We start from the raw sequence: 57671 nt of genomic DNA, 5'->3' as shown, positions 1-57671 counted from the left end.
AGGCGGTCATTATTTTCAAAAGTTGGCTGCATTGAAGGTCCTGATACGCTATCATTTGAAAGAGCGTAGGTAAAGACGAGCCAAAAGATGCCTAAGATGACGACCATCATCACTACAACGTCAAGGATAAATTTTCCTAAACTTTCTTCTTCGTTTTGTTTATTTGCTTTTTTTGCCATAAAACTTCTCCTTTATTTGTTATCTTTTATTATAACTGAAATCTGTCTGTTTGAATGGTAAAATCAATATAGGAATTGAATATGACGAATTTTTTAGATAAAGTTAACCAATTAAATGGTCAAATTAAACATCCAGTAGTAAATAAGCAGGTTGCAGAAGTTAACCAAATTATTAACCAGCTGGATCAAAAACAAATTTTAACAACGGCACCGGTAAGATTAGGCTTGTTACCAGATGAGGTAGAAGAAATTTTGGAGCAAGTTGGACAGGGGCAAGCTGCAGATATTAAGGTATTAAATCAACTGCTTAATAGTCTGCGGCAATACTTATCAATTAGGTATGGCATTTGGTCACTACCCAATTTAACAACGGCACAACTGATTAAGGAGCAATTGCACGTAAACACTGCATTAGAAATCATGGCTGGTAATGCATATTGGTCAAGGGCTCTGGACAAGGCACAAATTAGGACAATCGCGACTGATTCATTAGAATGGTCCAAGACTTCCGCAACTGGTAGTCAACCAGCTTTTAATGTCATAGATTTAGATGCAGTTCAAGCAATTAAGCAATTTTCACAGGTCGATTTGATTATTTGTTCATGGGCACCCAACTTTACCGAGAGTGATTTATTGGCAGTTGCTGCATGGAAAAAGTATAATCCTAAGAGTCGCCTGCTATTTATTGGTGAGAAAAATGGAGCAACAAATTCGCCTGCCTTTTGGCAAACAGTGAAATTGCACCATTCGGCACAACTGCGGCAGATTAACCAGTCATTTCGCAGTTACGATTTTATTAATGAACAAATATTTGAGATAGAACATGAAATTTAAAAAATTAGGTTTAATTATTGTTTTTTTCTTAGCGCTTTTAGGCATTGGCAGCATGTTGTCTAACGTGCAGTCGCACGAAGCCGACCAGTTGCTGGAAGCCTATGGCTTAAGTAACAATACCCGCTATATTGAGATTAATACCGAGCAAAAGGTTAATACCTTTTTGCGCTACTTAACCCAAAATTACCCCAAAAACAAAATTCAAGTTCATCTTGAACGGCGGGGGACATCCCACCAAACACTTATTTGGGCTAATCACACGATTATTAGCTTGCCTACGGAATCTGGCCGTTACTTTTCGGCTGACGATTTTAAAGGGCAAGTTTCCTTTGCAGTTCTGGGACTGAATGCGAAAGTTAAAACGTTAAAAACGCAGGGCAATCAATATGTCGTCTTGCACCATAAATATTATTCCGTAATTGGGACTCTGAAGCACTACCGGCAAATGAAGCAAGATGGCTATTATTTGTCAACTGGACCTAAACAGCCAACGGGTGAATTTAAACTAGAAAATTACCAAATTATTATAGATGCCTCGGACAAGGTTATTCGTAAAATCGCGGCACATTATGGCGGCAAGGTAAGGACACCGTTATTTGTTAAGAAACACCAGATTCACCGCTTTTCAGTTATTCGGGAGATTTTATTAATCATTATGTTTGGCATAATTGCAATCATTTGTAACCTGCTGCTCGCTTTAATTGATTGGCAAACAGTTAAACGGACTAACCTGGCCGGCAACTTGTTACGCAATTGGTTTATCAATCGTGGTATTAGGCTAATTTTAACTGAATTATTGGTTACAGTAGGTGCCTACCTCTTTTTATGCTGGCGTGCATTTTACTCTAAACCTGACCATCTGATGTGGCTGCTGGCATTTAGCTGGTTCCTCATTATTTGGGGCTATATTTTCGGCATTTTTTACTTATCACGAAAGGAGCGGTATCGTGCTTAACTTGCCCGCAGAATTTACAAATAAATATCAAAAACTACTTGGTCAGGAGCAGGCAGGCATTATGTTTAAAGCAATGGCTGAGCCGAGTAAAAAAGCATTTCGCCTTAATCCGCTGAAATTTACGCAGCAAGTTTCCTATGATTGTGAGCAGCCTGTACCAGAGATCGAGGCAGCTTATTATGGTCAAGTTGCAGGTAATGATCCAGAATGGGTTAGCGGCACGGTTTATTCGCAAGATCCGTCAGCAATGTTTCCGGCTACTTTAATGAAAGCTAATCCCGGCGACAAAGTTCTTGATCTCTGCGCGGCTCCAGGTGGTAAAAGTACAGCCCTAGGTGAGCAACTCGCTGGTTCGGGATTATTGGTAGCTAATGAAATTTCGGCGACACGAGCCAAAATTTTACGAGAAAATATTGAACGCTGGGGGATTACCAATTGCTTAATTACCAGTGAGGATCCAGTAAATTTAACACCGCAATTCTCGCAATTTTTTGATAAAATTTTGGTGGATGCACCATGCAGCGGTGAAGGCATGTTTCGTAAGAATCCAGATGCAGTTAATTATTGGTCGCAAGATTATGTCTTAGTTTGTCAAAAGCGTCAACAAGAAATCTTAACGCAAGCTGTTAAAATGCTTAAACCCGGTGGTGAATTGGTTTATTCAACTTGTACCTATGCCCCAGAAGAAGATGAGCAGATTATTAGCTGGCTAATTAACGAATTTGGCTTTTCTGTGGTGGCACCAGGTTTAGATTCTGCTAAAATTAGTCACGGCCGGCCTGAATGGGCTGATAATAATCCCGCTTTAAAGGAGACCTTGCGCTTTTGGCCGCAAGACGACTTAGGTGAAGGGCAATTTGCGGCGAAGTTAAAATTGCCTGGCAACGTTGAACAACGACAAACTAAAGAAAAGAAACGTAAGAAAACTCGCTCGAAGATGCTGTTAACTAAGGAGCAGACCGAATTAGTAGCTGCGGTTTTAGAAAAATTCAATTTACCACAGCCCTTAGCCAATTGGCGTCAAGAAATTCGCGTGAGTCATGACCACGTTTTTCTTCCCGCGATTAAAGCAGCTAACTTACACCTAAAGGTAATTAACAATGGTCTAGAATTAGGTGTCTTAAAGAAAAATCGCTTTGAACCGGGACATCAACTAGCAATGGCATTAAGCCAAGTTCAGCAGGATCGAGTAGTTGAATTAAATCACCATGATTATGCAGCATACTTACATGGCGAAACGGTCCACATGAAGACTGACTTGCGCGGTTTTGTCTTAGTGAGTGCACGCCAGCTAATTTTTAGTTTTGGTAAAGTTACCGGCAACGAGGTACTCAAAAACTTCTATCCGAAAGGTTTACGAACTCTCAAGAAAGGTTAATTAGGTAAAATGATTAAGTTAATTGCAACAGATATGGATGGTACTTGGCTGACCGATGCTAAGACCTATGATGTTGACCTGTTTTTGCGTGAATTTAAAATTATGCAGGAGCGTAACATTAAATTTGTCGTTTCTAGTGGTAATCAGTACGAAAATTTGGTAACGAGATTTCCAGAAGTCGCTGATCAGATTTATTTTGTTGCTGAAAATGGGGCCTTGGTTGCCAAGGGTAAGCAGGTAATTCATACTGATAGCCTATCTGATAATGATTTAGCAACAATCGTGCAAATTACACGGCAATACGATGAAAAGGCAGTCGCTTCCGGATTACTAAGTGCTTATGTGCTAGATAGTGATAGTCCGGAATACATTGAGGAATTGCGCAAGTACTACTATAAAATTACGCCGGTGGTTGATTTTGCAAACTTAAACGATCAGATATTTAAGGTAACTTTTGACGTAGCTGAAGCTAAAATGCCGCAAATGCTAGCTGAACTAAAACAGAATTATCCTAATCTAGGTTTTGTTTCTGGTTCTGCGGGGTCAATTGATATGTCAACTAAAGGGATGAATAAAGCTGTCGGCTTGCAATACCTGAGCAAGAAGCTCGGAATTAATCCCCGTGAAATGATTGCCTTTGGCGACAGTGGCAACGATGTTGGAATGCTTAAGTATGTTGGCCGCGGCTATGCAACTGGCACGGCGCTGCCAAGTGCGAAGAATGCGGCGGACCGAATTATTGGTTCCAGTAATGATAGTGCTGTCCAAAAAGAAATATGGCGCTTATTAAATTAAATAGCTAGGGAAAGGAATTAAAAATAGTGAATGATTTTATCCAAAAAATGACACAACACGTTTCCGTACGAGATTTTGTCGATGAGCCGTTACCAATTGCAACTAAAGAAAAGTTATTAAAAGCTGCTAATAGTGCTTCATCGTCAAATTTTGTCCAAGCATTCTCAATCATTGAAATCACGGATACTCAGAAGCGCCAACAATTAGGTGAAATTGCCAACTGTCCAGAATATGTCATTCACAGTGGTGCCTTTTATGTCTTTGTCGCTGATTTATACCGGCAAAAATGTCTTTTAGAACATGCAAATCAATCATTAGCGGGCATTAAAAATATGGAAGCACTGCTAGTCAGCGTCATTGATGCAACTATTGCAGCTCAAAGTATGGCAATTGCTGCTGAGGAACTTGACTTGGGCATTTGCTATATTGGCGGCATTCGTAACGACTTGAAGCAAGTTAGTGAAATTTTGACATTGCCAGAATTTACCGTACCAGTTTTTGGCATGACAATTGGCGTTCCAACCAAGAAGAATGGACCTAAGCCGCGAATGGCTTTAGACCAAAAGGTCGCGCAAAATAGTTATGATAAAGCGAAGTTCACTGATTTAACAGCTTATCAGCAACTAACTGCGGCATATTATGCTAGTCGTAACAGTAACCAACAACAAACTGATTGGCTACAAAAGAATATTGACTTTTTTAGTGAAGCAAGACGACCTGATGTGGGTGCTTTTCTACAAAAGCAGGGTTTTGTATTGAAGTAGAAGGTTAGAGTAGGCGTATGATGCTTGCCTAATGTCATAATTTAAATTATGTAAAATTAATTCAGAAGAGGACTAGTTTCCGATATTTTATCGGGAGCTGGTCCTTTTAAATTTGCATCAGTTATGAAGAAGTCTGGCTTTAACTAATTTTTGCTCATAATTAAACATAGTTATGGAAAAATATCATCTGCCAAAATCGCTTTTCCATAACTATACAGCGTTTATCAGACATCTTTAAGATATTACATTAAGCAAAAAATAAATTATATCTTTCACAAAATAGTATTATTTTGGCGCGTTTAGGCATAAAATGTCGGTAAAAGATACTTTTTACTTAAATGAAAGGGTATACAATACTGATGAGAGCGGAGAAAGCATAATGACCGAGCAAACTTCTAGCGAATTACAAAATTTTTTGAAAAATCTTGGGTACCCGTTTGATTCTATCTCAGGCTTACTTGACTCAAGTGTCATTGATCGTTATTTAAATTCTAAATGGGAAAAGAGCTCACATGCCTTTGCCATTTTAGATAAAGAAGCCAGCGATCAGCAATTACTTGCATGTAGTGATGTTAGCAAGTTTTATCCGTTTATTCCTCCGTTCTTTGCTGCTTTGTCTAGTTCAAATGGTCTGCAGGCAATCAAGCGTTTGGCCGCTTATGAAAAGCTAGTTGGCCCAATTGTGATGGGGATTTTTGAGGAAGGTAAAAATCTACGAATTCATATCAGTTATTTGGACGACTACCGTAAATATTCTAGATTTAGTTTACTAGTTGACCAAATTTCTGTAATTAGCCTACTGCGAACAGGGACGAATTCACAAATTATCCCAGTTTCAATTGGTAGCAGATTTAAATATGGTCCAGTAATTACCGAATATCTAGGAATATCACCGCAAAAAAGCCGCGACAATTATTTAGTCTTTAAATTAAGTGATCTTAAGCGTTCATTTTCGACAGAAAATGATGTTGTCTGGAGTTTTATGGAGCCAGGACTGAAAAAATATCTTAAAAAGCTAAATGCTGATCCTCCTTTTGTGGCAGTAGTTCAGAATACCTTGTTCAAGTTAATTGCCGGCGGCAATTTTCAACTAAAAGACGTAGCTGAAGCTATCAAAATTTCACCGCGGACCTTGCAGAGATGGCTTAAACGAGAAGGGACCAGTTTTAAAGAACAAGTAACTATTGTTCAAAAAATATTGGCACTTAATCTACTGCAAGACTTAACTTTAACTACTACTGAAGTAAGTTTTTTAGTTGGCTTTAGCAATGTGACTTCGTTTTATAAGGCATTTAAACGCTGGACAGGCAAGACAGTCTTAACATATCGTCATCAAATTATTTTAGAAAAAAGCATGAATAATGATCCGAATTAACGTAAAGGAGGAACAACGATGTTCTTAAAAGATAATAATTCTTGGAATGCTGTTTATGATGTTATTGTCGTTGGCTTTGGTGGTGCGGGGGCAACTGCAGCCAGGTTCGCTGCAGATAACGGCGCTAAGGTGCTGCTAATTGATAGTGCACCAGAAGGTCACGAAGGTGGTAATACACGCTATTGCGGTCAGATTGTCCAAGCAGGTTATGACTTTGCCAAGTTGAAGAAATATTATGAACAAATGACGGCTCCACTTGATTTAGATGAAAAAGTGCTGGATACATTTGTTCAGGGAATGGTTGATTTGCCAACTTACTTTGAAAAATATTTAGGTGGCAAGGCCTTTAGTGTCAGAAAAAATCCCGGCAACAAGAATGTCGCCTTACTGGCATACATGATTGCTGAATATCCAGAGTTTGAAGGGGCAGAAACAAATGATGATCTGCTTATTCATGACCAAATTTTTGATAGTGCATTGTGGAAACGATTGCGGCAAAATGTCCTTGATCGTAGCAGCAAAATTGATGTTCTTTATGAAGCACCAGCCAAGCATTTAATTCAAGACGAGGATAAGACCATTATTGGTGTACAGTTTGAACAGAATGGCAAATTATATAATGCCAAAGCAAATAATGGTGTTGTACTGACCTTAGGAGGCTTTGAGAACAATGAACAAATGATTCAGGATTACCTCGGTGAAACTAAATTGTTGCCATATGGGACTTTGTATAACAATGGTGACGGTATTAAGATGGCCATTGAAGTTGGTGCTGATCTATGGCACATGAACAATTATGAGCCAGGCGGACCGGTCAATATTGCTGCCCCTAAAGGTCAAAGAGCGCACAGCACAATGGCGTGGAAATCACTTTTTGGTGGCTCATTAATTACAGTTGGTGACGATGGTACGCGTTATATTGCTGAAGACGATCCTACCAGGCATGGTCATCGCTATAATCATGGTATCTGGCGCATTCCACTTGCTCAAGTACATCCCCACATGATTTTTGACCAAAAGAAATATGACGAATTCATGAATCAGGATAATGATAATTTCCAAAAAGAGAGTTTAGCCAAAGTTGTTAAATCAGATACTCTCGCTGACTTAGCTAAGGAAATAGATGTAGAGCCAGCTGTATTGAAGAACACAATCGCAACCTATAATTTCTTCGTTGATCAGGGCGTTGACTACCAATGCGGGAGAAAGCCAGAATCAATGGTTAAAATTTCTATGACGGGACCATTTTATTCACTAGCTCAGCAACATACGATGTTAAACACTCAGGGTGGCCCACGCAGAAATGAAAAAGCAGAGGTCTTAGATACTGACCAACAAGTTCTGCCGCACTTATACGCTGCAGGAGAATTAGGCCACATTGGCGCTAACCAATACAACGGTGGTGGCGATATTGCCGACTGCCTGATTTTTGGTAAAATTGCCGGTGAGAATGCTGCTAAAGTAAAGGAACCAGTTGCGGTTAGTGGTGCCAGTATGGGTGAGCCTATCGCTAGTGGTGACTTCCCAGCATCTGCTTTGAATGAAACTAATTATGAAACCAAGCCAAACCAATACATTGGTAAATCAACGAGTGGCATGGGCAATGAAATCGTTGTTCGCGTGACGGTTAATGATGAAAAGCAGCCAACACAGATTGAAATTCTTAAAGAAAGCGAATCACCAGATTATGGTGGTAAGGCATTGAAGCAACTACAAGCAAAGATGATTGAAGAAAAAACTGCTGATGTTGATGCTGTTTCTGGTGCTTCTGCCACAAGCAAGGCATTCAAAGAAGCTGTATCTGTAGCGTTAAAGCAAGTTAAATAATAAAGGAGGCAATTATGGCTAATTTAAAAGATGGTACTTATCAAGGTACAGGTTCGGGAAATCGCGGCGAAGTTAAAGTTTCTGTCACTGTTAAAAACGGCGCAATTGCAGCCGTCAATGTGGATCAACAAGAAGAAACAGCTGGTATTAGTAGTGCAGCTTTGAAGAAAGCCCCAGAACTAATTATTGAACATCAATCATACAATATTGATGCAGTCACCGGTGCGACAATTACGTTTACTGCTGTTGAAAAGGCAGTTAAGGATGCCTTATCTAAGGCAGGCGACAGCAGCGCATTTGCCAAGAAAGTCGACTTAAGAACGATAACTAAAACTGATGATACTAGGGATTATCGTTACCTTGATCCTGCCACATTGAACTTCGAAGATGAGGCCGATGTTTTAATTATTGGTGCCGGTGCAGCTGGATTATCAGCCGCAATTTCTGCCAGACAAAAGGGTGCTTCTGTTCTTTGTCTAGAATATACATCAAGTTATATGTTGTCTGATATGACCTTGTCAGGTGGTTATTATAATGCCGGTGGTGGTACAAGTTTGCAGAAAAAGCAAGGCATTGAGGATACTAAAGAAAACTGGGATAATTATCTAAAAGCAGTTGGTCAAGGCTATGAAAATGATGGCATGCGTGAAGCTATTGTCGAACATGGTGCAGAAGATTATGAATGGCTAGCTAATGACGTTGGGGTTAACTTTGAAGAAGTCCAAGAAATCGGTAATGAACAAGCTATGAAAGCTTATGCTAAGCCAGCTGCTAGATCTCATTTAACCGTTGAAAAGAGTGGCTATGGTTTATCTAAACCTTTATTTGAAAAGGCTGAAGCAGTTGGCAGTAAGTTCATTTTTAACATTACTGCAGAAAATCTAATTACAGATAAAAATAATTGTGTAATTGGTGTTCACACAAATAAAGGTAACTTTAAGGGTAAAAGTATTATTGTGGCAACAGCCGGTTTCTCACGTAATAAGGAATTACTTAAGAGCTTTGCACCTGACTTTGCCGTTGGTGAGTCTTACGGTTCAATCAGACAAATGGGTGATGGCATTACTATGGGTGCTGAAATTGGTGCCAAATTGCGTGATATGTGGATGCCAATTGCTAATTCAATCGGTACACAATCAGGTGATAATGTTTGTATTGGGCCTTTGTGCACTGCTTGGACCAAGCCTTACATTTGGGTAGGTACTGATGCTAAACGTCATTTTAGAGAAGATATGTATTTTGAATTTGCTTCAAAGAAAATTGCAAGTTTAGATCAAGGATATGTATGGCTACTATTTGATGAAGGTATGGCTAATGAAATGCCTGCTGCCTTTTCAGCACCTGCACCATCGCCACATTTAAAGCGCGAAGTTGAAGACGGCTACTTTAAGAAAGCTGATACGATTGAAGATTTAGCTGGACAAATTGGGTTAGACCCGCAGACCTTAAAGCAAACAATTACTAAGTGGAATCAGGACGTTACAAAAGGTGCTGATTCGGAATTTGGCCGAACCAAAAATCTAACTGCCTTTAAGGCACCTTATTATGCTGCTAAACTTGCACCATCAACTCCTGATATGGCAGGTGGGTTAGCGATTAATCCTAAAGCAGAAGTTTTGGATAATTTGAATAAGCCAATTCAAAATCTCTATGCTGCTGGTAGTACAACTGGCGGCTGGCGTGGGATGACTTATCCTGGCTGTGGGATGGGTATTACCAATGCTGTTGTCTTTGGTAGAATAGCTGGTGCACAAGCTGCTGAAAATGCTAGTGAAGACACTACTTCGGGAGCTTCAAAGAATAAATAATTAAAAAAGAGTCGATTGTTTTTTGGATACATCGGCTTTTGTTAGCGTAAAGTATTTGTGGGGAAAATAAAAAATAGAAGAAAACCTTCTGTTAAAATGTAGTTTGAACAAAATTTACATTCAGAAAGGTTTTCTTCTATATGACTAGTTTACTACAAGACTTACAACTTTTGTTAGATAATTTGACTGCCAATACTAATAAACTGCTGGACAGCCAGCTTACTTTTGATGATGTCTTAGAAATATTCATGCAGGAATTACGCCGTTAGTCTTCTCAAACTAGAGCGGTTATTATTTCTATGATTAGTCAAGAATAAATAAAAAATATGATAGTCGCGAGCGACTATCATATTTTTTTGCCATAATTTTAATTATGTAAAGTTTTAACTTAACTGCCTGATTAAATCATGCAAGGGAAGGTCAAAATACTGCTTAATACTTGCTAAGTTAGTCAAATCCTTTTGACCAAAGACAGCTAATAAACCGGCTAATTCATGCTGCCAATTTTGAATTGTCCGCAATAAATATTCGGGTGTATTTTGCTCCATTGTTTGCAAAAAGACGTTAGAAATACCAACATATTGTCCACCCAAACATAAGCCCTTGAAGACATCCAGAGGATTGCGAACACCACCAGAAACGATCAGGTTGACTTGCTCTTTTTGGGCCATCATTGCCGCAATAACTGTTGGTAAGCCCAAAGTTTCTAGGTAAGAAAGGTCACTTTGATTACGCGCGTTTTCAATTTGCGCGAAATTCGTGCCACCACTACCAGCAACATCGAACCACTTAAAGCCTTCATTTTTAAGCAATTGAATGGTTGCACGGTCAAGACCAAAGCCAACTTCCTTAATAATTATTGGAACGGTGATTTCTTGCCGTAAACTTTTAAGATTATCCAGCCAGCGAAAATCACGTTCACCTTCAGGCATCGCAATTTCTTGAACTGTATTTAGGTGTACCTGCAAGGCATCAGCCTGTAATTCGCTGACAATTTTTTGGGCATCTTTAGGTACCGTTTTTGCATTAATATTGGCAATAATAATCCCATCGGGATTAGCATCGCGAGCCACTAAAAAGCTGTCTAGTTGTGCGTGTTCTTTAACTAAAATACTGGCTGAACCCAGAGCAAGAGCAATCTTAGTTTGGTTAGCAATTTTGCCCAGCTCTTTGTTAATTAATAATGACTTAGGCGAGCCACCAGTCATCGCGTTAATAAAGAAGGGGGCATTAACTGCTTTACCAAACATTGTTGTTTTAATTGCATCTAAATCAATTCGCGTTTCTGGCAGTGCTGGCCGTAATAAATGCATTTGGTCAAAGCTGTTGGCTTTTTCAGGTTCGAAAAAAGTTTGGGCTAAAGTTAAATGTTCTTCTTTACGTTTAGATCTGATTGACATTTTTTCTCCTATTGGGCAAATCTAACCTGATGAACGTGGAAGTTAAGAGGCTGGATGCCATTTTCCTGCCACTGACTTTCCAGTGCAGCCACATCAGTTGTCTTATCAGCAATTACAATGCCGCAGTCGCCGTTACCAGCACCAGAAGTCTTAGCTGCACCGCCGAAGTCCTCGGCAATGTTAATTAACTTAGAAAGCCGCGGAATTTCAATTGCAATTTGATTAATTCGAGCAAAATGCTGCAGCAGGCCACGATTAACGCGGATTTGCTTTTTAATTAAGGCAATATTATTTTGCTCAAAACCGGTAATCATCTTTAATACACATTCGCGTGATGCCTGCAAAAATTCGCGATATTCGCCATTCAGGGCAGCACGATTTGCATTAGTTTCATCAACCAGTCGTGAAGTTGACGCTGGCTTGTGGCTCCAGCCAATCATTAGGCGCATCCCTTCTGGCGGCGTCAGCAACTGGATTTTCAACCCTGGCCATGCCTCGTCTACAATACTTGACAAAGTTTTGTTAGCTAGTTCGTCAGTCAGCCATGCCTTATCAAAGGTTTGGTAGGCCAGCCAACCGCCGTAAACACTAGCGGCAATATCACCAGCAGAGCCATTACCCTGAACGGAGTAGTGTGAAATTGCGGATAATTTGTAAACTAATTCGTTGCTAAAAGGCACATTATAAAAGCGTAAAATTGCTTTAACTGTTGCCACGGTAACCGCCGCGCTAGAACCCAAGCCGTATTTTTTACCATCAGCTGAATCTAAGTCAGAATTAACGTGCAGGTCGTAAACCTTCATTTTAATATTCTGTTCAATGCAGTAACGTTCTGTGTAAGAAATTGCGGCTAAAATATATTCAAACGGATTATCACGATTATCAATTACCATTTTGGCGCCTTTACGCACCCAATGAATTGAGTCCTGTGAATACTGCTTGGAGTGGATTAGGCCCGTTGTTGACTTGCTTTTAGTAATTGAAACCCGAATAAACTGGTTAACTGCGACTAAGATTGCAGGGCAATCTTGTTCTAAAACAGCATATTCACCAGCAATATATAATTTCCCGGGTGCTTGTTCTGTGATCAATTAATTTAATCTCCTAATCAATTAAATTACGCTAATTAGTCCAGGCATGAGATACCTGGACCAAAACTTGCATTTACTATCTTAGCATTCTTAAACACAGACACAAATGAATTGGTCACATCTTTTACATTTCTTAACTGGCAGAGAACTTTAACGTTAGGGCCGGCATCGATTGTGTAGTAACATTCAATCCCACGCGCGCGCAATTGCGCAACTAACTTGATAGCTTTAATAGTGTCCGGCTCAAAATAAGTAAAGCCAGGCTGCGCCGTTAAATTAATTGCGTGCATCTCGCTGGCATTAAGTTCGGCTAGTTGTCCCAAATGAGTAAAATCATTTTCTTTAATGGCAGACGTCATTGCCGCCATTTCTTGCTCATTACGCGCCAGCCACGGCTTAAAAAAGGGCGAAGATTGTGCTTGCTTCATCCCACCAGTTGATGACAGTTTCTTGGGCTGCTGATTTAATTCAATTGCCAAAAGATGTAAGTCCATCTGCTGCGGATTTTCGTCCAAAGCGTAGGCATAAGAGGTCGCATCATCCACGCCTTTTTGCCAAACAGCAAAACCGCCATAGATTGACCGGCTGGCCGAACCTGAGCCAAGTCTAGCTAAGCGCGACAATTGCCGCTGATTAACGTCTAATTCGTAATATGCGCAAAAAGCTCCAGCCAAGGCCGCAAAAGCAGAACTAGATGAGGCTAGTCCTGCGGCTATTGGTACGTGATTAATTGAATGAACGGATAATGAACCGGTCACGTTAAAGTGCTGTTGTAGTTTTTTTAGATAAGCAAAAACGCGCTGGGCACTTTTGTCAGTTTGTTCAATATTATTTAAGAAAAAATGATTTCCCGTTGTGCTCGCTGTAATTTTAGTATCCGTATAAAACTGATCCAAAGTCATTGACAGACTGGACATTAACGGCAGCCGCAACTGGTCATCTGCCTTACCCCAATATTTAATTAACGCAATGTTTGTATGTGCTCGAACTGTCTTCGCCATTAAATTTCCTCAATCCATGAACCCGTGATTAATGTTTGACTGACGGCCGCTATTTTGTCTGCCGTTTTCCGGTTAGGGCATAGGGCAATTACAATACCGCCAAGGCCACTACCAGATAATTTAAAGCCTAAAGCCCCGTTAGCCAAGGCAAGTTTTTGTAACTGGTCGATTTTAGTGGTGGCTAACCCAAACGCCTGCAGAATTGCTTGCGCCTGACTAAAAATATGACCAACTTGAATTTGATCTTGGTTAAGCCATGCCGCTTTAGTTGCAGTAGCTAATTGTCCTAGCTGAGCAATCATTTGCTTTTTAGCAGGATCGGCCATCATTTGCGCGTGAACCAGTTTAACCGCTTCTTTCGTGCTGCCAAGTTCTCCCGTATCCATGATTAACAAAGTGGCCCCGAGCTTTGCGTTAAGTGTTTTAGGTCCCATTTTCTGGTTAAAAAAGACTAAATTAGTAGAATTAACGGTTGCCGCATCAAGACCGGAGGCCTTGCCGTGATTAATCATTTCGGCATGGTTAGTAATCACCATGATTTCTTTTTCTGTCAGATTTAATGCCAAATACTCATTCATCGCCTTAGTTGTGGCCAGAGCAACAGTTGCACTGGAGCCGAAACCGCGTTCTGTTGGAATTTCACCAGTATAAGTGATTTTAAGCGGCACAGTACCATCTGCCTTAGTCAGTATCGTCTTGACCACGTATTTTAAGCCGTCATATTCATCCGGCGCAGTAAAAAAGGGCCCGTGATAGCGAGCAGTATCCATCCACATTGTTGAGTTCGGTTCAACACTAGCTTTAATCTGCAAGGACATAATCGGCATGGCGAGGGCATCGTAACCATAAACAACTGCGTGCTCACCAATCAGGATAACTTTGCCATGTGCTAAATAACTACATTTCATTTTATTTAAGATCCTTAATGTTAGTAAAAAATTGCGGCTCCTATGCTAAAATATTAGCTAAGGAGAAGTGAACAAATGATCAAGATTCTAGTCGGTCGCCAAACAGATCCCTTGCAAGAAAAAATTCTGCAACTAGCAATTGAAAATTATCAAAACCAGCCAGAACATGAAACTTTTATCATTGTACCTAATCATATTAAGTTTACCACAGAAATTAGGGCAATAAATAAGCTTGCGCTGAGTCAAAAGCAAGTTGAGCAGTCAGTGAAAAATCTGCAGGTTTTATCATTTTCACGACTAGCCTGGTACTTTTTAAAAGACGCTGAAGAAGGACTACCAACGCAATTAGATGATGCAGCTGCGGCCATGCTGCTGGCAAAAATCATTGAAAACCAGCGTGACCAGCTGCATTTATTTAAAAACGTCAGCGTTAATTCTGGCTTAGTCAAGCAGCTCTATGACACTATTTTGCAAGTCAGAGCAGGTAACTTAGACCTCGATGAACTTGATGACAGTAATTTAGACTTAGAAACGAAAAATAAAATTGCGGATTTGCGAGTTATTTATGATGCCTTTATCACTGAAATTACGGATAAGTTTTCAACCAAAAATGAAGTGCAACTGCAGTTAAACGAATTATTAGCCAGTAAAAAAGACTTGGGTAAGACGGATTTTTATTTCAGCGATTTTTCACACTTTTCGCTGCAAGAAAGTCTGACCATTAAGCTGCTTATGATGCATGCTGGCAGTGTTACCTTGGCTTTCAAGACGAAACTGGGACAAATTGATTTTGATGCCGAGGCCGGCGATTACGATTATGTTATTCAAAAAACAATTGGTCAGTTAACGCACTATCTTGATGACCATAACTTAAATTATCAGGTTATTGGAACACCAATTGCACCCAAGCAATCAAATCGTGAGTTACTAAATGAGTTTTGGACGGGAACAATTGCCACACCCGAGAAACTAAATCAGGTTCAGTTAGTGCGTGCCGATTCACGTTACTCTGAAGCGTACTTTGTCGCCCGCACAATTTACCAGCAAGTAGCTCTGAGCAACTATCGCTACCGTGATTTTCTGGTATTAGCGCCTAATTTGCACGAATATGAAACCTACCTGACGCCAATTTTGCGGCAAAATCAGATTCCATTTTTTAATGATCTGCAACAGGAGATGAAGTATCATCCCCTGGTAGTGTTGATTGAAAATATTGCCCAGCTGCTTACTAGACCCCTGCAAACCAGCAATTTGCTGGCGATTTTAAAAACGCGGCTGTTAATTCCAGATTGGTATCAGGAAGAAGCCGCCTATATTCACGATGTTGACGAACTTGAAAACTTTGTCCTAGCGCACGGAATTAACCATAATTTATGGCGCCGCGATTTTACCAATTACGTGGCCGCGGAAGTCATCAGATTAGATAAAATTCCTAATGAAGTTGCTAACATCAGCAAGCTTAAGGATTATTTTGTCAAGCGAATTTCCGATTTACTTACTGAAATGAAAGAAGAGACCGACAGTCAACGTGCCGTTACCATTTTCTTTAACTTTTTAACCCAAAATGGGGTTCCAAAACGTTTGGAAAAATGGCGTGAAGATGCTCAAGAGCAGGGCGAATTGCAACAGGCGCAGCAGCCCGAACAAGTCTGGGACTTATTAATCAATTTACTTCACGATTATCTATTGATTAATCCCGATAAATTCGATATTGATAGCTTCTTTTACGTGTTAACCAATGGCTTCAAAGAAGCAACATTTTCGCAGATTCCGTCTACTCTTGATGCGGTCAACCTGTCTGAAATGGGAATGATCCAAACCAGTGGCTACAAGCAGGTCTTCATTATTGGGGCAACCAGCAACAATCTGCCAGCAATCCAAAATACCCCAGGCTTTTTAAGCACGGAAAACTTAGACAAGTTGAGTCAGGCGTTTGGTGAAGACTCTTACTTAGAAGACCGCCAGCAACTGAGCAATTTAGATCAGAATTACCAGTTCGGCGTGTCACTTGCTTTGGCCCAAGATAAGGTTTACCTTTCTTATCCCGTTTTAAACGCTGCTAATGAGGAGCTTGAGCCCTCAATTTATTATGAGCGATTAAAAAATGCAGGTGCGCCGGAATTTAGTCAGCATAACTTGCCGGATAAATTGCAGGATTTGTTGTCATTTTTAACAAATCCTGAAGCCAGCCTCGGTTATTTGACTTATTTGAATCAAAATAAGCCGCAGTCTCGCGTTCAGCAATTATTAGACCTGACGCAAAAGTATCTACCGCAAAAAACGGCAATGGTTCTTGAAGCCAGTCAGTTTGATAATCGACCTGAAGATATTGGTCCAGAGTTGGCCCAAAAGTTATACGGTGAAAACCTTAATTCTTCAGTTTCGCAGTTAGAAACTTTTTACGAAAATTCTTACGAATATTTCTTAAATTATGGCTTGCGGCTAAGAAAACGGTTTGAAAATGAGCTTGATGTGATCCAAGCCGGCAATTATTTTCACGAGACCTTTGACCGCTTAGTTAAGGAATTAAACCAGCAAAAGCTGGACTTAGCAGAAATCGATCAGGCCACCTTGCAGAGACTGCTCGAATTGGCGCGGGCAAAAATGCAGGATGAGACTAAATACCAGCAGTTAATGAATGATCCGTTTAATAAGTATCTATTCAGGTGTTTAGACCAAACAACAACTAAAGTCGCCAATAACTGGCACCGTTCTTTGCAAAAAACGCCGCTGCGGGCCAAATATTCAGAACTCAGTTTTGGCTTAGGCGAAAAAGTTAAGGGTCTGAACTTTGAAATTCCTAATTTAGCAGGTGAGCATTATGTTAACTTACGCGGCAAGATGGACCGGGTGGATCTTGCGCAAATTTCTGACCAGCGGGAGTTTTTGGCGCAAGTAATTGACTATAAGTCATCGGCGAAGAAGTTCAATCTCGGCTTATTTTATAACGGCATTTCTTTGCAGATGGTGTCTTACCTTGACGTCTTAGCACAAAATCAGGACTTCTTTGTTGGTAATCATCCGTTGTCTTTATTAGGGGCTTTTTATCAAACAGTTACCAGACAAATTGAGCGCCTGAATGGTAAAGACTTGATTGGCACTGATTTAATGCTAAAGCAGACATCCCTTGATGGTAAAACGCGGCTTAAATATACCGGATTAATCAATAATGATCCAGATTTACTATTAAAGGCTGAACCACTGCTTGAAGAAAAAGGCCAAGCCTCAGAACTTTATACTGGTGTTAAGACTAAGGCCAAAGGCGGCTTTAGCTTTAGTAATAAAAATGATTTTACTGAAGATGAAATCGACCTGTTATTAAAGTATGACGAGGATTTAATTAAGGCGGCTTCCAGCCAGATTCTGTCGGGGCAAGTTAAGCTCAATCCATATCAATATAGCAAGGGCAAAAACGCCTTGACCTATTCTGACTATCGCGATGTCTTCTTTTTTGACGCCATGCTCAAGGAAAATAAATACCACCAGATTAGTAATTTAAGTAAAAAAGAACTGCTTAATAAAATCAAAGAAAAATTAGGAGAGAGTGACTAGATAATGCCCCAATTTACTAAAGAGCAACAGCAAGCAGTTGATGATCGCGGGCAAGATATTTTGGTCTCTGCATCAGCAGGTAGTGGGAAAACTACGGTCTTAGTTGAACGGGTTATGCAAGAAATCCTGGCAGGCACCGGCGTTGACCAATTGCTCGTTGTAACTTTCACCAAGGCGGCAGCCCAAGAAATGAAAGCGCGGATTAAACAGGTCCTAGAACAGCAGCTAGGGTCTGCAAATGACAAGCGTTATTTACGCCAGCAGCTTAACCAAGTTGATACGGCTAATATCTCGACAATCGATGCTTTTTGTCTGGATGTTATTCACCGCTTCTATTACGTAATTGATATTGATCCTAGCTTCAGCGTCTTAACCGATGAGACGCAGGCGGCACTATTGCGTGAGCGGGCACTGCGAGAAATCGAGGGTGAATTTCTAGAAACAAAGGACGAAGACTTTATTGCCTTTTATGATAATTTCGCTGGTGATCGGGATGCTGATTCAGCTCAAGGCTTGCTGCTTGATCTATATGACTTTGCGATGGCCAAGCCGGATTATCGTGATTGGTTGAAGCTGTTAAGTCAAAAATACCAGGTGGCAGACAATATTATTACGTCTGATTTATGGCAAGAGCAGATTAAACCGTATTTAAGCAATACTTTTACCAGCCTTAATGAAAAAATTGAGCGCTTGCTTGCCAGCAGCCAAATTGAAACTAAAGAATTAAGAAAAGTGCATGAGAGCTTTACACAATTTCATCAGGCGTTATCAAATTATCGCCAAAGTCTGGCAACTGATGACGATTATGAGACTCAACGGGCATATTTACGCAGCTGCGTTTTTACTGGAAAGTACCGTAAATCTAATAAGTGGGACGAGGACCTGCTTGACGTTTATCAGGAAAGTCAAGCTTTAAAAGAAGAAGCTAAGAATCAAGTCTTTTCAACTTATACCTCTTTTTACGTGACGGACGAGTCCGAACAACTAGATCTGTTAAAGCAGGGACAAAAAATCACCTCGGCAATTACTAAGGCGGAGTTAGCTCTGATTGATCGCTTTAACCAGTTAAAACGGGCGGAAAACTTGCTTGATTATAGTGATATGGAGCAACTAGCCTATCAGATTCTTAGTCAGGACACGTCTAATTCACAATTGGCTCGTGACTTTTACCGTAATAAGTTTAAAGAAATTCTGATTGACGAGTATCAGGACATCAACGCCCTTCAAGAAAAGATTTTGCAGCTGCTGAAAAAAGACGGCCAAAACAATCTCTTTATGGTGGGGGATGTTAAGCAGTCGATTTATGGTTTTCGGCAAGCTGAACCGAGTTTGTTCCTGCATAAATACCATGCAGCTGCACAAGCGGAAAATAAAAATCAAGAACGAATTTTATTATCGGCAAACTTTCGCTCTACTAAGCCGGTTGTCAAGTTGGTTAACCAAGTCTTTGATAGTGTGTTAAGTACCGACTTTGGCGGGATTGATTATCCTAGCGAAGGTCAACTAGTTTTTGGCGCGCAATATTATCCGTCAAACTTGCCAACAGCTAGCGAGGTTCTTTATCACGAAAAAGAAACCCAGCAAAATCATTCTGATGAAACCGAACCGGAAATTGATGCCAGCGAAATTACGATGGTCATCAATCGTATTCAGCAATTCAAGCAAGAGAATTTGCAGGTTTATGATGCTCATTTAGGACATCAACGTCCCTTTAAGTACAGTGATATTGCCGTTTTGACCAGAAGTCGCAGCGATAACCTAACAATCATGCAAGAGTTTGCTAAAAATCACCTGCCATTGTTTATCACGGACGCCAAAAATTATTTCCAAACGCTTGAATTAACGGTAATTATGAATTATTTAAAAATCATTGATAATCCGGACCAGGACATTCCACTCGTAGCAGTTTTACGTTCACCCTTGTTTAACTTCAAAGAGCCGGACCTGGCTAAAATTCGCATTCATAGCAAAAATACGAGTTTTTATGATGCTTTGACTTCCTATGTGACAGTTGGTGACCAATTAAGTATTCAAATTAAAGCCTTTTTAAATCAGCTAGATAACTTACGGCAATTTGCGACTAATCACCGGATTTCCGAATTGATCTGGAGTATTTATGAACGGACCAGCCTTTTGGAAATCATGACTGGATTACCTAACGGCGAACAGCGCCGAGTTAATCTTGAGGCTCTGTACGAACGAGCAAGTTCCTATGAAAGTGCGGGATTTAAGGGTCTGTACCAGTTCATTAACTTTATCGAACGCATGCGGCGCAGTCAAAAAGATTTGGCCCAACCGCTATTAACTAAAGAAGCTGGCGATGCCGTGCGGCTGATGACTGTTCATGGGTCTAAAGGACTTGAATTTCCACTTGTTTTTTACGTTGGGCTCCAACATCGGTTCCAGATGCGTGACCTAAGCGGTAATTACATTATTAATGCCGATAACGTTGGACTGACCTTGCGGCGCAAACATTATCGTGCGGACTCACTGGTTAAGGCAATTGACAATATCAAGCAAAAGCAGCAATTACTGGAGGAAGAAGCACGAATTTTATATGTTGGGCTAACGCGAGCCAAACAAAAACTTATCTTAGTCGCCGACATTCCGAGTTTTCCTAAAAAAGTCCTGACTTGGGAGCACCAATTAAATGATAATGGTCAACTTGCACTAGCCGATAAGCTAGCGGCTACCAGTCCAATGAACTTTATTGGCCCCGCAATTCACTTTGACAAACAGCCAATACAAAAGATTAGTGATGTCACAAGTGAGTTAGATCAAAACCAAGACTTGCTAATTATCAACTATGATAATGAACAGATTGCTGGAGCAGTTTTAGAAGAAGAACGCCAAGAGGAAACGCAAGATTTAACTTTACTGAATCAAACAGCGCAAAAATTGTATGACTTTGTTTATCCATTTAAGGATGCCAGTCAAACAACGGCGTACCAGGCCGTTTCAGAAATCAAGAAGGCCTTCAATGACCCGATTGATACGGATTTAGAAAATGCGCACCTCTTATCATCCACCAACCGTTATTTGCAGCCGATTGATACCAAACCCAATTTCCTATTTGAATCAAAATTTACTGGTGCGGAAATCGGAACAGCAACGCACCTAATTCTGCAGTATTATGATTATTGCGGTAGTGGTGATGATGCACAATTAGATGCCGAAATTCAGGAATTGGTTAAGCAGAAAAAATTGAACCCGCAAATTGTTACAAGTCTGAAAAAAGATGAAATCAACTGGTTTGTTCATAGCGATTTTGCTCGCGATTTTTGGCAGCAGCCAGGTAATTTAAAGCGTGAAGTTGATTTTTCCAGTTTAATTGCGGCAACGACCTTGTTTAACCAGTTTAGTGATCCTGATGCCAAGATTTTGGTTCACGGGACCATTGATGGTTATTTTGAAGCTGACGACGGGATTATTTTGTTTGATTACAAGACTGACCATGTTGATCTGAATAATTTAGATACGGCAATTGCTAAGATTAAGCAAAAATACACGGGGCAGCTTAGGTTGTACGAGCAGGCGCTTAATTCTTTTGCCAAACAAAAAGTAACCCATAAATACCTAATTCTACTTGACGCAAAAAGGGCGGTAGAAGTTAAATAGAAGAGAAAAGGAGGGCGGAACATGACATCATTTGCTAAAGACACTTTTGCGGTTGTTGATTTGGAAACAACAGGCACGCAGCGTGAGGACGATAATCATATCATCCAGTTTGGCTGCGCCATTATTAAAAACCTGCAAGTTGTCAAGACCTATTCGTTCATGATTAATCCTCACCGTGAAATTCCCTTGGCAGTTCAAAATCTGACCCACATTCATAATGAGGATGTTGCTGGGCAAAAAGACTTTGCTTACTATGCTCCCAAAATTATTAAACTTCTTAAAGGAACGGTTTTTGTTGCGCACAACGTTAACTTTGACCTGCCGTTTTTAAACTATGAATTAGTTAATCACGGCTTTGATGAGTTAGCTAACAAGGCAATTGATACGGTTGAATTAGCCAAAATCGCCTTTCCAACCCTGCCATCATATAAGCTTAGTGACTTAACGGCACAATTAAAAATTAAGCATTTAAATCCACATAAGGCCGATTCTGATGCTTACGGCACTGCCATTTTATTAATTGATATTATCCATCAACTTGAGACTTTGCCACAAGCTACGCTCAATACCCTTAGCTCACTGGCTCACGGATTAATTCGTGATACCTCATGGATCTTTACAACGATTGCGGAAAATGCTCGGCAGCAAAAACGCCCGTTGAGTAAAGACCGGATGCAGGTACGTAATATTGTTTTGCAAAAGCAGCAAGTAACTACGCCAAGTAATCCCAAAACCTGCAAAGCGAAATTTCCGGTTAAGGACGACCTTAAGCGAAAACTGTTTAAAGGGAAAATTAATTATCGCCAGCCGCAGGTCAATTTAATTAACCAAATTGACAACTTTTTAGGTAACGGTAATGAGCGGGCAATGCTTGTTGAGGCTCCTAATGGTACAGGAAAAACTTTTTCTTACCTATTTGCTTATGCTTACCGACTTTATTCTAGCCGAAAATTAGTGATTGCGACGCCAACCAAGGTTTTACAAAATCAGGTGATTAGTCAAGAAATTCCGCAAATGCTGGCGGTTACTAAACTTGACCTGACCGCAGAAGTTGTTAAATCAAGCAGTCACTACCTTGACCTCGATGGTTTTTATCAGAGTCTCTATCAGGGAACACAGAACAAACCTACCTTGATTTTGCAAATGCGGATTTTGGTGTGGCTGACGCAAACAAAAACAGGTGACCTAGATGAATTACAGCTAACCAATTATCGGGCGCCATTATTCACGCAGGTCACTCATCCGGGGGATGCACGCGTCGGCAGCAATTTTGCGGCTGTTGATTTTTGGAATCTAGCAAGACAGAGGCAGGAACAAGCCGATATTTTAGTAACCAATCATGCGTACCTAGCTAATCATTATAACGATTCTATCTGGGGCCAAAACCCATACCTTGTAATTGATGAAGCCCATAGGTTCGTGGACAATGTAATTACTTCGCGCAATGATTCGTTTCAGTTTGAGTCGCTTTGGGGTGTGCTTAGTCATATCCGCAATCTGCTGTATTACGCAGAGGATGGTATTTCTAACCAATATGGTAATGACACGCAGCTTAACTTTTTACTAGAAAAATTAAACCCAGGACTCATCGACCTGATTCACGTAATGAATAGATTACAGAAAATGTTGGCAGCTAAAAAATTGCGAGCAATCAATCAAAATCTACTGGCAAATGGCAAATTGCTACTTAGCTTTCAAGGAACAGACCTCTTTCCTAAAAAGGGCCAGTTTCGACTGCGGCTCAGTGAATTTCAACGCAAATTAGAGAGTGTCCGGCAGCATCTTAACCAGATTTTATTTAAGCTTGATAAAGAAGCTGGAGATACAACCAGTGATGAAGATGCATTATTAAGTGAAATCACGACGCAGCTTGATCGCCTCGACTTTTACATTGAAAAGAGTTATCAATTATCTGATTTGCTTAATGACCAGACAAATTTGCAGCAGGAAGGCTTTATTGTTACCTTAACTAATCCGCAAGATCCCCTTAGTGCTAATCTTAGTTGGCTAATGCTAGATGCCAGTAGTGAATTAAAGCAAATTTATGCGCGCTTTGACCATTTACTGTTTGTCAGTGCGACCTTAACTAGTGAGAATAATTTTACTTTTGCGATTAAGCAGTTAGCCTTGGCCGATTTAATGCCCAAGGAGTACATTGGTAAGAGTACCTTCAAGCTAGCAAAGCACCTTGAGGTGTTATCGGTTAAGGACATGCCAGACTTTAGTGATAGTCAATATATTACGCAATTGGCAGATATTTTGACTAACGATTTAGGTAAGAAAAAGCATGTATTAGTACTAATGACCAATTTGGACCAAATTAAAGAAGTATTTACGCTGATTTTAAATTCACCTAACTTACGAGACTTCGAGATTTTGGCTCAAGGATTGTCAGGGTCAAATAACCGGATTGCCAAGAGATTTGCAATTGCTAATCAGGCGATTATCCTCGGCGCTGACAGCTTTTGGGAAGGAATTGACTTCCACCAATGCGGGATTGACCTAGTAATTGCGGCAAAATTACCGTTTGAATCGCCAGATCAGCCAGAAGTCAGATTACGCCAAAAGAAGTTGCAGGATGAGGGCTTAAATGTTTTTCGGACTGACACAATACCGCGAGCAGTAATTCGCTTTCGTCAGGGGATGGGGCGCTTGATTCGCGGTGAAGAAGATCGCGGTCAATTTGTGATCTTAGATTCACGCATTTGGCAGAGAGATTATGGTAAAGTATTTCTGGATGCAGTTCCGGTTAAAACGCAAAAAGTCAGTTTAAAGGAGTTACGAGATAAGTTGGCTAATTATGATTAAAGATGATACGAGACAAACAATTAAGTTCGTTACTTGGGTGGTAATCATTATCGCGCTGCTCTACCTCATGTTTGTGGCGCTTTTTTACCAAGCAGGTCAACCTGGGCGCAATGAAACGCAGAATGTTAAGCAGATAGCAACCAGTAAAACACCGATTACGTTAGTCCAAGCAAGCTATCACTTAGACCGCGAGGTCAACAGTTATTCGGTTAAAGGTATTAGCAAACATAACGACACATATTATTTTATTTACTTGCCAGGATCGAAGAAGGGTTATCTTTATCCTGCTAAAAAGGGCGTTAGCGAAACTAAGATTAGAACTGAGTTTAATCAGAAGCAAACTGGTGGTAAAATTAATCAGGTCAACTTGGGTTGGTACAAGAACAAACCAGTTTGGGAAGTTACAGCCAAAAATGCGGCTGGTGATTATAGTTACAAATTATATGAATTTAAAACCGGAAAATTTATCGGTTAAGTCGCGAAAAAGATAAAACTTTGGTATGATTAACTTGATACAATAAGGAAAGTGGAATAAGAATTTATGACAGAATTAATTTCAATTAGAGACTGTTCCGAGCATGTTGATGAAGAAGTTGAGATGCATGTTTGGCTAACAGATAAACGTTCAAGTGGGAAGATTATTTTCTTACAATTGCGTGATGGTACCGCGTTTTTCCAAGGAATTATGCGGAAAAATGACGTTTCTAGCGAAGTATTTGAAGCCGCCAAGTCATTGCACCAAGAAGCTAGTTTTTACATCAAAGGAACTGTTCATCAAGATGAGCGCTCACACTTTGGCTACGAAATTCAAATTTCGGACCTGAAGATTGTTACTAACAATGAAGGCTACCCAATCACAAATAAGGAACACGGGATTGATTTCTTGCTTGATCACCGTCACTTATGGTTAAGAAGCCGGCGGCCATTCGCTATTATGCGCATTAGAAATATTATTTTCAAAGCGACGGTTGATTTCTTTGAAAATGAAGGTTTCGTAAAATTTGATGCGCCAATTTTCATGCATTCTGCACCAGAAGGAACAACTGAGTTGTTCCATACGGAATACTTTGGTGGGGATGCTTACTTATCACAATCAGGTCAACTTTATGGTGAAGTTGGTGCTGAAGCCTTTGGCAAAATTTTCACCTTTGGTCCAACATTTAGAGCCGAAGAATCTAAGACTAGACGTCATCTAACCGAATTTTGGATGATGGAACCAGAAATGGCATGGATGCATCAAGATGAATCTCTTGATATTCAAGAAAGATTTTTGTCTTATGTTGTTAAGCAAGTATTAGCTAACTGCCGATATGAATTGGAAATCTTAGGTCGTGATCCTAAGAAGCTTGAACCAGCTGCAGAAGGTAACTACACTCGTCTATCATACGATGATGCCGTTAAAATGCTGCAAGAAGGTGGTCGTGACTTCAAGTGGGGCGATGATTTTGGTTCTCCTGACGAAGCTTATATTTCAGAAAAATTTGACCGACCATTCTTTATCGTAAATTACCCAACAGTAATTAAGCCATTTTACATGAAGAAGAACCCAGAAAATCCTAAGGAATACCTATGTGCTGATGTTTTGGCACCTGAAGGCTACGGTGAAATCATGGGTGGTTCAGAACGTGAAAGCGACTATGACATTCTGAAAAAGCAAATTAATGAAGCTGGCTTGAATGAAGATGATTACAGCTGGTACCTTGACTTGCGTAAGTATGGTAGTGTGCCACACTCAGGCTTTGGCATGGGCTTTGAACGTGTAATTGCTTGGATTTGTAAATTAGACCATGTTCGCGAAGCTATTCCATTCCCAAGAATGATTAACCGCATCGAGCCATAAAGTTATTATTAGTAGAATATTATTAAAAGTTGAACTAAAGTTTTTAGTTCAACTTTTTTAGAGGGGAGAATTTAATTGCACTACAATGATTTTCGCAAATTAGGTTTTACTACTTTACCTAATGGTCTAATTGCCTATTATCCGCAGCTTAAAATTAGTGATGCTGAATTAATTTTAATCATTCAATTAGAGGCCTTTGCACAAAGAGGAGAAAACTTCCCAACAAATGAGCAAATTGCTGCTAATACCAATCTTTCAACCGGTGAGGTAGCCAGTATTATCCAGCAATTAATTGACCAAAACTATTTAAGCATTGACCAATTAACTGACAAACAAGGCCGCATTGGCAATTTTTATAATTTAGATGCACTTTATCAAAAGTTGGACCACTTTTTAAGTACCAATGTAATGATTAAGAGCCACCAAGACCAAACGGAAAGGGTCAGTGATAGCTTAGATAATAATCCACTTAACACACTTGCACGACAATTTGAAATTGAGTTTGGTCGTTATTTAAGTCCAATTGAGCGCGAAGAGATTTCGGCTTGGCTGAATGTCGATCACTATGACCCGGAAATCATAAAACTGGCTTTGCGAGAAGCAGTTTTATCACAAGCATATAGTCTAAAATATGTTGACCGTATTTTGTTAAACTGGCAAAGACATAATCTCAAAACCGTCTCTCAAGTTCAGAAATTTTTACAAAGGAATCGCTAATGGCACACGAAAAATTATTAAGCACTGAAGAAGCACGCAAAGTATTACGTACAATTAATAAAATGTATCCTGACGCTAAAAGCGAACTCATCTGGGACAGCAACTTCCACTTACTCTGCGCAGTTTTAATGAGTGCGCAAACAACAGATAAGATGGTGAACCGCGTAATGCCCCAGTTCATCGCTGATTATCCCACACCAGTTGAGCTGGCACAGGCAACAATTGCGGATATTGAAGATCATATCTCTAAAATTGGCTTGTATCATTCTAAGGCCAAGCACCTCAAAGAAACCGCCCAAATTTTAGTTGAAAAATATGACTGCCAAATTCCAGGGGATAAAAAAACGCTTGTTACTTTACCAGGAGTTGGTGTAAAGACTGCTAACGTTGTCTTAGCCGATGGCTTTGGCATTCCAGCAATCGCCGTTGACACTCATGTCTCACGCATTTCCAAGCGATTCCACATCGTAGCTCAAGATGCAAAACCACTGGAAATTGAAAAAAGATTGGAAGAAATTTTACCGCCTGAAGAATGGATTCACACGCACCACGCAATGATTTTGTTTGGCCGTTATTCCATGACAGCCCGCGATAAAGACGATCCGTATACTTACTTGAAATAAATTGTCGTTATGTGCACTAAAAGATAGTATTATGATAATTCAATCAACATTAAGAGATCTAGTTTTGACTAGGTCTTTTTTCTTTCATCTAATCATGATAAAATTATTAAAAATATTGTTATGCTGAAGAGCAAATTTATTTACAAGGAAGTGATGACAATGAGAATCCAATTAACTAGTAAACAAGCGATGGAGATTGCCTAACAAGAGCAATTTTTATTTAAAAAACTTTTGTTAGAGCAAATTCCATGGCTAAATCAATTAATACTGAATTGTAGGTGTGATAGTTATGGAATTTATTAAAATTATTAATCTAACAATTAATCATCAGGGGACAAAGCTATTCGTAATCCCACATTTAAAAATTAGTACAAATGAAAAAGTTGGTTTAATCGGTGAAAATGGTGCTGGTAAAACGACTTTAATGCGAGCAATTGTGCAAATGCCAGAAACAGCTCATGGTAAAATTATTAAAAATTGCTCACTGGTATATGTCCCGCAATTATTGCCGCAAACTGATTGCAGTGGCGGTGAAAAAGAAAAGGCAGCACTAGAAGCGGCTTTTCACCAATTAAAAGGGCAACCAAATAGTATGCTGCTGCTTGACGAACCAACTTCAAATTTAGATGAAGCTGAACAAAAATGGCTAATTACTAAGTTGCAAAGCCTAACTTGTCCCTTGCTTGTCATTAGTCACGATCGGCAATTACTGAATGTCGTTACCAATCATACTTGGGAGTTAAAGAACCAGCAAATTACTGCCTTTAGCGGCAATTTTGCAGCCTACGAACAGCATTCAGCTCGCGAAAAAGAAAGCCATGAAGTTCAAGTGCACCAACATGAATTAAAACGCAAGCGACTGCAAAAAGAGTACCAGAATAAACAAAATCAAGGTCATACTGCTCGCAAACGTAAAGCAGGAATTTCCACATCAGATTGGAAATCACGTGGTGATGCCACTGGGACAGAACGAAAATTATTGCGGCAAAGTCGAATTTTAACCAAAAAAATTGCGGCAGAAGCCGCAGCAGGTAAGCATCCTTATAAGCAACAGCCAATTACACTTAAAAATATTACTGCTGATTTGAGTAAATTAAATTTACCAGCCAAAGCTAATCTAATAAGCATTAAACCGCAAAATGTTTCTTGGCAAAATCAAGAACTGTTTAAGATTACTCACGAATTACGGCTGCAAGCTAATAGTAAAATTGTCCTAACTGGACCTAATGGTAGTGGTAAGTCTGTCTTTTTGAAACAATTAGCAGGTCAGCACCTAACTGGATTTTATAACAAGCAATTAAGCACTGGTTATTTTAATCAGGACTTAACAGCTTCGCTATCACAGGAAACTGTCTTGCACCAAATTTTACAAGGATCAATTTTTGCTCGTAGCACAACAATGCAGCTTTTAGGTGATTTGCATTTACAAGTGGCATTTAATCAGCCAATTACAAAATTGAGCGGGGGTCAATTGGTCTGCTTTAATTTAGCTCAGGTATTGTTAGGGCGGCATAATTTACTGCTACTTGATGAACCAACTAATTTTTTAGACATTAGCTCAATTACAGCTCTAACAGATTTTATAAAAAATTATCCGTTTGCTTTGATTGTCGTGTCACATGACCAAAAATTTATTACCGATCTGAATTTGCCTAACTGGCAAATCAAAGATGGTCTACTGCTTAATGGGGCTTATCTGCAATCAAATAGTAATCAGAAGCAAGAAAAAATTGCGCTGCTTAAATTCAAACGTGATCAAATGATTGCCGATCCTACGGCAACTTTGGCACAAATCAAGGAAATTACACAGCAATTACAAAAGTTAATTAGATAAGCAAAAGGTCTTCACAACGTGAAGGCCTTTTTTGGTGTTATTAAACTTTATGGATTAATACCTGAATCATTTTCAGCTGGTGCTTCTTCATTCGTTGAACTTGACGACGAGGAACCATTAGAACTTGGCTCATGATTTTCAGGTTGATGATTGCTTTGATTATTTTGATGGGTATTTGTATGATGCTGACTGTCGTGCGACTGTGCAGTTGAGCCGTTTTGCTTCTTATGCTGCTTGGTCGCATGGTTTTGCTGCGTGTTAGTTGTTGGACTAAAGCTGTTGGTATCAGCTTGCTCATCATCCTCATCGTAATTGCTACTGTCGTCAACAATTCCGCTAGGAGCATGACCACGAACGAATAATTGCCATTGACCACTTGAAGAAACTTCAGGAGGATTAGAATTTTTAGCAATTCTAGCTCGAATAACTGAGCTTGGCTTTTGCCAATCAACATTGGGCTTATTCTGCATCAGATATGACATCATGCTCTTATACAGCAGCTGAGCAGATTGTTGACCAATACCAGAAATAGTTCCATCTTTTAGATTGTCATAGCCTGTCCAAACACCCATGACATAACTTTGTGTGTAACCAACAAACCAAGAATCTTTAGGCGTTGATGCATAGCCGGGGTAGCGAGCCAAATCTTGGTCTGAATATTTAACAGAACCAGTTTTACCAGCTTGGTGCAAGCCAGCAATTTTGGCACTAGTACCCGAACCATTTTTAATGACACCCTTAAGCATATCAGTAATCATGTACGCCGTTGACTTACTCATTACCTGAACACCAGCAGAATCATAATTGCGGGTTAGACCATCTGGAGTTTCGATTTTAGAAACAAATTGTGGTTTATGATAAACACCCATTGCTGCAAAAGCACTAAAGGCACCGGCCATTTGCATACTTGAAGCATTAGCTCCAATCGCTACCGACAATCCTGAAGATTTTGGAACGTTGACTCCCAGCTTTTTCGCAAAAGCAGCAGCTTTAGGAACACCAACTTGCTTCAAAGTCTTAACAGCAGGAACATTACGGGACTGCTCCAATGCATGACGCATGGTCATCATGCCATCGTACTTGTTATCCCAGTCATAAAGTTGCACATTCGTGCCAGGGTAATAGTATTTACTGTCATCAAGCATTTTGGCCGTCGACCAGTTTAAATATTGAATTGCTGGACCATAATCAAGCACTGGCTTAATTGAAGACCCAGTTGAACGACTGGTCTGAACAGCACGATCAAGCCCGAGCTGAACAGAAGGCAAGTGCCGTCCACCTAGAATAGCAACAATGTGACCGTTGCTTGGATCAACAACTGTGGCGCCAACCTGCATTTGATCATTAGTAAAAGGTACTAGACCATTATTAGCAAGCTCATAAAGCTTATTTTGGGCCTTTTGGTCGATATTCACCGTAATTTTGAGGTTATCACGATAAGGATCAAAACCCTTGTCTTGCACCTCACCAATTGCTTCTTTAATGTAAGGATCATCAATCTGGCGTAATTTGGTTTGTGCTTTTTGACTATGATGCTTTAGACCTTTTTTAATGCTTTCTTTACTTGCCTTATCGTATTGCGCTTGCGTGATTTTCTTATTATCAAGCATTGCATTTAAAACGATGTTTCGGCGATATTTAGCATATTTAGGGTAGGTATACGGATTATAAGCGGTTGGTCTGTTGGGCATCCCAGCAAGTAAGGCCGTTTGTGCCAGGTCCAGCTTGCTAATACTCTTACCATAATAATAATTAGCAGCAGTACCAATGCCATAATTACCGTAATTCATGTAAACCTTATTAATGTAAAATTCCAGAATTTCATCATGCGTATATTCGCGCTGAACGCGCATTGCCAGCCATGCTTCTTGAGCCTTACGTCGCAATGTCCTTTGCGAAGCATCTGTTGAAAAGACCGTTAACTTAACTAGCTGTTGGGTAATTGTTGACCCACCAGCAGCAATCCCTTTGCTTTGAGCGTTAGTCAACATTGAACCAGCGATTCTAATTGGGTCAATACCTAACTTATCTTTATAGAAGCGTTTATCCTCAACAGAAACCACCGCATCCTTAAGCAGCTGTAATTTAGGACTGTCCTTAACATAGATCCGCTTTTCTGAACCTAATGATAAAAGAAACTTACCATTAGTAGTGTAAAAGCCGGATGAGCCGCCGCTTTCAAGCTGGGCTTGACTGATATTGGGCGCATCCTTTGCATAATATGCAAAAAGACCAATTCCCGAAACAATTAATAGCAGGGCAGCTAGAAGGCACCACTTAATTATGCGCCACCACAAGGGTTTAGGCTGCTTTTGTCGATATTCTCGGCGTGACTGGCGCTGATTATTTGAACTAGATTTATTGTTTGCCATTACTCATATTCCTATCTGTAATAAAACGGTCAACAGCGATTAAATAGGGCAGCGTAGGCTGAAAACCGCTGTTAATTTCAACCGACCATTTTTCTACCTCAGGTAAAGTTACCGAGCTCTTATCCTTGGTCCACCATGCTTTAATGATGAAACTAGCCGGGGTAACAAAGTACCGCTTTAAGCTTGTAAAACCAATGATGGTAAAGCAAATTCCTTGCTGCTTTAGACATTCTTCCAAATGCACAATTTGGTGTTCATGAAAGTTTTTTAGCGGGAAATTAGTCTTGTTTTTGGTTTCTTTGGCTTCAAAGTCTAAATAATAACCTTGATATACCCCATTATAGTCCGTTGTCGACTCTTGGCGAAAGTATGCTTCGCGGATTACAGCTCGAGAGCGTTTGGGATAATCAACCTTGACAATCTGTACTGGCGTTGGCTTTTTATGCACAACGGCAATCTCCTTTAAACGATAATATTTATTTGACTCGTTAATCATTTGTTCCAAAGTCATCCCGCGTCCAGAAAAACTGACATTCTTGCGGTGTTCAAAGTTTTTGCGGATTTTGGGCTCTTTAGTTGATTTACGAAATGCGGCTAAACTACCGCTTGGATATTTGACCATCAATCTCACTCCTGCTAGCATTATAGCAATAAAGAAAAAAATTTTGAACAAGGAGCCATCTCTTTCACTATGCAACGACTGTGGGTTACTGGTTATAGAAATTACGAATTAAATACTTTTGGTGATAAAGATCCTAAAATAAAGATCATCAAGTTGGTTTTAGAAAAACATATGACAGCCCGTTTAGAAGATGGGCAACTTGATTGGGTAATTACCGGCGCTAACTTAGGAGTTGAACAGTGGGCCAGTGAGGTGGCAATCAAATTACGTGAACGTTATCCTTTGCGCATTTCAATAATCACGCCGTACGAGGAATTTGCAGGCCGCTGGAATGAGGCCAACCAAGGGAAATTTATCAATTTAAAGAATCAAGTTGATTTTTACGCTTCAACTTCAAGCAATGCTTACCAAAGTCCGGTGCAGCTGCGGAATTATCAAGACTTTATGTTGACACATACGGATCAAGCATTAATGATTTATGATCCCGAAAATCCGGGTAAGCCAAAATTTGATTATAATTTAATCAAAAAATACCAAGAAACCAAGGATTATCCCCTAGAATTAATTGATTTTTATGATTTACAAGATGCTGCGGAAGAATATCAGGAAAGTCTTGAGGATAAAAAGCTGTCAGAATAACCGAAAATATTTCTTAAAGTTAAATTTACGGTGTTAAGCTGGTACTCTTTTTGCTAAAATAAGAGGGTATGATAAAGGAGTTGTCATTACTATGCCAGATTTAAATGATATTCAATTATCCACTGAGGATATTTTAAAAAAACAATTTAGAACTAAGGTCAAGGGCATTGACCCAGACGAAGTCGATGCCTTCTTAGATAAGGTAATTGCTGATTATGATACTTTTGAACAAATTATCGAGGACCTCTATGGTCAAATCGGCGATTTGCAAGGAAAATTAATCACTGACCAGAAAAAAGAAAAAACGCTAAAAAATCAGCAATCACGGCGTACTGTGCCAACTGATACTGTCCGGACTTATACTCCGAGCAGTCAAGCTAGCACATTTAATTCTTTTGTAGATAATGATAGCGAGCAAGAAACCGAAAATTCGACTAATATGGCAATAATTCAACGCATTTCCGCCCTTGAGCGCAAGGTCTATAACTTGGAAAGACGAGTTTATGGGTTACAAAAGTAATTTCTTTTGGTATAATCTTTTTTAGTGTGAATTTTGAGCGGTCGCGGTTTGGCTTTGTGCCGAGCTGAGGAAAGTCCACGCACGCACAAGCTGCGATGCTTGTAGTGTTCGTATTTAGCCCAATAAGCTAAAGAATTTTTAATTACGGCGGAAAAAGTGCTAAGTCTTTGATATGCATGACTATCCTGAAAAGTGCCACAGTGACGAAGCAGCAGTGGAAACGCTGCTGGTGGAACGAGGTAAACCCTGCGAGCGTGCAACCCAAATTTGGTGGGGGCGTCTCAACCTAAGAAATTGAACTAAAGGTTGGATTACTTTATAGTAAAGATAGATGGCTGCTGAAGGTAATTTTGCCAAAATTACTGGAACAGAACGTGGCTTATAAAAATTTGCACTGGCAGCGTTGAGCTTTTCAAAGGGCTCAACGCTTTTTTTAAGAAATGAAAAGGATCATTATGAAACAATACCAACTTTACACAACAATGGGCGCGGGCTTTGAAAGTGTCGTCGCCAAAGAATTACAATCACTTGGTTATGAAACCAAAACAGAAAATGGCCGGGTTTTCTTTAAGGGTAATCAAGCAGATATCGTTAAGACTAACCTGTGGCTGCGAACCGCAGACCGCGTTAAAATTTTGCTAAAAGAGTTCAAGGCTACTGACTTTGACACGCTGTATAACCAAGTCTACGATTTTGACTGGGCAGACTTATTGCCAATCGATGCCAAGTTTCCAGTTCAAGGCCGTTCCGTTAGGTCAAAGCTGCATTCTGAGCCGGGCATTCAATCGATTGTTAAAAAGGCCATTGTCAATAAAATGTCTGACCAGTATCACCGTCGTGGCTTTTTACCAGAAAGTGGCAACGAATATCCGCTAGACATTCACATTTATAAAGATACAGCGCGAGTTTCTCTTGATACAACTGGCGCGAGTTTGTTTAAGCGTGGCTATCGCATCGAACACGGTGGCGCACCGTTAAAAGAAAATTTTGCGGCCAGCCTAATCAAGTTGACCCCTTATGATGGTACACACCCATTAATTGATCCCATGACTGGTTCAGGAACTTTGGCAATTGAGGCAGCGTTAATTGCCAGAAACATTGCTCCTGGTACTTGGCGCAAATTTGCTTTTGACGGCTTCGACTGGTTTGATGCTAGTTTGCACGAAGCAGCACTAGAAGAAGCTAAATCTCAAGTTCGACCACTAGAGCAGCCAATCTGGGCCAGTGATATTGACCAGTCAATTTTGGAAATTGCTAAGTTGAATGCTCATAATGCTGGCGTACTGCAGGATATTAACTTTAAGCAGGTAGCGGTTAAGGATTTTGCGACAGACCTAGAAAATGGCGTCATTATTGCTAACCCACCATACGGTAAACGATTAAAAGATAAGGAATCTGCTGAAGCATTATATAAGCAAATGGGTGAAGTCTTCCGTAAATATGACAGCTTTAGTCAATATTACTTGGTTGGTGACCCTGATTTTGAAAAATGTTTCGGTCAAAGGTCAACTAAAAAGCGTAAATTATTTAACGGTAACTTGCGTGTTGACTTTTACCAATATTGGGCAAATAGAAAATGATTACAGATAAGTTAAATGCTGAATTTTGGGTAATTACAGATACGCATTTAATTGCGGACAGTCTTCACGATGATGGCTCAGCTTTTGCACGAATGCAAAATACCAGTCAGGGTAAAGACCTAGTGTACCAAGAAGTTGCCTTAAGTGCCTTTTGTAAGATGGCACAAGAAAAGAAGCCCGCAGCAATTGTTGTAACTGGCGATGTTACTTTTAATGGCGAACTGATTTCCGTACAAAAATTTCAAGAGATTTTTAGTAGTTTGACTGAAACAAAATTACTGGTTTTGCCTGGTAATCACGATATTTATGATGGCTGGGCCCGCAGTTTTAAAGCTGCTAAGCAAAACTTAACTCCGCAAATTAGCCCCCAGGCTTGGCGACAGGTTTTTAAATCAACCTATGATTGCAGTTTAAGTCAAGACCCACGTTCTCTAGCATATAGCGTGCAGTTAAATCCGCAATATCTTTTGTTAATGCTGGATTCCAACATCTATGAAACTCAAGAAAACTTCAGTTCTCCGAATACTGAAGGGCAGATTAGTAATGATCAATTTGTCTGGCTTGAAAAGCAATTGATTGTCGCACGCCAACATCATTTACGGCCACTGCTATTTATGCACCATACACTCTACGTTCATAATCCAGAAGTTAATCGCGGTTTTGTTTTAAATAATGCGCCAATTTTACGGCAATTATGCCAAGAATACGACGTTAAAATGGCTTTTTCCGGTCATATTCACGCACAGAATATTGTTGGCCCAGTTGGCAAAACACCAACGACTGAGGTTGTGACCTCTAGCTTTTGTTCTTATGACCAAGCTTATGGTGTTGTTAAAGTTAGTCCTGAGCAAGTTACTTATCAAAGAAAAACATTTGACATGGTACCGTATTTGACGAATCTAGAGCGACAAAATTATCGCTTGACCCATTTTCACCAATATTTAAAAGATATTCAGTTGCGCAATTTAAGTAGTCAATCTGCAACCAACAATTCACTGCTTGATGAACAATCACCATTAATTAGAGAGGCAAATGACTTGTTTCTCAACATGAATTTTAATTATTTTACTGGTCACAATCATATTAGCCAGGAAAAGCTCGATGAAATGCATGATTCGATTGCTTACAAAACACTTGAAGCAATGCATCCTAAATTCCGTAATTATATGAAAACATTGCAGGATACATCGCAACACAGTAATTTAGCAGCAACAGTTAGATATAATTAGGAGTAGTTAAATGAATAAAAAACACTTTATTATTCTTGGCCGTGTAGGGCTAGTCTATTTCAGCTGGGTATTTGTTGTTCTATTTCTTAGCTTGATCATCGCTTATGAGGGCACACACATTACAAACTGGCCAGCAATCATTCTCGGTCTAGTTTTTTTAATCTTGCTCATTTATACCTTTTTAACTTCTTACTGGAGTGAGCAGTACTTTAAATTGCCATTCAGGGCTAAAGTAAAAAACAGCAACCAGCCAGAAATGTTCTGGCAATGGCGACGTTTGAATGTTTACGTAATCACCGTTGCCGATTTAGAAAAATATTATCTATTACGAATTGCGAAAGATTAGATTAAAAGCAGTCAACTAAAAATGTTGGCTGCTTTTTTGTAATTACGATTTAGCCTGTATATAAGAAAATACTTTTAAAATTTGCTATAATAGAAGTTGATTTTAACGAAGGTGGGACCTAAATTCTAATATGAAAAGGCAAGACGATAAAATGACAACTTAATTTAAAGACAGAAAGAAGAATGCTAATTGAAAACAGATATTCAAATTGCACAAGAAGCACAAATTTTACCAATTAATGAAATCGCAGCTAAGGTAGGCTTAACTAAGGCTGACCTTGAACCTTATGGTTATGACAAGGCCAAAATTAATTGGCAAGCAATTAAGAGAGTTCAGGCTAACGATCACTTAGGTAAGCTGATTTTGGTAACCTCAATTTCACCAACACCAGCTGGTGAAGGTAAGTCAACAATGACAATTGGACTTGGTGACGCGATTAACAACCAATTACATCAAAAAACTGTAATTGCATTGCGTGAGCCTTCAATGGGACCTGTTTTTGGTCTTAAAGGTGGTGCCACTGGTGGTGGTCAAGCCCAGATTATTCCAATGGAAGATATTAATCTGCACTTTACAGGTGATATGCACGCATTAACCGCTGCAATTGATACTTTAGCAGCACTTGTTGACAATTATATTTACCAGCAAAATGACCTTCATCTTGACCCTGACAAAATTTTCTTGAAGCGCGGAATTGATGTTAATGACCGTAGCTTAAGGCAAGTAACGGTTGGACAAGGTTCTAAATTCAACGGAATTGAGCACAAGTCAAGTTTTGCGATCACCGTTGCTAACGAATTAATGGCAATTTTGTGCTTGGCAACAGACATTAACGATTTGAAGAAACGAATTGGTGCCATGCTGGTTGGTTATACAACTACTAATGAACCAGTTTACGTTAAACAACTTGGCTTTCAAGGGGCAATTGCTGCACTTCTTTCTAATGCACTAAAGCCAAATTTAGTACAAACAATTGAATACACACCTGCATTAGTGCACGGTGGGCCATTTGCTAACATTGCACACGGTGCCAACTCCGTTATTGCAACCAATCTTGCCCTTCATTTAAGTGATTATACTTTAACAGAAGCTGGTTTTGGTAGCGATCTCGGCGGCCAAAAGTTTATGGACTTTGTATCTACTAAACTTGATAAAAAGCCTGACGCTAGTGTTGTTGTTGCAACGGTGCGGGCATTAAAATATCAGGCTGAAGGTTCAACCGATAATCTAGATCAGGAAAATCTCTCTGCTTTACGCAGCGGCTTTAAGAATCTAGAACGCCATATGAATAATATGCGCAATTATGATGTTCCTGTAATCGTCCTAATTAATCGTTTTGCAACTGACACACAAGCAGAACTCGATTTGCTAATTCAGTTAGTTAACGAGCAGGGAATTGACGCCAAGGTTGTTGACTATCATGAGCAAGGTTCAAAGGGTGGTATTGAGGCTGCTCAGGCTGTCGTTGATTTAGCTAATTCTGGTAAGTCCAGCTTGACACCAACTTATCAAGCAATGGATGACGTCAAAACCAAAATTGCTAAAGTTGCCAAAAATATTTATCACGCAACAAGCGTTGACTACAGCGAAAAGGCTGAGCGTGATATTCAAGAATTAGAAAAGATTGGAAAAGATAAACTGCCTGTTATCATTGCCAAAACACAATATTCATTTACTGATAACGCAAAATTACTGGGGGCACCAACTGATTTCACTTTGCACGTTAAGGGTGCAAGTTTAAGAAACGGTGCTGGCTTTATCGTAATTACTACCGGCCATGTTTTAGATATGCCGGGATTACCTAAGCATCCAGCAGCACTTGATATTGATGTCGACAATAATGGTAAAATCAGTGGTTTATTCTAAAACTTATTTATGCAATTTTTATATTTAATTATTTCTTTAGTGGTTGTCCTTGCAGACCAAGGACTTAAGTCATTTATCAGCAACAATTATGCTCTAGGAGAAGTTCATCAAGTCGTGCCGCATATTTTGTCATTTACTTATGTCCAAAATAATGGTGCTGCTTGGAATATTCTGACTGGGCAAATGTGGCTCTTCTACCTGATTAGCGTTTTTGCAATTGGTGTTTGCCTGTTTTATCTGTTTAAGCCCAAATACAAGAACATGCTATTTGATTGGGGCTTAGCTCTTGTGTTAGGGGGAATTATCGGTAATTTAGTTGACCGCATTCACCTCAAATACGTAATTGACATGCTGCAATTAGATTTTATGCATTTCAATATCTTTAATATTGCCGATTCCGCAATCACTGTTGGCATTATTTTGGTGTTTATTTATCTGTTGTTTTTTGATGAAAGTGGTAACGTGAATGACTGAAAACTATCAGCTTGAAGTTAAGACTGAACAAGGACGGCTCGACAAGTTTATTGCTGCCAAAATTGCGACCTTATCGCGTACTCGTATCAAAGAATTGATTCAAGACAAACAAATACTCGTCAATAAAAAGCTCGAAAAAGTTTCTTACAAGGTACAACCTGGTGACCAAATCGAGGTAACAGTTCCGGCTCTAAAACCGTTAGCAGTTACGCCAGAAAATATTCCGCTGGATATTGTTTATGAAGATGAAGATGTCATTGTCGTTAATAAGCCGCAAGGAATGGTCGTTCATCCAGCAGCAGGACATCCTGATCATACTTTAGTTAATGCGCTTTTATACCATACAAAAGATTTGGCTGCCAGTCCTGAAGGTTTTCGCCCAGGAATTGTTCATCGCATTGATAAAGATACATCAGGCTTATTAATGATTGCCAAAAATGCTCATGCGCGAGAAAGCTTAGAAGACCAGCTAGCTCATAAGACTAATAAAAGGCAGTATTTAGCAATTGTTCACGGTAATTTTAGTGAAAAGAGCGGTGTGATTGATGCACCAATTGGCCGCAATCATTACAATCGCAAAAAGATGGCCGTTGTTGAAAATGGCAAAGATGCTGTCACGCATTTTACAGTGCTTGAACAATTTAAAGATTACAGTTTAATTCGTTGTCAATTAGAGACTGGTCGAACACACCAAATTCGTGTCCATCTATCTTATATTGGTCATCCCGTTGCAGGCGACCCCTTATACGGACCACATCATACCTTACAAGGTCATGGGCAATTTTTACATGCTCAAGTTTTGGGCTTTTCACAACCATCTAGTGGCAAGTGGCTTGAGTTTCAGATAGAGCCACCGCAAATCTTTTTGCAGCGGCTAGCTGAATTAAGAGAAACTAAGTGATTACATGAAACGATATTTAATTCTTGAGGATGGCAGCTCGTTTGAAGGTGAAGGCTTTGGTGCCTCTATTATTTCAACCGGTGAATTAGCAATTCAAACCAGTAATTATGGCTATCAAGAAGCATTAACTGATCCAACCAATGCTGGCAAAATACTTGTTTTTACTGCGCCAATGATTGGGGGCAACGGAATTAATGCGATTGATTACGAAAGCATTACTCCGACTGTTAAGGGAATTATCGCCAACGATGTTGCTCGAAATATCTCTGATAGCGAAAATTTTCAAGATTTAAATTCTTTTTTAAAAGAAAAGAAAATTCCAGCATTATATGGCGTTGATACACGAGCTTTAGTACACTTATTGATTGCAGAAAAGACCATTAAGGCGTCAATTATGGACACAAGTGACGAGCATGCTTTTGACCAAATCAGGGCGCTTGTCTTGCCTAAAAACAAATCGGCTGCGGTTTCAACTAAAAACGCTTATGCAGCACCAAATGTTGGCAAAACCGTTGCTGTCTTAGACCTCGGCCTCAAGCACTCAATGCTGCGAGAATTATCATTAAGAAAAATTAACGCAACCGTTTTACCTCTTGATGCTTCTGCAGCCGACATCAAGAATTTACGACCGGATGGCATTATTATCTCGGGAGGACCAGGTAAGGCCGCTGAAGTTAAAGCTACTTTGGAGCCAATGTTTACCCATTTTTGTGGAAAGTATCCTATCTGGGGCATTGGTCTAGGCTTTTTAGCTCTTAGTGACTACCTTAATTTCGAATTAGTTGACTTGCCTGAGGAATTTAATGGCACTAATTATCCGGTAATTGAACAAAATTGCAATCACATTTGGCAAACAGCGATGAACATCTCGCAATTAGTCTTGGCTGATAGCGTACAAATGGAAATGGAACAGGAATACTTTGACCTGCACAGTTATTTACTGGCGGGCTTTTGTAATACGCAGAAAAAGATAATTGGTACGGCCTTCAACGCTGAAGGCGCACCGGGAAGTCTTGATGCATTATCTATTTTTGATGATTTTGTAAAGATGATGGGGTAGAGTATGCCTTTAGAAAATGATTTAGATAAGATTTTAATCTTTGGGTCAGGACCAACATTGGTAGGTAGTGTTGCAGAAACCGACTTACTAACCTCTGATGCAATCAGAGCACTTTTAGAAGAAGACATTCATGTGGTCCTTGTAAATCCTAATCCAGCAACAATTTCAACTGATAAAAGACCAGGAGTAACTGTTTATCTTGAACCAATGACCTTAGACTTTTTAAAGCGGATCATTCGTATGGAAGAACCCGATGCAATTATTCCTGCATACGGCTCAACCACGGGTTTGTCAGTAACGATGGATTTAGTCAATGATGGTATTTTGCAGCAAATGGGCATTAAGCTGCTTACGCTAAATAAAGAAACATTGATGATTAATTCTCAACAGAAAATGACTGCTTTTCTTAAGCAAAACGGTCTAATTGTCAATCAAAATTGGAAGCTATCTGATTTTACCATTGAAAATTTGGCGCATGAATTAGACACAAAAGTTACTTTTCCTGTTTTACTAGTTAAAAAAGAGCGTTATTTGCCCAACAAACAGACTATCTTTCATAAAACTCAAGATTTAGTTGATTACATTAAAAAGGAACGGCAATGTGAAGGCTTTTCCTGCGATGACTACCGCTTAATTGAAGACTTGTCTTCATGGGAAGAAGTCATTGTCAATATTATCCGCGATGGTGATGGCAATGTGCTATTTACCAGTTTTGCGGATTCGATTGAGCCGGTTGCAATTAATGCTGGGGATTCCGCGATGGTGATGCCGGCATTGACCCTGAATAATGACCAAGTGCAACGCATTAGGCAGATTGCTCAAAAAATTGCAGCTAGCTTAAAAATAGTTGGTATTTTGAATATTCATTTTGCTGTTAAACATCAGGGAACTAAGTTTGATGTCAAAATTTTAACTATTAAACCACGATTAACTAGAAGCGCGATTTGGACACAACGGATTGGACTTTACAGTGTTGGCTATATCGTTAGCAAAATCGCGATTGGCTATCGCCTTAATGAGATTACAGACCCCATGTCTGGGCTAAACGCTGCAATTGAGCCAACGCAAGATAAGGTCGCTGTGCGCATGCCGTATTGGTCATTAACGCAATTGGGAGCAAACTACTATTCCTTGGGTAAAAGAATGCAATCAGGCGGGGAAGCCATTGGTATTGGGCGCAATTTTGAAACGGCATTTTTAAAGGGTCTTGCTTCAACAATTAATCTCAATACGGCCGTGCAATTATTTGTCACAGAAGCAGAAAAAGACAAGGAAGAAATTAAGCAAGACTTACTTCATCCTGACGAAATGCATCTAATTAAGTTGCTTGCAGCTATTGCTAAAGGATTTTCTTATCAAGAATTACAACAGCTGTTACAGCTGCATCCCGTTTACTTTCAGAAATTGCAAAACATTGTCAGGATTGGACAAAAATTAACCGAAGACAAGCCAGGTGATGAACTACTTCTCGAGGCCAAAAAGCGCGGTTTTCGTGATGAATTAATTGCAAATTTAATTGGAACTAGTCTTGATGCCTTGCAAAAGCATCTCAAAAAAATCCATTTGTCACCGTCCTATTTGCAGATTGATGGTTCATCAGGTGTTTATCGGCCCAATGTTTCTGCTTATTACAGTGCTTTTGGCGTTCAGGATGAAGTCGAGCCACTTATGGCCAACAATAAGGTACTTGTGATTGGTATGTTGCCATCACAAGTGTCAGTTACCAGCGAGTTTGACTACATGATTAGTCATGCGGTGCAAACTTTACATAATAATAATTATGTCACTATCTTAATTTCCAATAATGACGAGTCCGTAGCCACTAGTTATAAATATACTGATCGCATCTATTTTGAACCAGTAACGGTTGAAAATATTGTTCAGGTAACACGCAAGGAAAACATCAAAAATATTTTACTCCAGTTTTCTGGTAAAAAGATCAATGCTTTAGGAGATAAGCTTGTACAATGTGGTCTAAATGTTTTAGGTAATCATAGCGAGAATCCTGTTGACAAGATTAAGCAGCTGCTGACAACACCAATGAAATCACTTAAGCAAAATCCTCTTTTGACGACTACTGACGCTAAAGAAGCAAAAACATTTATTCAAGAGCACCATTTTCCAATTTTAATCGGTGGTTTCAATAACCAAGGGGTTAAGCAAAAATCGGCCGTTGTTTATGATCAGCCAGCATTAGAGAAATATATTTTGGAAACTCAGCTATCGAAAGTAACTTTGTCGCACTTCATTGAAGGCAACAAGTATGAGATTACGGCAATTTCTGATGGGAAAGATGTTACTATTCCGGGAATTATTGAGCACTTAGAGCAGTCAGGTTCACACGCTTCGGATTCAATTGCGGTCTTTAAACCACAAAATTTGTCTAAAACGGGCAAAAAATTGCTGGTTGAATATGCGACCGAATTAATTAAACGGTTAAAGATGCGGGGTATCTTCACGCTTCACTTTTTAATTGTCGATAAGAGTATTTATCTGTTACAGATTAAGCCGTATGCTGGGCACAACGTTGCCTTTTTATCGCAATCATTGGGTAAAGATATTACATCATACGCAACAGCAGTGTTAACTGGAAAGAATTTAGCTGACTTAGACTGTAAAAAGGGTTTATGGCATTCAAATAACTTTATTCATGTTAAGATGCCTGTCTTTTCATACGTTGACTACAATAGTGGCAATACTTTTGATTCCAAAATGAAGTCATCTGGCTCGGTAATGGGCCGCGATACAGAATTGGCTAAAGCTCTCTATAAGGGTTATGAAGCCAGTGGATTACATATTCCAAGCTTTGGTACACTTTTTATCTCTGTTCGTGATGAGGACAAGAAAAAAATGACGGAGCTAGCACAACGCTTTAACCGGTTAGGCTTTAAGATTGTGGCTACCGAAGGTACTGCTAATTCTTTCGCTGAAGCTGGGATTACAACTGGTGTGGTAAGCAAAGTTCATTCGGATCCGAATAACTTATTAGAAAAAATTCACCAGCATAAAATTGTGATGGTGGTTAATGTTACTAATCTTTCAGATACAGCAAGTGGTGACGCAATAAGAATCAGAGATGAGGCTTTAAACATACATATTCCTGTTTTATCTAGTATAGAAACTACGGAACTAATCTTGCAGGTGTTAGAATCGCTATCACTAACCACGCAACCAATTTAGAAATTTGATTAGCTAACGCAAAACCGAGAATGCAATGCATTCTCGGTTTTTTTAATCTATTCGTTTACTTAAAACACGGTCTTTTTCTGGGGTAACTTCAATCGAGTTCTGTCCGGTATAAATAACAAATCCAGGCTTAGCACCGTTTGGCTTCTTAACGCGCTTATCTTGGACATAATCTACTTGTACATGTGCTGAGTCTTTAGCTTTAGAAAAGTAGGCTGCAATTTCAGCAGTTTCTGCAATATCGGCATCGGTAGGATGGTCATCTTGCAAAATAACATGTGAACCAGGGATATTCTTAACATGGAACCAAAAATCAGTTTTGTTTGCCTTTTTAAGAGTTAACCAGTCATTTTGGTAATTATTTTTACCAACTAGTACTGTTTTACCAGAGGTTAGCTTAAACTTATTTAAATTATGTTCTGTTATTTTTTTTCGGCGTTTTTGCTTCTGCGGCCGGCGAATATAACCTTGGCTGATTAATTCATCAGTGATTTGGTCAATATCTTGTGGTTCAGCGTTATCAATCGCTGTTTGAATGGAATCAAAGTAGGTCAAATTATTCTGGGCGATGTCAATTTGCTGCTTGACATGCTTAATCGAATCCCGCAGCTTTTTATAACGGGTAAAATACTTCTGACCATTACGCGCTGGGGACAATGCAGCATCAAGTTTAATCTCAATTGGCTGGTTATTATCATAATAATTTGGCAAAGAAATCTTGGTCATCCCTGGTTTAACTTGCCTCAAATTTGCATTTAAAATTTCGCCCCGAATGCGATAGCCCTCGGAATTTTCTGCCTGATTAAGCTGCTTATTAAGTTTGACAATTTTGTTACTTAACTTTTTTTGTTCATTTTTAACAACGCGCTCAACTTGACTTGCTTTTTGCTTAACCCAATCACGATTAGCCTGATATTGATAAAATTCATCAAGAGCATGGTTCAAGTCCGAATCTGTACTTTTTTGGACTAAATCTAGGTGATAGGGCAGATAAGGAAAGATTTTACGCTTATTATTAGGCGTTTTTAAAACAAACGCGCCAGACTTATTAAATTGCTGCATAAAAATTTGAAAAGTTGAGTAAGAATTATCATCTTCCAAATAGCCGGTCAATTCATCTCGATCATCTCGGTCTAACCCACCAACTTTTTTAGCAAAAGTCGCTGGCTCGCAACCAGCCATTTCCTGGTTAAAGTCACTTTCTGTTAGCTCAAAGCCATTTAAACCCGGATTAAGGGGTGGCAATTCATATTTTGCCTTAGGCAATAGAATTCGGGCCCGGTTTTCATCAGGATTAATCCGCTTCAATAAATCAATTATATGACCGCTTGTTTGGTCATATAAAATCACGTTACTATGGCGACCCATTAATTCAACCGATAAAACAAGTTGTACCTGATCACCGAGCTCGTTGCGATTACTAAAGCAAAAATTAATAATTCGATCAACTCCAACCTGATTAACAGACTGTAAAACCGAACCTTCAAGATATTTACGCAGAACCATTACAAAAGTAGGCGCCTTATCCGGATTGTTAATTGCTTGTTTAGTTAAATAAAACCGCGGATATTGTGCATTTGCAGAAATCAATAATTGTTGATTTTTGCGTTCTTTTCTAAAAGTTAAAATTAAGTCTTGGTTAAAGGGCTGGTAAATTTTTGATAAACGGCCACCAACAAGAGCTGGAGCCACACTGTTTAATAGGCTATGAATAAATAAGCCGTCAAATGCCATAAAGATCACCTCAAAATACGAACTCTATTATACCAATTATTTAGCAATAAGTATAAGTATCGTGATACCAAATTTCTTAAAATAGCGTACAATAGCAATATATTAACAAATTTAATGTTAGCTAAACAAATTATTGCAAAAAGATGCTATACTGGTAATATATATTAATGAATATCGGTATTTATTCTTTATAAGTTAAAATTAATATCAAATTGTTTCACAATAAAATTATTTGCACACTAAGTATGATTGTTTCACACTTTAATTAATCTAATAAGTGCTAATTCATCAATGATTTACATAATTTTAATTGTGAAAATTTATAGTATGGGAAATAATTTTATCTTTTAGTTAGTTAGAGGAAAAGGGTTAGTTGAATGGATATTTTATGTTTTAGCACAATTGCCGCGCAAATAAAAAATGAAATCAGTCGTAAATGTGGGTTAAATTTATCGCAAACAAGAATTTTACTATACTTCGATAAAAATGGTAATCAACCTCTAAAAATGGGAAGTTTAGCAGAAAACCTCAATATCTCTTTATCAACATTGAGCAGACAATTACAGCAGAAAAAGACTTTGGCTTTAGTTGAAATCACTCGTTCTGAAAGTAATTCCAGTAAGTCAGTTGTCTTAAATGAGGCTGGTACTCAAAAAGTTACCGAGTTAAAAGCTACTTTAAAGCAAATCGAAGAAGTACTCTTTAAGGATTTTTCACCAAACGATCTTGCGCAGTTAAGCACTACAATTAATCAATTGGCTACTAAATTAGAAACAGTAAAGTCTCTTTAGATAGATAGTAGAATGCCCGCCTATTTTTATGCTATAATTTCTCTTGTATCACATATTAATAAGCGAAAGGTTAATTAAATGAAAATTGCATTAGTTACCGATAGTACTAGCGTTATAACTAAACAAGAAGCCGAAGACAATAATATTATTATTGTGCCAATTCCAATTATTATTGGTAATGAAGAATATTTAGAAGATGTCAATATTACTTCCGACAAGCTTTTTAAATTGCAGCGGGAGGGTGCCGATTTTCCTAAAACCTCACAGCCAAGTATGGGCAGTATGATTAGCCTCTTGGACAAGCTACATAACGAAGGATATGAAGCAATTATTGCGATTACACTTTCTAGCGGCATTTCAAGTTTCTATCAAAATTTGTGTAATATCGCTCAAAGTCATCCAGCGTACAATCTTCATCCAGTTGATACCAAGATGACTGTGCGCTTGCAGGGGAATTTGGTCTTGGCTGCTGCAAAAATGATCAAAAATGGCTTAGATTTAACGACTATCCTTGATCACTTAGAAAGGATCAGAGCAACAATTGACGAAGTTTTTGTCGTTAACGACCTGAAAAACTTAAGTCGTGGTGGCCGTTTAAGTAATGCCGGTGCTTTTATTGGCTCGATGCTTAATATTAAGCCACTATTAACCTTTAGAGACGGCGAAATTGTTGCCTTTGACAAAATTCGTTCAATGAAACGAGCTTTTATCAAAATGGAAAGTTTGGTGGTTGAAAAAATCAACCAATTGCCATACAAGGATAAAATCAAGTTATTCATTATTGATTCAAATGATGAAAGCCAGGTTAAAGAGGCAAACGAATTTTTATTAAAAGAATTCCCAGATAAGACGATTTCAATCACCAGATTTAGTCCCGGCATTGCAACTCACTTAGGTGAAAAATCACTTGCCATTGGCTGGATGATTGACATTGACAAAATTGATTTAACAAAATAATTAGCAGCTATCATAGCTGCTTTTTTCTGTAATGTTTAAAGGAGAAAATATGGATAAAAAAGATCAGTTTGCTGATTGGGCAATTGAATTACAAAGCTTAGCTCAAGACGGCTTGGAGTATGGTCACGATAAATTTGACTTAGAGCGCTACGAGCGAATTAGGGCTATTGCTACCGAAATGATGGCAGCTAAAACCGGTTTGCCACTCAAGCAAGTTAAGTCACTATTCAGCAGTGATGACGGGTACCAGACGCCTAAATTGGGAACTCGTGCAGCGATTTTTAAAGATGATCAAATTTTACTAGTGCGAGAAACCACTGATGGTGCTTGGTCAATGCCCGGTGGTTGGTGCGAACCTAATGTGTCCGTCAAAGAGAATTGCCTTAAAGAAGCCAAAGAGGAGTCAGGGCGTGATGTAGTTGCCGAACGAGTAATTACGATTCGCAATCACATACATACAATTCGCGGCGAGCGAGCAATTAATGTCATTGATGTTTTCTTCCTATGCCGTGAAGTTGGCGGCGAGTTTGTCAAAAACACGGAAACAACCGACTGTCGCTATTTCAGTCTTGAAGACCTACCTGAATTATCAGCTGAACGAAACAGTGAAACTGAAATCAAGACATGCTTTGATGCATATTACGACTCTAACTGGCAGACAACTTTTGAATAAAATTTTAAACACATGATTGGCGAAAAATTACTGTCAATTGTGTGTTTTATTAGTTAAAAAAGAATTGACAAAAAAGGTCAGAATAGTAAGATTAATTAAATTAATAAATAATGAAATAATATTTAATTTAATTAATCAAAGGAGTGAATCTTTATGACGAAGAACATCGCACCAGAAGACCTTTATCAGTTGAGATCAGTTTCTCAAGTACGATTTTACGCTAATAACATCTTCTTTACTGAAAATTTTATTAGAAAAGATAGTAACAGTTATCTAGCCAATTTGGTTAGCCTCGATCAAGACAAAAACTATCGTGTTTGGTGTCAGAAAGGGTTAAACAGTAGTCCGCGAGTATTGGGAGATTTTCTCTATTATCTTCATCAAGAAGACGGCAAAAAGATGCAGCTTTACAGGATGCCAATTGATGGCGGCAGCGCACAGCCTTTCTTGTTAACTGATAGTGAAGACACTTCAGTTCAAGAATTAGTTGTTTCAAATGATGCGCAAGCTTTGTATGTGAAGACTAAGAAAACTCAGGAACAGCCGAAATTCAAAACGGAAAAATTTCCAGAAGTTAGACATGTAACCAAGCTTAATGGCCGTTTAGATGGTTATGGCTGGTTTGAAAATGATGCCGAATTTTCACTGATTAAGATAGATAAACTAATGCAAGAAGAAACGGTTTTATTTACAACGAAAGATGATTTTGAATTAGCAGCGGTCGCTAAGGCAGGAACTGATATTGCTTATATCAGAGGGCGCCAGCCTGAACTTGATACCGATATTGATTACACCAAGGCAGTGTATCTTTATAACGAAAAGACAGGCAAAACTCAATTGATTACTACTGATGTTGCTCAAGGGAGTTTTTCTGCCGCAGCATTTTCACCGGACGGCAAGACTTTAGCATTGGTTGGTAATGATAACAATTATCCAGGGCAAACCATCAACGATCTGTGGCTGTATTCCTTAGAAACTAAGCAATTAACTAATTTAACTCAGCAGTTGCTCGACGTTGATGTAGGATACGAAGCGGCTCTAACTGCAGACTTTACCCAAAATTTATGCAGTAACAGTGTAGTTTGGTTAGATAATAAACAGTATATTTTTACTGCCTTACATCATGGTCATAGTCAATTGTACATGGGTAATTGGGATACTGTGCAACTAATTCGTGATGAAGCTGAAGACATCACTGACTTTTGTGTAGCTAGCCCACAAAAATTGCTTCTGACAGTTTCAAAACAGGCATTGCCAAGCGAATTATTGCTTTTTGACATTGAAACTAAAATTGTGACCGAGTTGTATAATCCTAATCATGACTTCGAACAAACACATAGTTATCTTAAGGCGCAAAAATTCACTTATCTGTCTAAAGATAAAACACAGGAATTGGAAGGCTGGTACTTACCTGCAGCAAACAAGCCTAAACATTCACCAGTATTGATGTACGTTCACGGTGGTCCACATGCAGCCTATGGTGAAGCCTTTTTCCATGAATTTCAAGTTTTAGCTAGTTGGGGCTACGGAATAGTTTACGTTAACCCACGTGGCTCAACCACATATGGTCAAAAATTTTGTAATGATGTTGACGGCCATTATGGCGAGAATGATTTTTCTGATGTCTTAGCTGGTTTAGATTATGCCTTGGAGCATTTCCCTGAATTGGATAAGAACCATCAATACATCGCTGGAGGTTCTTACGGTGGTTTCATGACAACTTGGGCTGTAGGACACACCAAACGATTTAAAGCAGCAGTTGCCCAGCGCTGCGTCAGTGACTGGATCAGTATGCATGGCACTTCAGATATCGGTTATTGGTTCGACCGTCAAGAATTACAAGCAGACTTATTCAGCGATGATGAAGCCCGCCAAAAATATTGGCGAATGTCACCATTAGCTTATGCCCAAAACGTAATAACACCAATTAGGTTACTCCACGGTGAATGGGATATGCGCTGTCCAATATCACAAAGTGAGGAGTTCTTTACTGCTGTCAAGCTGGCAGGAGGAGAAACCGACATGATTCGTTATCCGCAATCATTCCACGGTGTATCACGTAATGGCTTACCATCTCTTAGAATACACAGAATGTATGATATTAAAGAATGGTTCGATAAACATCAATAAAAATATCGTAGTTTTATATCAAAAGAGTTTTGGAAAAAACTCAGCACAAAAGGGAATGTTAGAATTAAAAAAGCTAACATTCCCTTTTTTATATAATGTTTTGTTCATATTATGCTCTTGAAAGTTACAAAAACTTAAAGATATTAGCAATATCATTCGATTTTAACGGCTACTTATATAACCTAATTTTTTCAAAATTAGAGTTTTTTCCAGACACTTTTTTGTCTATTTTATTTATTTTCTGTTTCAGAAATTTCGTTTAATGCGTCACGCTGTTTCTTTTGATCGACATGCGTATATAAATCAGTCGCTGAGGTGCCTTTTTGCCCAAGCTGCTGTGCTACAAGCACTTGGTCCTTAGTCACGCCATAGAGCTCAGAAGCAAGTGTATGGCGCAACTTATGTGGCGTCAGTGGATGACCAAAGCTAGCAGAATATTTGTTAACCATTTTTTCAATCGCATTAGTTGTCATTCTTTTTGTCTGCTGATGCCACCGAGTTAGGAAAAACGCCGTTTCTTTCTTAGTGGCAGAATAACGTTCACGTCTAACTTTTTGATATTCAATAATATAATCCAAAGTCCATTCAGCAATCGGCACACTGTCGCGCTGGCCACCTTTACGAGTTACATCAAGTGTAGCCTTTTTTAAATTTAAGTCTGCCAAGTTAACACCGGCACATTCAGAAACTCGAATTCCAGTTCCCAAAATCAAGGCAATAATTGCCATATCACGTTCTTTATTTATTTTAAAACTTGGCAATGCCTGCTTATTGCAGTGCTGCTCGTACTCATTTTCAATAAAATCAAGAAACTGATATTTTAATTTTCCAATGTACATATGTGACTCTAGGATATGTGCACGGTAATTTAACGTCTTTGTATTGTTAAGTGAGTCGATTTTGAGCATCACGTTACGCTCAAAATAAGGCTGACCGTCATTATTGTCAGCAGTGATCGTCAAAAACTTAAATAGGGAACGCAAGGCATTAATTGATCGATTAATCGTTGTCGGTGAATTTAAATGTCCTTGCTGATTTTTGACGTGGCCTAAATAATTAATGTACAGCATAATATCATTGCGTCGTAAATTTGCTAGAGTAGTAACGTCAATATCCTTGTTATCCGTTGCTTGAGAAATGCCTTCTTGACGCAGCCAGTCAAAAAAGCGCCGAATTTCTGTTAAATATTGGTAAGTAGTTGTTAACGAATGGTTGGTGCCGAAATTGTACTCCTTGACAAAATCCGGCATACCTTTTAGTTCGGTTTCAATTAAGTCTAAATACTTTTTGGTTTCCACAAATATGTTCTCCTTGATAGTTACTGTCATTAATAATTATAAAGCAAAAGTAGAATGTATGTTCGAATTTTTGATTATAAAAGTACTATAAACGAGTAGAGGAGGGAGACTAGGAGGCTTGAGGAGTTTTACAAAAATCAATATCCTAAGGCTCTAACTCTTATTCTTGCTAATGAAAATAAGTTGTAGCAAATAGCTTTTGTTAAAAATAAATTCAGTCTTTATAGATATTTTTATGAATTTTAAAAATTATCTATAAGTAATTAAATAAATTCAGTTAGTGCAACCAATTAACTAAAAACACTTTTACGCAGCTGTTTATATCTATCATTAAAATTATAGTTTTAATGATAGCAGCTTAAAAAACTAAATACTTACTGACAATAACCAATAATGAAATTAATTACTAATTTCTTCTATATGTTATATTATGTTATATTCGAAGCTTGTATAAATAATTCAGTCATTACTACTTCGCAATTTAATTATTAATAATAACTAGCAAATTCAAACTAACTGAATTAACAGGTAATTAAGCGTCAACCAAAATAATTTTATTTGACCGTAGAATTGCAATCTCAGCAGTTAAATAAATTTTGCAAGAACTCAAATTGAATTTTTATCAAATACTGTTGCATGATCTAATCATTTACAATAAATCATAATTTAAAGCTAGTCAGTGATGGCTCTTCTGAGTAATAATTATTTTTAAATAACTTTACATAATATATATTATACGAAGCAATATTTAGAATGATTTTTTAACTTACTCTTTTATATTCCTCTAATCGTTGATTTTACTAGATAAATTTGGCAAGAATAGTTGCTGACACGCTAAATTCACCAGCTTAAAATTAATAATTGCTTACTTAAACCAAGTAATTATTTAATTTGAACGTCATTTAAGGATTCTATATTTTAAAAATTATAAAATTTAAGCGATTACTAGACAAAAATTAAATACATGGCATTTAATAATTAACTATACTTTAATCTTCTTGTCTAACCTTTCCCATGTGACAGGCAATTACGCCATTTAAGATAATATTTGCCACTTTTTCCCTTTTTTATTTTAAGTTGAATTTTTCTAGGTGCATTTTTATTTAAATTTTTAGCAAAATGTCCTACAATACTATCTGGGGTTTTTAAAAATAATTTTTAATTTCAAATTGATTACCTGAAATTAAAGATTATACTTATTATTTTTATTATTTTTTGAAAGGGTTGATTTATTCCATGAGTATAAATTTAGGAAAAGAAATATGTCGTCGACGACGTGAACAAAAACTGACACAGGAGGATCTCGCCGAATTAAGCGATTTGTCAGTTAACTTTATCTCACGTCTTGAACGTACTAAGAACCAAAACATTAGTATTCAAAAGCTTGATTCAATTGCCAGAGCTTTAAATACAACAACACCTGATATTATCATGAATGCTTACCGCTTCAAAGAAGTTAAGGTTGAAAATCATCAAGATAATACTCCGGTTTTCATTAAGAAAGTTCTTAACGAATTAAGAAAAATGGCTCCTGAAAAGGCTGAACGCGTATGCAAGTCTTTCATTATCTTAGCCAAAGAAATTAATAAAGATTAATTTTTAAAAATCAAAAAAAGACGAAGTAGGATTAATTCCCTACTTCGTCTTTTTTGTTATTCAATTTTAGTTAAAAGCCTCAGTCAACGGTGGAACAACTTGTTTCTTACGCGAAACAACTCCCGGTAAGCTGATTTCTGAATCTGTAACCTTACCAAAAGCCTTTTCAAAAGCTGCTTGAGCTTCATCTGAGCCAATTACAAGAGCAGTTGAATCAGAATCAAGGACATTGGTAATTAACAGCATGAACATGTCGTAGCTATTAGCATCTGATGCTGCCTGCATCGCCTTTAAGAAAGCATCTTTGCGTTCCATTGCTTCTGACAAATCAACAACGTTGATTTGAGCAACCCGAACATTCTTGCCGTTAAGAGCAAAGCTCTTGGCATCTAAATCAATTAAGTCTTCTTCTGACTTAGAAGCAATGTTAGTACCAGCCTTTAATTCATCAAGACCATAAGTCTTGTAATCAACATCAGCTACTTTAGCTAAAGCCTCAACAGCTTCGCGGTCGTCATCAGTAGTAGTTGGTGACTTGAGCAACAAAGTATCGGAAATAATTGCTGACAACATAATTCCGGCGATGTTTTGTGGAATTTCAACACCAAAGTGCTTGTACAATTTCCACATAATTGTACTTGTACAACCAACAGGCTCTGCTAAATAAAACAACGGTGCACTAGTATCAAAATTCATAATCCGGTGGTGGTCAACAACGTGGGTTACTGTCACCTGATCAATGTCAGAAACACTCTGTTGCGGCTCATTGTGGTCAACCAGCATTACCTTATCAACCTCGTTAGCAGCAGTTTTAATTACCCGTGGTGCTTTAAAGCCAAACTTCTTTAAAGCATAGGCAGTTTCATCATTAGGTTCACCAAGCGCTACAGCTTCAGTGTTAAACCCCAACTTGTTTTGCAAGTATGAGTAAGCTATCGCAGTCCCAATTGCATCAGTATCAGGATTTTGGTGACCAAAAACTAACTCTTTTTCCATTAATCTTCCTCTTTCTTCTTTTATAAAATTTATCGTTCTATTCTATTTTAGCTAATAGACGCTATTTATCCAAGAAATTTTTGAATTCAGTCAAAATATTATTGATCCGAGGAACAGCCTTTTTACCTTTACGATAAACTAGCGAAACAGTAAATGATTCAACTTCTTTTAAATGAATTGGTGTCAACTTAATCTCATCTTTGTGAGCTTGGTAATATGCCTCACTGATAAATGTGTCGTAATCAGTTTCTTGAGCAGTCTTAATTAATTGCTCTGTTGATGACAAGCTGATTGGAACAGTTAAACAATCCTTGATATTAGTCTTGTTACTCAGCTTTTTCTTCATTAATTGCGTTAAGTAAAAACCATCTGGATAAGCAACCCATTCACGATGGGCAAAGCGAGAAATTGGATATGACTTTCCTGCGTCAACTGTATCCTTATGCGTTAAGACCGTTAATTGATCTTCATAAACCGTTGTATGCTCATACTGATTCTGCAATTCAGCTTGACTCTTCTTAGTACTATCAGGCCAGAACATAACCGCCATATCAATTAAGTTATTGTCTAAGTTGTACCACAAATTTTTGCGATCATAGTAAGTCACATTAAGAACAATATCAGGATTCTTTTGGTTGAAGCCAACCAAGAATTTCCGCAATACTTCTGAATTAATGCTATCCAAAATACCAATTGAAATTTGACCTTTATCAGCTTGAGTAAACTCTTGAATGCCGCTTACAACCGAATTAATTGTATTTAATAGCTTAATGGCACCTGTCTGGAGTTCTTTACCAGCTTCAGTTAAATAGAGCTTCTTCCCCATTTGACCAAACAGCGGTGTTCCAATCGCATGCTCAATCTTTTTAATTTGCTGCGTCAGCGCTGGCTGTGTAATTCCCAAAATTTGGGCAGCCTGTGTATAATTCATCGTATCAATTAGTTGTAAAAAATAATGTAATGACTTTGTTGAAAGTATTGTATCTGTTTTAGGCATGTAAAAAACTTCCTCTATCTTAGTAAGAATATATTTACATGTATTATCAAATAAAATCACGCTCATGTCAAAGTAAAATTCAAAATATTTTACAAATTTATAAACGATTTTTACAATTTTTATTTATAAATTGTAAGTCTTTCAACTATTTATAGCTTAATGGTTGTCCCAAAATTAGGTCAACAGGCTGACCATCGCTTACTGTATCAATTACAAACGATCCGTTTGAGTAACGATCTCCCAATGGATAATCATTAGTTTGCAACGTTACTTTTCTTTTACTGCTAGAAACAATTATTAAAGTATGATTTTGACCGTAAGATACTAATGCTGAAATTCGATGTGGCTTTGTCTTTAACTCACGTAAAACAAGCACGCCTCGTTTAGCACGCGAAACCTTGTTAATCAGTTTAGCTTTAAATTGCTTAAAGGCACCTCGCTGTGTAATCAAACCAACTTTAATTAAGTCAAGATATTCAGGATCAACTAAGATGTAAGACACGATAAAATCATCATCCTTCAAATTAACTGATTTAACCCCGACAGCTTTAGCTCCAGACGTCGGTATTTCACTTACGTCATAGCGAACAGCATAAGCATCATGCGTGAATAAGACGATTTCTGCCTTTGTATCAGGTTGAACAACATCAACGCGGACCACTTGACTTTCCTGTGACTTCATCTTCATAGCAGCCATTGCTCTTGAACGATATGTTCTAGTCGGTTGTAAATTAGCCAATTCCAGTTGCTTGATATAGCCATCATTGGTAGCTAGCAGGAAGTTAACATTCTTGTCCAATTTGTCAAACGCAAAGACGCGAATTATCTGTTCTTCACTTGGTAAGCCAATTTCTTGCGACAGATGCTGCCCAGTTTCTTTCCATTTTGTTTCAACTAGCTCGTGAACCGGCCGATAAATGACATTCCCACGATTAGTAAACAGATACATGTTAGCTAAGGTTGAAATTGTCTTCTCAAAGACAACGTCATCACCATCAGGTAAACCGTTTTCCGCATCATCACTTGATTGCCATGAACGTAAGGACGAGCGCTTTAAATAGCCATCATGACTAATTAAAACCCGAACTTGTTCATCAGCAACTAATGCTTTTTCATCAATTTGAATTTTGGCAGTAGCAGTAGAAATTTCTGTTCGCCGCGGATTACCAAATTCCCGTTTAACAGCTGATAATTCACGAATAATTTCTTTTTCTAAAACTTTCTTGTCAGATAACAATTGCTGATACTGCTCAACTTTTTTGTTTAAGTCAGTTTGTTCCGCAATTAAAGCATCAACATCGGTATTGGTTAAACGATACAGCTGCAAGGATACAATAGCTTCTGCCTGTCTTGGCGTAAAGTCAAATTCAGCAGTCAGATTTTTCTTAGCATCAGCCTTATTCTTGGATGCCCGAATAACCTTAATCACTTGATCCAGGATGTCCATTGCATGAATTAAGCCTTGAATGATTTCTAAACGGTTTTGTGCCTTATTTAAATCAAACTTGGTTCGTTTGACAACAACGTCCTTTTCATGGTCAAGGTAAGAAGCCAAAATGTGCTTTAAGCCAACTTGAACGGGCGTCATATTATCAATTGCAACCATGTTAAAGTTATAAGAAACCTGTAGCTCAGTGTTCTTGAACAGATAGTTCAAAATATTTTGTGCGTCAGCGTCCTTTTTAAGCTCAACAACAATTGATAAACCATGACGGTCTGTCTCATCACGAACTTCCGCAATCCCGTCAATTTCCTTGTTAAGACGAATTTCATCCATCTTCTTAACCATCAAAGCCTTATTGACGGCAAATGGAATTTCGGTAATTACAATTTCTTGCCGGTGACCACGGATTTCTTGAATTGAGGTCTTAGCTCGTACCTGAATACGGCCGCGTCCAGTCTCATAAGCTTCACGTAATCCCTTTTGGCCCATGACAATTGCACCAGTAGGAAAATCAGGCCCCTGAACATACTTCATTAAGTCATCTAGAGTAGCATCTGGATGCTTTAACAAATATATCGTGGCATCAATCACTTCTGACAGGTTGTGCGGCGGAATATCTGTGGCATATCCCGATGAAATCCCCGTTGAGCCGTTCACTAGCAGGTTAGGAAATCTTGCCGGCAAAACCGTCGGCTCATATTCCGTATCATCAAAATTAAGCACCATGTTGACGGTCTCTTTATCAATGTCCTGCAAGAGCATGTTAGAAATCTTGTTCAGCCGCGATTCTGTGTAACGCATGGCAGCTGGGCCATCACCGTCCATTGAACCATTGTTACCATGCATTTCAACTAACGGCTCACGCATTTTCCAGTCTTGTGATAAGTGAACAAGTGCACCATAAATGGAACTGTCGCCGTGGGGGTGAAAATTACCCATGATATTTCCGACAG

44 protein-coding genes and 1 other RNA gene (2 of these 45 only partly in view) are annotated in these 57671 nt (G+C 38.8%); 33 read left to right on the top strand and 12 right to left on the bottom strand.

Going from position 1 to position 57671, the window contains the following annotated elements:
- A protein-coding gene (gene lepB / locus PT287_RS04030) for a signal peptidase I (protein WP_277132809.1) crosses the window boundary here: on the bottom strand, window positions 1-179 show its beginning. Its footprint begins 394 nt before the window's first position; the window shows 179 of its 573 coding nt (coding positions 1-179); the start codon lies at window positions 177-179; its stop codon lies beyond the left edge, outside the window.
- Between the two features lie 81 nt (window positions 180-260).
- Here lepB and PT287_RS04025 point away from each other — a divergent pair, with 81 nt between their 5' ends.
- The 9 genes from PT287_RS04025 to PT287_RS03985 all read left to right on the top strand — a co-directional run bounded on the left by PT287_RS04025 (window position 261) and on the right by PT287_RS03985 (window position 10184).
- Window positions 261-1013 (top strand): SAM-dependent methyltransferase, encoded by a 753-nt coding sequence (locus tag PT287_RS04025; protein ID WP_277132807.1) that lies wholly within the window; start codon window positions 261-263, stop codon window positions 1011-1013.
- Window positions 1003-1968: a hypothetical protein gene (locus tag PT287_RS04020; RefSeq protein WP_277132805.1), complete on the top strand. Its 966-nt coding sequence runs from the start codon at window positions 1003-1005 to the stop codon at window positions 1966-1968. The genes PT287_RS04025 and PT287_RS04020 overlap by 11 nt, the downstream gene beginning before the upstream one ends.
- Window positions 1961-3346 carry an RsmB/NOP family class I SAM-dependent RNA methyltransferase gene (locus PT287_RS04015; protein ID WP_277132803.1) on the top strand — a complete coding sequence of 462 codons (1386 nt, stop codon included), beginning with the start codon at window positions 1961-1963 and terminating at the stop codon, window positions 3344-3346. Before PT287_RS04020 ends, PT287_RS04015 begins: the two co-directional genes overlap by 8 nt.
- Before the next feature lie 9 nt (window positions 3347-3355).
- Window positions 3356-4141, top strand: a complete 786-nt coding sequence (locus PT287_RS04010; RefSeq protein ID WP_277132801.1) for an HAD family hydrolase — start codon at window positions 3356-3358, stop codon at window positions 4139-4141.
- A 26-nt stretch (window positions 4142-4167) separates the two neighbouring features.
- Complete coding sequence (locus PT287_RS04005; RefSeq protein ID WP_277132799.1) at window positions 4168-4905, top strand: NADPH-dependent oxidoreductase; 738 nt, start codon at window positions 4168-4170, stop codon at window positions 4903-4905.
- A 379-nt stretch (window positions 4906-5284) separates the two neighbouring features.
- Window positions 5285-6280 carry a helix-turn-helix transcriptional regulator gene (locus PT287_RS04000; protein WP_277132798.1) on the top strand — a complete coding sequence of 332 codons (996 nt, stop codon included), beginning with the start codon at window positions 5285-5287 and terminating at the stop codon, window positions 6278-6280.
- 18 nt (window positions 6281-6298) lie between these two features.
- Window positions 6299-8107: an FAD-binding protein gene (locus PT287_RS03995; RefSeq protein WP_277132796.1), complete on the top strand. Its 1809-nt coding sequence runs from the start codon at window positions 6299-6301 to the stop codon at window positions 8105-8107.
- A 14-nt stretch (window positions 8108-8121) separates the two neighbouring features.
- Window positions 8122-9915, top strand: a complete 1794-nt coding sequence (locus PT287_RS03990) for an FAD-dependent oxidoreductase (protein WP_277132794.1) — start codon at window positions 8122-8124, stop codon at window positions 9913-9915.
- 140 nt (window positions 9916-10055) lie between these two features.
- Complete coding sequence (locus PT287_RS03985; RefSeq protein WP_277132792.1) at window positions 10056-10184, top strand: hypothetical protein; 129 nt, start codon at window positions 10056-10058, stop codon at window positions 10182-10184.
- Between the two features lie 114 nt (window positions 10185-10298).
- On the opposite strand, the gene fni is transcribed toward PT287_RS03985, so the two are convergent.
- From fni to mvk, 4 genes are read right to left on the bottom strand one after another with little or no spacing between them, the layout of a single operon-like run.
- Window positions 10299-11315, bottom strand: coding sequence for a type 2 isopentenyl-diphosphate Delta-isomerase (fni, locus tag PT287_RS03980; protein ID WP_277132791.1), 1017 nt, complete (start codon window positions 11313-11315; stop codon window positions 10299-10301).
- A gap of 8 nt (window positions 11316-11323) precedes the next feature.
- The gene (locus PT287_RS03975) at window positions 11324-12406 is read right to left on the bottom strand and encodes a phosphomevalonate kinase (protein ID WP_277132789.1); all 1083 of its coding nucleotides are present in this window, start codon (window positions 12404-12406) and stop codon (window positions 11324-11326) included.
- Between the two features lie 35 nt (window positions 12407-12441).
- Window positions 12442-13407, bottom strand: coding sequence for a diphosphomevalonate decarboxylase (mvaD, locus tag PT287_RS03970; protein ID WP_277132787.1), 966 nt, complete (start codon window positions 13405-13407; stop codon window positions 12442-12444).
- The gene (mvk, locus tag PT287_RS03965) at window positions 13407-14315 is read right to left on the bottom strand and encodes a mevalonate kinase (protein WP_277132786.1); all 909 of its coding nucleotides are present in this window, start codon (window positions 14313-14315) and stop codon (window positions 13407-13409) included. Before mvk ends, mvaD begins: the two co-directional genes overlap by 1 nt.
- Before the next feature lie 75 nt (window positions 14316-14390).
- Here mvk and PT287_RS03960 point away from each other — a divergent pair, with 75 nt between their 5' ends.
- The 8 genes from PT287_RS03960 (at window position 14391) to PT287_RS03925 (ending at window position 29307) form a co-directional block, all read left to right on the top strand.
- A complete protein-coding gene (locus PT287_RS03960; protein ID WP_277132785.1) occupies window positions 14391-17867 on the top strand; it encodes a PD-(D/E)XK nuclease family protein in 3477 nt (1158 codons plus the stop codon).
- 3 nt (window positions 17868-17870) lie between these two features.
- On the top strand, window positions 17871-21485 hold the full coding sequence (gene addA, locus PT287_RS03955) for a helicase-exonuclease AddAB subunit AddA (protein WP_277132783.1): 3615 nt from the start codon (window positions 17871-17873) through the stop codon (window positions 21483-21485).
- A gap of 21 nt (window positions 21486-21506) precedes the next feature.
- The gene (locus PT287_RS03950) at window positions 21507-24293 is read left to right on the top strand and encodes a helicase C-terminal domain-containing protein (protein WP_277132781.1); all 2787 of its coding nucleotides are present in this window, start codon (window positions 21507-21509) and stop codon (window positions 24291-24293) included.
- Window positions 24286-24768, top strand: a complete 483-nt coding sequence (locus PT287_RS03945; protein WP_277132780.1) for a hypothetical protein — start codon at window positions 24286-24288, stop codon at window positions 24766-24768. The genes PT287_RS03950 and PT287_RS03945 overlap by 8 nt, the downstream gene beginning before the upstream one ends.
- Before the next feature lie 66 nt (window positions 24769-24834).
- A complete protein-coding gene (asnS, locus tag PT287_RS03940) occupies window positions 24835-26133 on the top strand; it encodes an asparagine--tRNA ligase (protein ID WP_277132778.1) in 1299 nt (432 codons plus the stop codon).
- 75 nt (window positions 26134-26208) lie between these two features.
- Window positions 26209-26850 (top strand): DnaD domain protein, encoded by a 642-nt coding sequence (locus tag PT287_RS03935; protein ID WP_277132776.1) that lies wholly within the window; start codon window positions 26209-26211, stop codon window positions 26848-26850.
- Window positions 26850-27473 carry an endonuclease III gene (gene nth / locus PT287_RS03930; RefSeq protein WP_277132774.1) on the top strand — a complete coding sequence of 208 codons (624 nt, stop codon included), beginning with the start codon at window positions 26850-26852 and terminating at the stop codon, window positions 27471-27473. The genes PT287_RS03935 and nth overlap by 1 nt, the downstream gene beginning before the upstream one ends.
- Before the next feature lie 289 nt (window positions 27474-27762).
- Window positions 27763-29307 carry an ATP-binding cassette domain-containing protein gene (locus PT287_RS03925; protein WP_277132772.1) on the top strand — a complete coding sequence of 515 codons (1545 nt, stop codon included), beginning with the start codon at window positions 27763-27765 and terminating at the stop codon, window positions 29305-29307.
- Window positions 29308-29354: 47 nt separating this feature from the next.
- Here PT287_RS03925 and PT287_RS03920 read toward each other — a convergent pair whose 3' ends face one another.
- A complete protein-coding gene (locus tag PT287_RS03920) occupies window positions 29355-31679 on the bottom strand; it encodes a transglycosylase domain-containing protein (protein ID WP_277132771.1) in 2325 nt (774 codons plus the stop codon).
- Window positions 31666-32301: a Holliday junction resolvase RecU gene (gene recU, locus PT287_RS03915; protein ID WP_277132770.1), complete on the bottom strand. Its 636-nt coding sequence runs from the start codon at window positions 32299-32301 to the stop codon at window positions 31666-31668. Before recU ends, PT287_RS03920 begins: the two co-directional genes overlap by 14 nt.
- Window positions 32302-32370: 69 nt before the next feature.
- Between recU and PT287_RS03910 the strand changes: the two genes are divergently transcribed.
- The 11 genes from PT287_RS03910 to PT287_RS03860 all read left to right on the top strand — a co-directional run bounded on the left by PT287_RS03910 (window position 32371) and on the right by PT287_RS03860 (window position 44096).
- Window positions 32371-32940 (top strand): DUF1273 domain-containing protein, encoded by a 570-nt coding sequence (locus PT287_RS03910; protein WP_277132769.1) that lies wholly within the window; start codon window positions 32371-32373, stop codon window positions 32938-32940.
- Between the two features lie 91 nt (window positions 32941-33031).
- On the top strand, window positions 33032-33460 hold the full coding sequence (locus PT287_RS03905; RefSeq protein ID WP_277132767.1) for a DivIVA domain-containing protein: 429 nt from the start codon (window positions 33032-33034) through the stop codon (window positions 33458-33460).
- Between the two features lie 29 nt (window positions 33461-33489).
- Window positions 33490-33847: RNase P RNA component class B (gene rnpB / locus PT287_RS03900), an RNA gene on the top strand.
- 68 nt (window positions 33848-33915) lie between these two features.
- Window positions 33916-35040 (top strand): class I SAM-dependent RNA methyltransferase, encoded by a 1125-nt coding sequence (locus PT287_RS03895; RefSeq protein ID WP_277132765.1) that lies wholly within the window; start codon window positions 33916-33918, stop codon window positions 35038-35040.
- Window positions 35037-36269, top strand: coding sequence for a metallophosphoesterase (locus PT287_RS03890; RefSeq protein ID WP_277132762.1), 1233 nt, complete (start codon window positions 35037-35039; stop codon window positions 36267-36269). The genes PT287_RS03895 and PT287_RS03890 overlap by 4 nt, the downstream gene beginning before the upstream one ends.
- Window positions 36270-36279: 10 nt before the next feature.
- A complete protein-coding gene (locus tag PT287_RS03885) occupies window positions 36280-36615 on the top strand; it encodes an acyltransferase (RefSeq protein WP_277132761.1) in 336 nt (111 codons plus the stop codon).
- A gap of 189 nt (window positions 36616-36804) precedes the next feature.
- Window positions 36805-38481, top strand: a complete 1677-nt coding sequence (locus PT287_RS03880) for a formate--tetrahydrofolate ligase (RefSeq protein ID WP_277132759.1) — start codon at window positions 36805-36807, stop codon at window positions 38479-38481.
- A 9-nt stretch (window positions 38482-38490) separates the two neighbouring features.
- Entirely contained in the window at window positions 38491-38955 is a 465-nt protein-coding gene (gene lspA / locus PT287_RS03875) for a signal peptidase II (RefSeq protein ID WP_277132757.1), read from the top strand.
- The gene (locus PT287_RS03870; protein WP_277132755.1) at window positions 38948-39856 is read left to right on the top strand and encodes an RluA family pseudouridine synthase; all 909 of its coding nucleotides are present in this window, start codon (window positions 38948-38950) and stop codon (window positions 39854-39856) included. The genes lspA and PT287_RS03870 overlap by 8 nt, the downstream gene beginning before the upstream one ends.
- 4 nt (window positions 39857-39860) lie before the next feature.
- The gene (locus PT287_RS03865; protein ID WP_277132752.1) at window positions 39861-40916 is read left to right on the top strand and encodes a carbamoyl phosphate synthase small subunit; all 1056 of its coding nucleotides are present in this window, start codon (window positions 39861-39863) and stop codon (window positions 40914-40916) included.
- 3 nt (window positions 40917-40919) lie between these two features.
- Window positions 40920-44096: a carbamoyl phosphate synthase large subunit gene (locus PT287_RS03860; RefSeq protein ID WP_277132750.1), complete on the top strand. Its 3177-nt coding sequence runs from the start codon at window positions 40920-40922 to the stop codon at window positions 44094-44096.
- Window positions 44097-44147: 51 nt separating this feature from the next.
- Here PT287_RS03860 and PT287_RS03855 read toward each other — a convergent pair whose 3' ends face one another.
- Entirely contained in the window at window positions 44148-45836 is a 1689-nt protein-coding gene (locus tag PT287_RS03855; protein ID WP_277132748.1) for an NFACT RNA binding domain-containing protein, read from the bottom strand.
- Window positions 45837-46213: 377 nt separating this feature from the next.
- Here PT287_RS03855 and PT287_RS03850 point away from each other — a divergent pair, with 377 nt between their 5' ends.
- The 4 genes from PT287_RS03850 (at window position 46214) to PT287_RS03835 (ending at window position 50387) form a co-directional block, all read left to right on the top strand.
- The gene (locus PT287_RS03850; RefSeq protein WP_277132746.1) at window positions 46214-46627 is read left to right on the top strand and encodes a MarR family transcriptional regulator; all 414 of its coding nucleotides are present in this window, start codon (window positions 46214-46216) and stop codon (window positions 46625-46627) included.
- Window positions 46628-46705: 78 nt separating this feature from the next.
- Window positions 46706-47584 carry a DegV family protein gene (locus PT287_RS03845; protein ID WP_277132744.1) on the top strand — a complete coding sequence of 293 codons (879 nt, stop codon included), beginning with the start codon at window positions 46706-46708 and terminating at the stop codon, window positions 47582-47584.
- A 49-nt stretch (window positions 47585-47633) separates the two neighbouring features.
- Complete coding sequence (locus PT287_RS03840; protein WP_277132742.1) at window positions 47634-48257, top strand: NUDIX hydrolase N-terminal domain-containing protein; 624 nt, start codon at window positions 47634-47636, stop codon at window positions 48255-48257.
- 153 nt (window positions 48258-48410) lie between these two features.
- Complete coding sequence (locus tag PT287_RS03835; protein ID WP_277132740.1) at window positions 48411-50387, top strand: S9 family peptidase; 1977 nt, start codon at window positions 48411-48413, stop codon at window positions 50385-50387.
- Between the two features lie 230 nt (window positions 50388-50617).
- On the opposite strand, the gene xerS is transcribed toward PT287_RS03835, so the two are convergent.
- Window positions 50618-51685, bottom strand: a complete 1068-nt coding sequence (xerS, locus tag PT287_RS03830) for a tyrosine recombinase XerS (RefSeq protein WP_277132738.1) — start codon at window positions 51683-51685, stop codon at window positions 50618-50620.
- A 1236-nt stretch (window positions 51686-52921) separates the two neighbouring features.
- On the opposite strand from xerS, the gene PT287_RS03825 reads away from it, so the two are divergent.
- Entirely contained in the window at window positions 52922-53281 is a 360-nt protein-coding gene (locus PT287_RS03825; RefSeq protein WP_277132737.1) for a helix-turn-helix transcriptional regulator, read from the top strand.
- Window positions 53282-53347: 66 nt separating this feature from the next.
- Here PT287_RS03825 and PT287_RS03820 read toward each other — a convergent pair whose 3' ends face one another.
- The 3 genes from PT287_RS03820 to parC all read right to left on the bottom strand — a co-directional run.
- Window positions 53348-54277 (bottom strand): manganese-dependent inorganic pyrophosphatase, encoded by a 930-nt coding sequence (locus tag PT287_RS03820; protein ID WP_277132735.1) that lies wholly within the window; start codon window positions 54275-54277, stop codon window positions 53348-53350.
- 61 nt (window positions 54278-54338) lie between these two features.
- Window positions 54339-55274: a LysR family transcriptional regulator gene (locus PT287_RS03815; RefSeq protein ID WP_277132733.1), complete on the bottom strand. Its 936-nt coding sequence runs from the start codon at window positions 55272-55274 to the stop codon at window positions 54339-54341.
- 145 nt (window positions 55275-55419) lie between these two features.
- A protein-coding gene (gene parC, locus PT287_RS03810; RefSeq protein ID WP_277132731.1) for a DNA topoisomerase IV subunit A crosses the window boundary here: on the bottom strand, window positions 55420-57671 show its 3' portion. It continues 202 nt past the right edge of the window; 2252 of the gene's 2454 nt are visible here — the last part of the coding sequence; its start codon lies beyond the right edge, outside the window; its stop codon occupies window positions 55420-55422.

The sequence above is a fragment of the Lactobacillus sp. ESL0679 genome, from assembly GCF_029433515.1.
In the GTDB taxonomy this organism is placed as follows: domain Bacteria; phylum Bacillota; class Bacilli; order Lactobacillales; family Lactobacillaceae; genus Lactobacillus.
Note: the sequence above shows the minus strand (reverse complement) of the source record. Positions and strands in the feature narration are given on the sequence as shown.

Bases quoted from the DNA above. Each gene is read 5' to 3' on its own strand.
- PT287_RS04000 (WP_277132798.1), top strand. From the start codon at position 5,285: ATGACCGAGCAAACTTCTAGCGAATTACAAAATTTTTTGAAAAATCTT.
- mvk (WP_277132786.1), bottom strand. From the start codon at position 14,315: ATGAAATGTAGTTATTTAGCACATGGCAAAGTTATCCTGATTGGTGAG.
- PT287_RS03890 (WP_277132762.1), top strand. From the start codon at position 35,037: ATGATTACAGATAAGTTAAATGCTGAATTTTGGGTAATTACAGATACG.
- PT287_RS03895 (WP_277132765.1), top strand. From the start codon at position 33,916: ATGAAACAATACCAACTTTACACAACAATGGGCGCGGGCTTTGAAAGT.
- addA (WP_277132783.1), top strand. From the start codon at position 17,871: ATGCCCCAATTTACTAAAGAGCAACAGCAAGCAGTTGATGATCGCGGG.
- PT287_RS03845 (WP_277132744.1), top strand. From the start codon at position 46,706: ATGAAAATTGCATTAGTTACCGATAGTACTAGCGTTATAACTAAACAA.
- fni (WP_277132791.1), bottom strand. From the start codon at position 11,315: ATGTCAATCAGATCTAAACGTAAAGAAGAACATTTAACTTTAGCCCAA.
- PT287_RS03995 (WP_277132796.1), top strand. From the start codon at position 6,299: ATGTTCTTAAAAGATAATAATTCTTGGAATGCTGTTTATGATGTTATT.
- PT287_RS04020 (WP_277132805.1), top strand. From the start codon at position 1,003: ATGAAATTTAAAAAATTAGGTTTAATTATTGTTTTTTTCTTAGCGCTT.
- PT287_RS03860 (WP_277132750.1), top strand. From the start codon at position 40,920: ATGCCTTTAGAAAATGATTTAGATAAGATTTTAATCTTTGGGTCAGGA.
- PT287_RS03945 (WP_277132780.1), top strand. From the start codon at position 24,286: ATGATTAAAGATGATACGAGACAAACAATTAAGTTCGTTACTTGGGTG.
- PT287_RS03985 (WP_277132792.1), top strand. From the start codon at position 10,056: ATGACTAGTTTACTACAAGACTTACAACTTTTGTTAGATAATTTGACT.
- PT287_RS03820 (WP_277132735.1), bottom strand. From the start codon at position 54,277: ATGGAAAAAGAGTTAGTTTTTGGTCACCAAAATCCTGATACTGATGCA.
- PT287_RS03990 (WP_277132794.1), top strand. From the start codon at position 8,122: ATGGCTAATTTAAAAGATGGTACTTATCAAGGTACAGGTTCGGGAAAT.
- asnS (WP_277132778.1), top strand. From the start codon at position 24,835: ATGACAGAATTAATTTCAATTAGAGACTGTTCCGAGCATGTTGATGAA.
- PT287_RS03905 (WP_277132767.1), top strand. From the start codon at position 33,032: ATGCCAGATTTAAATGATATTCAATTATCCACTGAGGATATTTTAAAA.
- PT287_RS03960 (WP_277132785.1), top strand. From the start codon at position 14,391: ATGATCAAGATTCTAGTCGGTCGCCAAACAGATCCCTTGCAAGAAAAA.
- PT287_RS03950 (WP_277132781.1), top strand. From the start codon at position 21,507: ATGACATCATTTGCTAAAGACACTTTTGCGGTTGTTGATTTGGAAACA.
- PT287_RS03865 (WP_277132752.1), top strand. From the start codon at position 39,861: ATGAAACGATATTTAATTCTTGAGGATGGCAGCTCGTTTGAAGGTGAA.
- PT287_RS03815 (WP_277132733.1), bottom strand. From the start codon at position 55,274: ATGCCTAAAACAGATACAATACTTTCAACAAAGTCATTACATTATTTT.
- PT287_RS03855 (WP_277132748.1), bottom strand. From the start codon at position 45,836: ATGGCATTTGACGGCTTATTTATTCATAGCCTATTAAACAGTGTGGCT.
- PT287_RS04025 (WP_277132807.1), top strand. From the start codon at position 261: ATGACGAATTTTTTAGATAAAGTTAACCAATTAAATGGTCAAATTAAA.
- recU (WP_277132770.1), bottom strand. From the start codon at position 32,301: ATGGTCAAATATCCAAGCGGTAGTTTAGCCGCATTTCGTAAATCAACT.
- lspA (WP_277132757.1), top strand. From the start codon at position 38,491: ATGCAATTTTTATATTTAATTATTTCTTTAGTGGTTGTCCTTGCAGAC.
- PT287_RS04010 (WP_277132801.1), top strand. From the start codon at position 3,356: ATGATTAAGTTAATTGCAACAGATATGGATGGTACTTGGCTGACCGAT.
- PT287_RS03870 (WP_277132755.1), top strand. From the start codon at position 38,948: ATGACTGAAAACTATCAGCTTGAAGTTAAGACTGAACAAGGACGGCTC.
- mvaD (WP_277132787.1), bottom strand. From the start codon at position 13,407: ATGGCGAAGACAGTTCGAGCACATACAAACATTGCGTTAATTAAATAT.
- PT287_RS03825 (WP_277132737.1), top strand. From the start codon at position 52,922: ATGAGTATAAATTTAGGAAAAGAAATATGTCGTCGACGACGTGAACAA.
- nth (WP_277132774.1), top strand. From the start codon at position 26,850: ATGGCACACGAAAAATTATTAAGCACTGAAGAAGCACGCAAAGTATTA.
- PT287_RS03840 (WP_277132742.1), top strand. From the start codon at position 47,634: ATGGATAAAAAAGATCAGTTTGCTGATTGGGCAATTGAATTACAAAGC.
- PT287_RS03835 (WP_277132740.1), top strand. From the start codon at position 48,411: ATGACGAAGAACATCGCACCAGAAGACCTTTATCAGTTGAGATCAGTT.
- PT287_RS03920 (WP_277132771.1), bottom strand. From the start codon at position 31,679: ATGGCAAACAATAAATCTAGTTCAAATAATCAGCGCCAGTCACGCCGA.
- PT287_RS03910 (WP_277132769.1), top strand. From the start codon at position 32,371: ATGCAACGACTGTGGGTTACTGGTTATAGAAATTACGAATTAAATACT.
- PT287_RS03850 (WP_277132746.1), top strand. From the start codon at position 46,214: ATGGATATTTTATGTTTTAGCACAATTGCCGCGCAAATAAAAAATGAA.
- PT287_RS03925 (WP_277132772.1), top strand. From the start codon at position 27,763: ATGGAATTTATTAAAATTATTAATCTAACAATTAATCATCAGGGGACA.
- PT287_RS03885 (WP_277132761.1), top strand. From the start codon at position 36,280: ATGAATAAAAAACACTTTATTATTCTTGGCCGTGTAGGGCTAGTCTAT.